This is a genomic window from Christiangramia oceanisediminis, assembly GCF_022570735.2.
GTDB classification, from domain to species: Bacteria; Bacteroidota; Bacteroidia; order Flavobacteriales; family Flavobacteriaceae; genus Christiangramia; species Christiangramia oceanisediminis.
Window position 1 is genome coordinate 403,701 of the sequence record NZ_JANCNS010000001.1, and the last position, 57,671, is coordinate 461,371.

The window sequence follows — 57,671 nt, forward strand, 5'->3', positions numbered from 1 at the left end:
GGCTTCGGAGGAGGTTTCGGCGGCGGAGGCTTTGGCGGTGGCGGCGCTGGCGGAAGCTGGTAATTTAGTTGCAGTTTTCAGTATCTAGCAAGCAGTTGGAAGTAGCAGTCAGCAAGCAATTGGGAAATTTGTCAAACTTCAGATCTAGCTAAACACCTGTATCTTAAGTGAATTATATCCTATCGGATATCGATAATAACTTTCAATTGCAGCCAGAATTTACTTAAGTTTTATTCTTCCAGGTTTGAAAAAGCTACATTAGGCCAGGTTCCCCATTATAGACATCCAACTGAAAATGGTCGAGGAAAAGGTTTTATTCCCTGTATCTAGAGACTACTTTAATGATTTCGAAGAGATTTTCAGCATCCAACAGGAAGAGCGACTCGAAAAGCTGATTTCAAATTACGAAAAAGAAACCATCCGCGAAATCGCAATTATCACTGTAAAATCCATAGAGCCTTATGAGAATATCAGGGAATATGCAATGGCGATCTCTAATGATTGGGAAGTTGGGAAGGAAGAAACCAGTAACGGACTCACTATTCTAATGTGCACCGAATTAAAAAGTGTTTGCATAACTACCTGGCTAAGGTTCCCGAAAACCCTGACCGATGACATTTGCAAAAAAGTGATCCCGGAATTCAAAAATGGGAACTATTATAGGGGTGTGGAAAAAGGTGCTCTGGAGATGATGAAAAAAGGAATTCCTAATATGTCTGCCTGAGCGGAGTCGAAGGCTAGCATCTGACCTTAGACAGCTTTAAATAAAAAATGTCCTCAAATCTTGAGGACATTTTTTATTATACCAGAACAGCTTTTAGCTTTTCACTTAAGGCTTATAGTCATTAAGAAACCGCCTTTAGCTTGCTCATCGTTGACTTGTTCAATTTATCTTCAGCATATTCACGGGTCACCGTAAATTCGCCTTCTTCGCTTTCCGGAAGGTCGAACATGGCATCGGTCAGGATAGCTTCGCAAAGCGATCTTAATCCACGTGCACCAAGTTTGTATTCCACTGCCTTGTCCACGATATAATCCAGTGCCTGGTCTGTAATATCGAATTCGATATCATCCATTTCGAACAGTTTCTTATACTGCTTGATGATCGCATTCTTAGGCTCGGTAAGGATCGCTCTAAGCGTAGACCTGTCCAGCGGATTCATATACGTAAGTGCCGGAAGTCTACCAATGATCTCAGGGATCAACCCGAATTCCTTCAGATCCTTTGGAATGATATACTTCAGCAGATTGGTACGCTCGATAGCATCCTCGCTTTTTGAAGCGCTAAAGCCAACCGCCTGCATGTTCAATCGTTTACTGATGATCCTTTCGATCCCATCAAAAGCACCACCTGCGATAAAAAGTATATTTTCAGTATTTACCTCGATAAATTTCTGATCAGGATGTTTACGACCTCCTTTTGGTGGTACGTTCACGGTGGTTCCCTCCAGAAGCTTCAGCAATGCCTGCTGAACACCTTCCCCGGAAACATCACGGGTGATCGAAGGATTATCGCTCTTTCTGGCGATCTTATCGATCTCATCAATGAATACGATACCGCGTTGAGCTTTCTCCGTATTATAATCGGCTGCCTGAAGCAGACGGGTAAGAATACCTTCCACATCTTCTCCAACATAACCGGCTTCGGTCAATACAGTTGCATCAACAATAGCCAGCGGCACATTCAGCATTTTAGCGATCGTTCTGGCCATAAGGGTTTTCCCGGTTCCGGTCTCCCCTACCATCACGATGTTACTTTTCTGGATCTCTACATCATCATCGGTCTCTGGCTGTAGCAAACGCTTATAATGATTATAAACCGCAACAGACATCACTTTCTTGGTTTCCTCCTGCCCGATGATATATTCATCAAGGAAGGCTTTGATCGATTTTGGCTTGCTAAGCATTAAATCTGAAGATAGCTCTCTGGCCTCTCCCTGCCTTGATTCCTCTACCACAATACCATGCGCCTGCTCTATACAACGATCACAGATATGAGCATCCAGCCCGGCAATCAGCAGATTGGTTTCAGGCTTCTTTCTTCCACAAAAGGAACATTCTAAATCTTCTTTCGCCATTATCTAATTTTTCTTGAATTACTCTTAAGTTAAAAAAAGTAATTCACAATTTTATCCTTCTCTTTTTAAAATTTCATCGATCATCCCGTATTCCTTGGCTTTTTCAGCCTTCATCCAGTAATCACGATCACTGTCTTCATGCACCTTTTCGTAGGTTTGCCCTGAATGTTTAGCGATGATCTTATAAAGCTCTTCTTTCAATGTTATTATTTCACGGGCGGTGATCTCGATATCACTTGCCTGCCCCTGGGCTCCACCCATTGGCTGGTGGATCATCACACGGCAGTGTGGCAAACCACTTCGCTTTCCGTTTTCACCGGCACATAAAAGAACTGCTCCCATAGAAGCCGCCATTCCAGTACAGATGGTAGCCACATCTGGCTTTATAAATTGCATCGTATCATAGATCCCAAGACCTGCATATACGCTTCCGCCAGGGGAGTTGATATAGATTTGAATATCTTTTGAAGCATCTGTACTTTCAAGGAATAACAACTGGGCCTGAACGATATTCGCAACCTGATCATTGATTCCTGTTCCCAGGAAGATGATCCTGTCCATCATGAGCCTGGAAAACACATCCATCGCCACGGCATTCATCTGTCTTTCTTCAATGATATTAGGAGTCATGCCCTGGGGCAACATGCTACTTATGATCTTATCGTAATAATTGCTGTTGATGTTATGATCTGAAACAGCGTATTTTCGAAATTCTTTTCCGTAGTCCATCAATTTCTTTTGTTTATAGCATAATTAAAATTCCGGGGAGGGCCAAAAAAAGGCGTTATCCCGGATGAGTTAACGCCTTAAAGATAGATAATAAATCGTAAAAAGGCTTACTTATAGATAGCTTTCACAAATTCTTCGTAAGTCACTTCCTTTTCGTCGAATTTCATATTCTCTTTGTAGAATTCAAGCAGTTTTTCATTCATTAACTGCTCAGAAAGTCTCTTCACCTCATCCTGGTTTGAAAGGATCCTGGCAGCGATATCATCCAGTTCTTTTTCAGACGGATCCATCTGACCAAACTGAGCCATTTGCTGCTTTATTTTATCGGTTGTAAAGGCTTTTAGATCATTGAAATCTACGTTAAGATTGTTATCGTTCACAACCTTTCCTTCGATCAATTGATACCTAAGACCTTTCTCGCTCTTCTCATATTCCTCAACCGCTTCTTCTTCAGTAAGTGGCTTTTCACCTACAGTGCGAATCCATTTTTGTAGGAATTCCTTAGGAAGATCGAAATTTGTAGTTTCGATAAGGGCTTCGGTTATGTCGTTCATCAACTGCTGATCGCTCTGCTGCTGGAATTGCTTAGCCGCATCTTCTTTGATCTTTTCCTTTAGCTCGGTTACAGTTTTTACCTTATCCTTTCCGAAGAGTTTGTCGAACAATTCCTGGTCAAGGTCTGCTAATTCCCTTTCATTGATCTCAGAAATGGTGAACTCCACCTCGATATCAAGATCATGAGCCTTATCATGCTCGATCCCTAAATGATTAATCAAGGCATGATCATCTTCAAAAAGACCTTTAGTTTTTAAAGTGATGGTATCACCAACCTTCGCTCCTGTGAACTTATTAAGGTTGCGCTTTCCTTTAATATTTTCAAGCTCGATGGTAGTTTCTTTCTCGATCCCTTCTTCTTCATTCTTAAAAGTACCGGCAACCGTATCTCCTTCCTCTACCTCTTCCTTGGTCTTTAGTTTTCCATATTGCTTCTGGATGCTTTCGATCTGGTCGTTTACCATTTTCTCATCAGCAACAATATTATATTTGGTAACTGGCTTTTCAAGATCCAGGTTCACATCAAATTCGGGAGCAAGTCCAAGTTCGAATTCGAAGCTGTAATTATCCTTATCCCAGTCAAAATTTTCCTGTTCCTTAGGAATAGGGTTACCAAGAACATCGAGCTTCTCCTCGGTAAGATATTTATTAAGGCTTTCCTGAAGCAATTTGTTCACTTCATCCACCAACACGGCCTGGCCGTATTGTTTCTTAACCATTCCCATTGGCACATGACCTTTTCTGAAACCGGGAATATTGGCATTCTTACGGTAATCCTTTAATATTTTCTCTACTTTACCGGCATAATCCTCTTTCGCGATATCAACTTTAACTACCGCATTTAATTCATCAATATTCTCTCTGGTAATATTCATTTTGATCTGTTATAAAAAATTGGAGTGCAAAATTACGTTTTTTCTAAAAGTCTGCAAAGTTTCAAATTATTGAAATTCAGATAAATCTAATCTGTTTTCAAAATGGAGAATAGCAAAGATTGAACCAGAGACAATAACAGGCTAAAAATTATGGCAATTAGCCAGCCATCTACATCAAAACCTGACACAAAGCCATCTGCCATGAAAATAATGATGGCATTGATGACCAGAAGAAACAAGCCTAAAGTTAATATGGTGACCGGGAGGGTCAATAGTACCAGGATGGGCTTCACGATAAAATTGAGGAGTGCCAGCACCAATGCTACGACTATGGCAGTCCAGTAACTATCTACGCTCACGCCAGGCAATAATTTAGCGATGACTACCACCGCAAGTGCGGTCAATAAAAGACGAAGTATGAAATTCATAATTTAATGTGTTGGTTATTGGTAAAATTGCAAAAAAAACGCCGGGATCAACCCGGCGTTCCTAAAAAATTATATGAATTTTAATACTACTGCACGTTATTGCTTAAGCTAACAGTACCATAACTACCCACATCCACATTAGGAAGATTTGCTTCATAATTGGCATTGATCACCTTGATGATCTCATTTGCGATCACCGCGTTACCTCTTGGAGTTAAATGCACTCCGTCAAGAGAAAAAGCACCGCCGGTAACAAACTGAGAGGTAATTGGAATTCCCTGGTAATTCAATCCGCCGCTCGCACCAATTTGAGACAGCAGTGCATTCGCATCTACCAGCCCCAGGCTGTAATTTTGAGCAATGCTGGCAATAGCTGCATTGTACTGGGTGGTTACCTGGGCAACTATTTCCTGCTCAGAAGCGGTCAACACATGCTCATCACCTAATGGAACAGAAACCCCGTTTACTAACATAGGGTTATTATTCACAGTAGTTCCAATGAAGGAAGAAGAAGTCAACGGAATAAGATCTTCTGAAGTCGCCTGTCTTAACTGACCTAATAGTGCTGCAGTTTGCGGATCCAGGTTGAATGGAGCCTGCTGAAGTATTCCGGTCACATTGGTTAGATCTTCATCTACCAGGGTCACGAAATTCTGATTACTTTCAGTAAATATAATTTTTCTGCTATTGGCTTCAGCTTCGGTTAGAATTCCTGCCTGCACCAAACCTGGAAGGATTTGAGTGTTATATGCTCCAAATTGTGCATTCAATGCAGCAGCCGTATTAGCATCCAATGGAATTGGATTTACCGGAACCACGTTGAAAAAAGGAATATCGGTCACATTAGGAATATTGATCAACACCCCTTCTGCAGATGAACCATCCTCTCCAGCTAATTCACTTACGATAGAATTGTACACGAAAGCAAATGCGTTTGGATCGGTAATATCATTAGGTCCATAAGTAGCAAAATCTGTATTGTTTTGCTGGTAAACACCATCTCCTCCTGAAGTCGCAAAACTCAATACATCATTATTTCCAATCCAAAGAGTAAAGAATGTTGGATTTTGAGCTACCGCATCGGCCACGATCGTGGTACCTTCAGAGGAAGCAAATCTTGCGAAATAAGGGTTAGCCATGCCTGAAGGCACTCCGGCTACATTTCCGTATCCAGGAGCCAGCAGGTGAAAAGATTTAGCACCTGGCACTCCCATATTGTTGAATGGTCCTGTGAGTTTGTTAGAAACCTCGGTAGTTGGAGTAGCATTTAACCTCGCAGGTCTGGCAGTTAGTGCCGACTCTCCAGCCAGAACGAATCTGGGCTGCTGGATCTGGTTACCTCCTAGCAACAAACCACCAATATTGTCATTGACCAAAGGCTGTGTAAAATCGAAATCTCCCTCGGCGGCCAATTCCATTTTTGAAGCAATGATGTTCGGGTAGGAATTCTGCTGCCCGGTAATATACAAAGCACCATCTGCATATCCTGCTGTAAGCGAATTTCCAAGGGCTACGTAATTAGAAAAATCAGCCTCTCCATTGCTGTAAAATCCATCATCTTCGATTGAATTCTCTAGTTCCGGCTCACAGGATACAACTCCAAGGGCCAGAATCGCCATATATTTTATATAATTCTTCATCTCTAAAATTAAATTTTAATAGTTACACCCAAACCTGGTACAAAAGCGCTTGACTTGTAAGTCCCTTCAAATGGAACCTGCTGACCGTTCTCTTCGTAAAAATCATAAGACTCCTCGATCTCATCAAAATGACTGTATAGGAACGAAGCATCTATCGCTACGCGATCTGATACGTTGATAGACAAACCTCCTGTGAAGTTATTTGAGTTATTCCTTGGAGTTTCCGGAGCGAAATATCCAGACTGTACAGGTGACTCATCAAAATAATATCCTGCTCTTAAAGTAAAGGTCTCGTTGGCCGTATACTGAAGTCCGAATCTATAGATCGAAGAATCCTCATAATTTCTTGGGTTTTCAGAATCAGGAATATTTGGATTATCAAAATCCAGGTCTAAAGACTCGTATACACCCCAGAAAGTCCTGTTGTAATCGAAAGCGAACAACCATTTTTCGTTAAGCTGGTAAGAAACTCCTACCGTAAGTTCAGCCGGTAGAGGCAATTCTGCATCAAACCTGGTATTTTCAAATGGAGTTAAAGGAGAGTTAGGTACATTTTGGAAATCGGCATCTCCATCTTCAGCCTGCATAATGATCTCTGAACGATAATTCACACCTATTGTTAAACTATCGATTGGTTTCCACATCGCACCGGCAGACCATCCCCAGGCACTAACGCCAGATGCATCTACGGTTACGTTGGAGCGATTACCCTCAAGATCGGTAAGCGTTCTGTTCAGGTTTCTGTTGAAATTCACTGAACCATTCACATATATAGGACCACCTCCAACAGATAGATTATCGGTGATCTTATAAGACGCAAGCGCCTGTATATAGATCGCCTGAAGGTCTATATTATTTACAAGGTGCGAACCTGCCCAGTCTTGCTCCCACTCTACGCTACTACCGTAAGGTGTATAGGCAGCGAATCCAAGACTGAACTTTTCATTTAATTTATAGGAAAAATAAGCATAAAAAGGAGTACCTACCGGACTATCGGTTCTGGCCATCTGTCCAAATTCGTCATTCTGCCATACCACATCAGAAAATACGGCACTTGCTCCAGCCGCAATGTTGATCTTGTTCTCAAGAAAGCTAAGCCCACCGGGGTTGAAGAAAGCCAACTCTGCATTGTTAACCATCGCCACACCAGTGTGCCCCATTGCAAGCCCGCGTTGTCCCTGCAGACTCACCCTGTACCCACCAGCGTAAGTGATAGCCGTGGCCATAGCAAATAGGCCAAGTAAAAATAGTCTTTTCATAATTTGTTTAGGATTATATTTTAATATCGTAAAATAGTTGCGCCAAAAATAGCATAAATTAAATATTACGCAACAAAACAGGATAATTTATTATGCATACATAATAAATTTAGAAAGATTTTAAACAAATCGGATTATCGCCTCAAAGAATTCCTGCGGACTTTCTGCATGCACCCAGTGGCCGGCATTTTTTATACTAACAAATTCAACTTTTGGGAAATGCGCCCTGATCTCTTCATGATCTTCATCCTTGATATAGTTAGAATTGTCCCCTTTAATAAAAAGCACAGGGCCTTTGTATTCGGAATGCTGCGGAAGGGCTCGGCCAATATTCTCGATCTTATCCTTAAGAACAGGAAGATTCATCTTTAAAGACAGGAGGTCCTTCTCCTTCCTGTAAAGGTTTTTAAGCAGGAACAAGCGCACCCCGGTTTCGTCTATATATTCCTCCAAAAGATCTTCAGCATCTCTTCTAGAGCTTAACCTGGCATCATCAAGGGCGGTTAATCCCTTTAAAATCTGTTTATGATGGGGCGCATAATATTTTGGAGCAATATCTACTACGATAAGCCTTTCCACCAAATTCTCATATGTAGCGGCTACCAGCATCGCGGTCTTGCCGCCCATGGAATGCCCCATCAAAATGATATTGTCCAGTTCATGTTCCTGGCAGTATTCCTTAATATCCTCGGCCATTAATTCATAGGAAAATTCATCGCTATGCGGACTCTTACCATGATTTCGCTGGTCTATCAGGTGAACTTCAAAGCCCTCATCGGCAAATTGTTTTCCAAGTGTTTTCCAGTTGTCGCTCATCCCAAGAAAACCATGTAGAATTAACATAGGTCTTCCCTCTCCCAGGATCACAGAATGTAATTTCATCTATTTCAATAATTTTAGATAATGTTCAATAGTTTTCTCCAGACCAAGGTACAAGGCTTCAGATATCAAAGCGTGACCTATTGAAACTTCAGCCAGGTGCGGTACATTTTCCTTGAAATACCGAAGGTTTTTCAGGGAAAGATCGTGACCGGCATTTACGCCCAACCCAAGTTCATGAGCCAGTTGAGCACACTGGGCATAAGCTTTTGCCGAATCTGGCCTTCCTTCAGCATAATCTACCGCGAAGCTTTCAGTATATAATTCAATCCTGTCTGTCCCTGTCTTAGCAGCTCCTTCGATCATTTCCTTAACAGGATCTACGAATATGGAGGTACGAACTCCATTTGATTTGAACTCTGCGATCACATCCTGTAAGTATTCTCTATGTTTAATGGTATCCCAGCCGGCATTGGAGGTGATGGCATCCTCAGCATCTGGCACCAGTGTGACCTGGGCCGGTTTCACCTCAAGGACAAGATCAATGAATTTCTGGATAGGTTTACCTTCAATATTGAATTCGGTAGTAAGCACCGGTTTTAGATCGTGACAATCGGAATAGCGAATATGCCTTTCATCGGGTCTTGGGTGCACCGTGATCCCCTCGGCTCCGAACTTTTCAATGTTCAGGGCAGCCTCCACAACATTTGGAATATCCCCGCCACGCGCATTTCGCAACGTCGCTATTTTATTGATATTTACACTCAGCTTGGTCATTTTAACTTCGTTTTATTAACAAAAATACAAAGAGGAGGCTGCAACAGTAAATATTATTTTGATTAATTTGCAGAAAAGGAGTGGACAAGATGAGTTTGAAAGATCACATATTAAATGATATTGAAGTAAGAAATCTCCAGGAGAAAGTGGGAGATATTCAAAAACTTTTCAACCAGTTAACCTATACGCATTTACCGGTTGAAGATAATGGTCATTATATTGGTTGTATATCTGAAAACGACATTCGCTGCTTTGAGAAGGAAAAAACGCTGGATGATTACCGCTATGCGATAGAAAGCTTTTTCGTGACCGAAAATAATTACTGGCTGGACAGCCTGGAATCCTTTGCGCAGAATAACAGCAACATTCTCCCTGTTCTGGACGATGATAACAAATACCTTGGGTACCTCGAGCTAAACGATATGATCGCCCTGTTCAAGGAAACACCCTTTTTACATGAACCTGGCAACATCCTAATAGTAGAGAAGGCTTTTAAGGATTTTACCTTTGGAGAAGTTAGCCAGATCGTGGAATCCCATAACGCGCATGTGCTGGGGGCTTTTGTTTCCAAAATCGAGGATGATATGGCAGAGATCACCCTGAAAATCTCTCCCTCGGGAATGAATGAGATCATCCAGTCTTTCAGAAGATATGGATATATTATCGTTTCAGAACACCAGGAAGACACTTTCAATAAAAACCTGAAGGACAGATCTAAATATCTCGATAAATACCTGAACATATAATTCATGAAAATAGGTATCTACGGACAGTTTTACCACCCCAATGCTGCAGAATATATAGGCCAGTTACTTGAAATCCTCGACCAGAGAAACGTAGAGGTTCTAATCGAGGAAGATTTTTTAAAGCTCATTCACAGCAATAAGACCATCGAAAAAGATTACGATCACTTTAGTGCCTTTGATGAGTTGGACAATTCGTTCGATCTTTTCTTTTGCATTGGCGGTGATGGCACTATTTTAAAATCCATCAATTACATACGGAATCTCAACATCCCGATAGTTGGAATAAACACCGGGAGATTAGGCTTCCTGGCCACCATTCAGAAGGAACAGATAGATAGCACCATAGATGAGATCCTGGAAATGAAATTCAGTGTTTCACCAAGATCGGTCCTGACGATGGAAACAAACCCTAAAACCTTCGATCCTATTTTTCAGCAGATCGCTTTGAACGAGATCGCCGTAAGCCGGAAGAACACCACCTCGATGATCACGGTAGACACCTGGCTGGACGATCAATACCTCACCTCCTACTGGGCAGACGGACTAATTATTTCCACACCAACCGGCTCCACCGGTTATTCCCTTAGCTGCGGAGGCCCGGTGATCACTCCAGACGCCGATTCCCTGGTGATTACACCCATTGCACCTCACAATCTTAATGCGAGGCCACTGGTGATTAAAGACCACACCACTATCAAGTTAAAAGTATCGGGCAGAGGGAACGAACACCTGGTTTCTATGGATTCCAGGATCGCCACCCTGGAGAACGACACCGAGATCATCATCAAAAAAGCACCCTACACGATTAATTTTGTTGAATTACGTGAAGATAGTTTTTTGAACACTCTTCGAAAAAAGCTCCTTTGGGGTGAAGACAAGCGTAACTAAGCAATAAAAGTTTCCAAAAACTGTTTATACGTATGTACAAATCTGCTCAAATTATTGCAGGGCAATCAGAATTGTTATATTTGCAAACTTTTGAAAACCTATGAGGTATCTAATCACATTTGTAGTGATGGCATTTTTTATGACAAATTTGAACGCGCAACAGTTCGAATTAGGGTTCTTTGCCGGAGGTGCAAATTATATTGGCGACGTGGGACGATCTAATTATATATTACCAAATTCCCCTGTTGGCGGCTTACTCGCTAAATGGAACAGGAGCCCCCGTCACGCCCTAAGACTAAGTCTTTTATATGCCGAAATTTCAGCAGATGACACCAAGTCTGATGACACTCGCAGGCAGCAGAGAGGCTATTCTTTTAGCAATACTATTGCCGAAGCATCTTTAGGCCTCGAATTCAATTTCTGGAATTTCGATCTTACCAACCCATTACCCCAAAGTACGCCGTACCTTTATACCGGTCTTACTTACTTCAGGGCAGACCATATGTGGTTAAAGAACGGAAGGGGAGGAAACCTGGTGAACGAAGGCACCAACTGGGAGTTTGCGATCCCGATGGTTATGGGCTATAAAGAAGCGATTTCAGAACACGTCATCGGCGCTTTCGAAATAGGCGCACGATATACATTTACCGATAATCTTGACGGAAGCTGGCCTGAGGAATACCTGGGACGCCGCGATCCTGATGTGGAATTCGGCAACAGGAATACCAACGACTGGTATGTTTTCACCGGTATCAGCTTTACATTCACCTTTGGGCGCAAGCCTTGTTATTGCTTTTAAATGAATTATAAGGAATCCATAAATCTTGATAAGTTACCCACCCATATTGCCATTATTATGGATGGAAATGGTCGATGGGCCAAAAAGAAAGGTTTATTCAGGGTAGCTGGTCACGAAGAAGGCACTAAAGCCGTTCGTGATGTGGTAGAAGGCTGTGCCGAACTGGGTGTGAAAAATCTTACGCTTTATGCTTTTTCAACCGAAAACTGGAATCGCCCGAAACTGGAAGTAGACACCCTGATGAGATTACTGGTTTCTTCCCTGAAGAAGGAAATCAAAACGCTCCAGGATAATAACATCAAGCTCACCTCGATAGGAAATATTTCGAATCTTCCGAAGAAGGCGCAGCGAGAACTAAAGGATGTGATCGAAAAGACCTCTGGCAATTCTCACATGACCCTAACGCTTGCTTTAAGCTATGGCAGTCGGGAGGAAATAACCAGTTGCATCAGGCAAATTGCCGACAAAGTTAAAAGCGGAGAATTAAAGTCGAATGAGGTTGATGAATCGGTTATAAATGAGCATCTTTACACCCGAAATTTTCCCGACGTTGATCTATTGATCAGAACAAGTGGGGAACAGCGCATTAGCAATTTCCTGTTATGGCAAATCGCTTATGCCGAATTGTATTTTACGAAAATCTTATGGCCAGAATTCAGAAGGGAAAACCTATATGAGGCCATATACAACTATCAAAACAGAGAACGAAGATTTGGAAAAACCAGTGAGCAACTCAGTTAGTGCATTCATGACAAAAAGAATACTTAGCCTCTTATTTATTTGTTTCATATATAGCATCACAACCCAAGCACAGGACCTACCCCTGGGAGATTCCAAAAAATATGTGATTGGCGATATCAAGGTAACGGGGACCACAACGTATAACGAATCTACGGTAATCACCTATACAGGGCTGAAAAAAGGAGATGAGATCTATATCCCCGGCGATCGATTAAGCTCCATCATAAAAAAACTCTGGGACCTCAACCTGTTCAGCGATATCAATTTCTACATCACGAATGTTGAGGGGAATGTTGCCGATCTTGAGCTGGAGATCACCGAAGTTCCAGTTCTGCAGGAAGTTCGTTTTGTTGGTTTAAAGAAAAAAGGGGAAAGGGACGAACTAATTGATGAAAACGACCTGAAACCAGGCGTTAAGGTTACCGAAAACCTGATCACCACCACCAAAAACTATACGGAGAACAAATTCAGAAAAGAAGGTTATTTCAATGCCGATGTAAATGTTAGAACTACCGAGGTGACCGACACAACAGGCACCCCTACCAACAAGGTTAACATGATCGTGAATGTTGACAAGGGAGACAGGGTAAAAATTTCTGAAATCGATCTGGTAGGGAATGAAGAATTATCAGATTGGAAGTTGAGAAGACAAATGAAGAACACCAAGCAAAAGAACTTTTTGAGGTTCTGGAAGCGCTCCAAATTTGTGCGTGACGATTACCAGGCTGATAAGGAAAACCTGATTAACAAATACAAGGAAGAAGGATACAGGGATGCCCGAATCACCTCAGACACCCTGATAAAAAAGGGAGAAGACGACATTGCTTTAAAGATCAATATCGAGGAAGGAAACCAGTATTATATTGGTGACATCAATTACCTTGGAAATGTCGCATTTTCTGATGCTACCTTAGACAGGGTTCTTGGACTTGGCAAAGGAGACGTTTACAATGGAGTTTTACTGGACGAGCGGGTTCAGGGCAGAGAGCCAAATAAAACTTCGGTAGCCAACATTTACCAGAACAACGGTTACCTGTTCTCTGACATAGACCTGGTAGAAACCAACGTGTATAACGACACCATCGATTTTGAGATCAGGATCGTTGAAGGTAAAGAAGCATATATTAATGAAATAAGGGTAACCGGAAACGATAAGACAAAAGACCACGTGATCTATCGTGAAATGAGAACCAAACCTGGCCAGAAATACAGCCAGGAAAATGTAGTTGCAACGGTAAGAGAACTTGGTCAGCTTGGATTTTTCGATGCTGAGAACCTGAGCCCTGAGTTCAAGGATGTTGATCCGAATTCAGGAACTCTAAGTCTTGAATATCCGGTTGTAGAAGCTGGTGCCAGCCAGATCGAGCTTCAGGGTGGTTACGGTGGAGGTGGCTTCATTGGAACCCTTGGACTTTCGTTCAATAACTTCTCCTTACAGGGAATTTTCGATAAGGATGCCTATAAGCCAATCCCAATGGGAGATGGCCAGTCTCTATCCCTGCGAGCACAGGCAAGTACCTTCTACCAAACCTATAGCCTTTCTTTTAGAGAACCATGGTTAGGCGGCCAGAGACCGGTAAGTCTTTCTACCTCATTTAGCTACACCAGGCAGTTTTTGTTTGACTTTGTTGAAAGGAGAGCCGATAGATCCAGAAGTTTCGATATTCTTGGGGTTAATGTGGGTCTAGCTAAAAGACTCACTGCTCCAGACCAGTATGTAACCATTCAGAACCTTGTTGGATTCCAGCGATATGACCTTAACAATTACAACACTGGTTTATTCACCTTCGGTGATGGATTTTCCAATAACCTTTACTACCAGTTAGGTATCACCCGTGATAACACTTATATAAATCCTATCTTTCCTACAGGTGGATCTCGTTTTTCGGTAACAGCAAAACTTACACCTCCATACTCTTTCTGGAACGGTGTAGATTATGGCAACCTTGAAAATCAGGATGAGTTCCAGTTAAGAGATGATAATGGCAATCTTATAGATTATGAAGGGAATAGGGTAACTCCAGAAAATTCAGTTCCTGATGTTCAGAAGGTAGATCAGAAGAAATACAACTGGCTGGAATTCTATAAGATCAAATTCGCCGGTACCTGGTATACCAACCTGGCCAACTTTGGTCCAAGTAGTGACCTTGTTTTAAGAACACATACAGAATTTGGTTTCCTGGGTGCCTATAACAATGAAAGAGGTGTTCCACCGTTTGAAAGATTCTATCTTGGTGGCGACGGTCTTGGAGCCTTCAGCCTTGACGGAAGGGAAACCATCCAGTTAAGAGGTTACCCAAACCAGTCGGTGATCCCTATAGATCGCCCGGTAACTACACAGGATGATGGTGCGACCATCTACAACAAATACTCGCTGGAACTTCGATACCCAATCACCCTGAAACCAGCGGCTTCAATCTATGCGCTTACATTCCTGGAGGCAGGAGCTACTTATGACAGTTTCAGGGATTATAACCCGTTCCAGGTGAACAGATCGGCAGGTCTTGGTCTGCGAATCTTTATGCCTACCTTCGGATTACTGGGTATAGACTTTGGTTACGGTTTCGACGAGATCGTTGGACAGCCTGGACCTAACGGATGGGAAACTCACTTCATAATAGGACAGCAATTTTAATTTGGCACGATATTTTCTATCTTCGGTATAAATGAAAAAAAATATAGTTTCCATAATCGCAATAATCGGCCTTGGTCTTGCAACGGTCAATGCCCAGAAAAGCATCAGGCTTGGTTATATCGATATGGAATATATTCTTCAGAATGTGCCAGAATATCAGGAAGCGAACAGGCAACTTGATAACCGTGTTCAGGAATGGAAAGCCGAAGCTGAGGCAAAGCTTAAGAAGGTTGAGGATATGAGAACCAGCCTGGACAATGAGCGGCCTTTGCTCACCAAAGAGCTTATCGAAGACCGTGAAGAGGAGATCGCTTATATGGAACAGCAGGCCAGAAAGTATCAGCAGGATAGATTCGGACCAAATGGAGATTATATCATTCAGAAGAAACAACTCGTAAGACCCATTCAGGACCAGGTTTTTACCGCGGTTCAGCAAATAGCGGAAAATAGGAACCTGGATTTCGTTTTTGACAGGACTTCAGATATTGGAATGATATATGCAGACAAACAATATGATGTAAGCGAGCTGGTTCTTAGAACCATTCAAAGAACTGCCAACAGAGAGCAGCTTCAGGGCAGGGACGAGATCGAGCAAATGGAACGAGCCGAGGATCTTACACCAGAACAGGAAGATGCAAAGAATGAGCGCGAAGCCCTGGTAGAAGAACGCAAAAATGAACGCGAAGCTTATATCGAAGAAAGAAAAAGAGAAAGAGACTCGATACGGGCAGCGAAACAACGGGAATTCGAAGAAAGAAGACAAAAGATACTTGCAGAGAGAGAACGAAAAAGAGATTCTATCCTGCAGGCTCGTGAAAAGAAGAATGACACGATAAACTAAATATTTTTTAAACCTTAAACTTAACGACGATTAAAATGAAACAATTCAGAACACTTTTTATAGCTTTCGCTTTGATGATTGGAGCTACTGCTTTTACAAATGCACAGTCTAAGGTGGCACATATCGCTACTCAGGATCTGGTACAAACCCTACCTGAGTATAAGAACGCTATGGACCAGCTTCAAAAACTGGAAAAGACTTATGACGCCGAGATAAAAGACATGTTATCTGAGGCTCAAAGCACCATGCAACGTTACGAGGCAGAAGCTAATACAAAGTCTGAAGAAGAGAACCAGAAGCGAGCTACTGAACTTCAGGCTGCGCAAAGAAGAATTCAGGAGCACAGTGCTAAGGCAAGACAGGATCTTCAGAAAAAGGAAGCAGATCTACTTAGACCTATCCTTGAAAAAGTTCGTACTGCGATCCAGAAGGTAGCCAGAGATAAAGGTTACGATTATGTACTTGATTCTACTACTGGAACAGGAGTACTTCTAGCTGATGGATATGACCTTATGCCAGACGTAAAAAAAGAGCTTGGAATGTAATTTCCTCCCTTTTATAAATAAAACTGAAAACTGCGTACAGAAATGTACGCAGTTTTTATTTTTGTAGGTATATGAGCGACGCCAGACCTATTGGATTATTCGATTCGGGAGTTGGAGGCACCTCCATCTGGAAGGAAATTCACCAGCTGCTTCCTGTAGAACAAACGATCTACCTGGCCGATAGCAAAAATGCTCCCTATGGAATAAGGCCACAGGAACAGATCATCAGCCTTTCTATCAAGAATACCGAGAAGTTGCTGGAAATGGGTTGCAAATTAATTGTTGTTGCCTGCAATACAGCCACGACCAATGCGATCAAGATACTTAGAAATACCTACAATGTTCCCTTTATTGGTATTGAACCAGCCATAAAACCTGCTGCCCTCCAAAGCAGCAATAAGGCGGTAGGGATCCTGGCAACCAAGGGAACTCTTTCCAGCGAACTGTTCACGAGAACTTCTGAATTGTATGCACAGGATATCAATGTAATTGAGGTAGTGGGTACAGGTCTTGTTGAGCTTATAGAAAGCGGAAAGAAAGATTCAAAGGAAATAAAAGATCTTTTAAGGAACCTTCTCAAACCTATGATCGATCAAAAGATCGATTATCTTGTTCTTGGCTGCAGCCACTACCCTTATCTTATCCCCGTTCTTAAAGAAATATTACCACCGGAAGTGAAAATCATAGATTCGGGGGAAGCCGTTGCCCGCCAAACCAGGACAGTAATGCAAAAAGAAGGAATTTTAAATACTTCCCAGGAATTAAAGCTACGACCTAAGTTCTATTCCAATACCAATCCCAAAGTTCTAAAGGAGCTTATTGAGGCTGATAAAAACAATTATAAGGTAGAATACCTGGATTTTTGATTATAGGCTATTGATTGATTGCAGGACAATTACAATCATACCTGGCCCTGCTTTCCCCGAAGTTATATCCCAGGGTTAACTGATGGAATCCAGTATTACTCAAAACAATTGAATTGAGTTGATAGCTGAAGGTGTAACCAAAGATGAACTTTTTATAATCGATCCCCAGGAATGGAGTGATATACCTGAGCTGTTGTCTTTGTATTTCTTCTCCATCGTTAGTGTATTCCGTGGTTTCAAATCCATTGCGATAGGAAATTCCACCCCATAAATTACCAAATTCAAGCTCGTAGTATGATTTCAAGTTAATATCCAGTGCCATCTCATTGGTCGCTTCCCGAGCCTGGAAAAGTATGGAAGGCTCAAAACTCCAGGGATCATAAGGATCCAGTTCAAAAACATAACCCGCAGAAAACAGGTACTTTCTCATATTGCTGGGGACGGCATCAGAATACCATAATTCCCGGTTTACAGACAGTATGTTCTTAGCTGCAAAATGAAAATAAAGGTCTCTTAGATAATACGAGATCCCAACATCCATATTAGCAAAGATATCGCTGTTACTGTTCCCAATGATTGGGTCAAACCTGGAAAAATTACTTATATCCAAACGATGTTGTACCACTCCAAGATTAATTCCGAAGGAAAGCTGGTTAAGATCGGCCGTACTTCTGGAAAACATCAGGTGATAGGCGAAAGTTCCATAGGCTCCGAGTTTGGAAAAATTTCCATTCTCATCCCTGAAAAGAATACCTCCTACTCCAATTTTATCACCAAGCCTTGAATTATAAGCGAGAGTTTGTAAGTTAGGCGCCTGCTCTACGTCGAACCACTGGCGTCTACCGGTTAAGCGTATCTGGTCAAAATTCGACGCTCCGGCCATAGACGGATGAATGAGATACAGGTTATCTGTAAGATAATCAGAATATGTAGGGAGAAGTTCCTGGGCTTTTAAAGCCGAAGAATTTAAAAAGAGGATCAACAATAAAAACCTAGTAAAAACAGGAAATGCTGAACTCTTAAAAATCAGGTTATTGAATTTGGTCTTATAAGCCATAAAGCCCGTAAATATATATAATAGCTGGTTTTTGTTTAGTATTTTTGCCAAAAATATTGAGATGAGCGATTTTAATATAAATATAGTGCCCACCAGCACCACTTCAATTGTAAAATTCGAAGCCAATAAGTTCCTTACCAGGAATGAGAATCACGAATTCAAGAATATAGACGAGGCTGCAAATTCACCGCTGGCCCAGCAACTCTTCTACCTTCCCTTTGTTAAAACGGTTTATATCGCACAGAATTTTGTTGCGATCGAAAAATATGACATTGTAGACTGGCCCGAAGTTCAGAACGAAGTAGCTGAGCAGATTGTAACTTACCTGAATAAAGGCGGAGTGGTGATCAAGGAGGCCAAAGCCCAGTCTGGAAAAGTGCCTGTAACGGTGTATGCAGAAAGCACCCCCAACCCGGCCGTATTGAAATTCGTTGCCAATAAGAAACTGGTATTGCAGTCGGCAGAATTTAAAAATATCGATGAAGCCAAGAACGCCCCACTTGTTCAAAAGCTGTTTCATTTCCCTTTCGTGAAAGAAGTCTTCCTTGATGAGAACTATGTATCCATACAAAAGTATGATATGGCTTCCTGGGAAGAGATCAGCATGGAACTAAGAGAATTTATTCGAACCTATCTTGAAGATGGTAATGAAGTTTTAAACGAGGAAGCTATTTCGGCTCAAAGCGAGGCTGCTGCCAAGCAAACCGACCTGAATGCGAACCCGGGAGATCTGGACGAAACTTCCAGGGAGATCGTCGCTATCCTTGATGAATACATCAAACCAGCGGTAGCAAGTGACGGAGGAAATATATTATTTGACAGCTATAACCCCGACAACAAAACGGTAAAGGTTATTCTCCAGGGAGCCTGTAGCGGCTGTCCGTCTTCAACGATGACCCTGAAGAACGGTATCGAAACCATGCTTAGAGACATGCTGAAAGAACGAGTCCAGTATGTAGAAGCGATTAACGGATAAAATAAAATCCCTCCAAAAGAGGGATTTTTTATACTAATAAGTGGTTGCCCGCGCTTCATTATAGAACTCCTGGAACAGCTGTAACAAGTTCATGGTAGAACCTATAAGATCCTTGGTCTCTAACAGGATGCCAAAATATAACTTGGTGTTCTTCGGGCTGGATTCTGAAGTTCGTATACGCGTGATCTGCTTCTGAATTAGCTCACTTACATAATTCAGCAGTTCCTGCTTCTCGTTTAAAAGATTATCGATATTGCCAAATTCATGATTATCAAATGTTTCGGTGATCTCATCGAACAGGATCTGCATCTTATCATCCACTTTCTTCAGATCCCTTATCTGGTTAAATTTTAAATTTTTGTGGTTGTTATGAACATGGTTATAGCTGTTTCGGGTAATAAATCCGATCGACTGCACCATATCCTGAAGATAATCCAGGGTTAGGATATAGAATTTACTGGCTTCAACCGAATTCTCATCAAGCGATTTAATGAAATAGAAAATATTGTCCTTTAACTGGTCGACTTCTGTTTCGAGCTTTTCGATCTTTTTATAGCTCTTCTTAAGCTTGCCAAGATCATAATAGCCCAGGTTATCTACCGTTCGTGAATACATCTTGTTGATGCCACCAATTACCTTCGAAATATTTTCTGAAGTTTCCTCTGTGATCTCGTTAATGGTTATGATATCGCTCTTTTTGAATCGCTTCTTGCTCTTTTCCTCCTTTTCCTTTTTGGAATGAAGTATACTACTTCTCACCACCAGGCTTAAAGCAACGATAATAAGAATTACCAGGGCCACGGTTCCGCCGTAATAGATGATCGCGGCGAACAGAGCTGCAGCCGAAAATGCTACGAGCGCGGTAATAAACCATCCTCCAATCACATTCAGCACTCCAGTTACACGATACACGGCGCTTTCACGATCCCAGGCCCTGTCGGCCAGGGAAGTTCCCATCCCAACCATAAAGGTCACATAAGTGGTAGACAAAGGCAGTTTCATATTAGTACCAATCGAGATAAGGATACTGGCAACCACCAGGTTTACCGAGGCTCGAACCATATCGAAGGCCGGGGTATTGATCCGTTTTCCGCTATATTCCTGTGAGGATTTATCGAACTTGTTTTCGATCTTATTTTTAACCCTATCTGGAAAAAGAGCCGTGACTGCATTCCCCAGGAGTACTGAATATCTCACGAGACCACGGGAAAGCCAGTTAGGCTGGAACCGTTCATCCCCGTCCCCCTGCCTGGCGAGATTGATCTCTGTCTCGGTAACAGACCGTGCCTTGCTGGAAAACCAAAGCGTGAGCACCATGACGGCACCGGAAATAACCAGCAGAAATTCAGGTGTGGGCACACTGCCCGATAGTCCGCTCATATCAAAATCGGAAGGTAACACCCCGGTTTCACTATAAGCCGACTGCCATAACTGGAAGGATTGCCAGGCGGCAATGGGTACTCCAATGAAGTTCACCAGGTCGTTACCTGCGAAGGCAAGTGCCAAAGCGAAGGTTCCTACCGTGATAATAGTTTTAAGGATATTAATTTTAAAGACGCTCATCAGCAACTGGGAAAACGCCGTAAATAGTGCAAACCCAATAAGCACGATGATCAGGGTATGCGTATTGATATATTCCATCATCGAATCTGAAATGAATGGAACACTTTTCATCCCTTTGATAAGAATAAAATATAGGATAGCGGTGAGCGACACTCCTCCGAAGATGGCACCAAAATATTTTAATTTTTTTTCGAACTGAAAGGAAAAAATAAACCTCGAAATATACTGCACGAAGGCGCCAACCGCAAAAGCGATTACCACCGCCATCAGGATTCCAACAATTATTTCAGTAGCCTTTGCCGTATTGATATATTCTGCCAGCAGACCTAAATTACCATCCGGCTGAGAAAAGACCTTTAATGCGGCCATACAAACAGCAGCCCCCAGGAGTTCAAATACGATAGAAACAGTGGTAGAAGTTGGCAGTCCAAGGGAGTTGAAAAAATCAAGCAGCAGTACATCGGTGAGCATGACCGCCATAAAAATGATCATGATCTCATCAAAATAGAATTCCCCGGGCACAAAGATCCCCTTCCTGGCAACTTCCATCAAACCGCTGGAAAAAATGGCTCCAACCGCGACACCTATACTGGCGACTATCATTATGGTCCTCATGGAAATAGCCTTGGAACCAATGGCCGAATTGAGAAAGTTTACAGCATCATTGCTTACTCCAACCACCAGGTCTGTAATAGCCAGGGCGAACAGAGCGACCAACATCACGATATAAATATCTTCCATATAAGCTTACTTATTAACCAGCAAAAATGAATCTTTTGTTTGTCTTTTGTGAAAAGATAAAGTTATTAAAAGATTAATAATATTAATGGGAGGCTTTTGTATAATCCTTAACTTTAAATCTGAAGCCTTTGACACGAATTTAAAGGTTTCTAAATTTTTATTCATGGAGAATCCTTCACCTGAGCATACCAACGAACTCATAAAAGAAAACAGTCCATACCTGCTTCAGCATGCCCATAATCCGGTAAACTGGAAAGCATGGAACGACGAAAGCCTTGACCTCGCTCAAAATCAGAAAAAACTCATTATCATAAGTGTAGGCTATTCGGCCTGTCACTGGTGTCACGTGATGGAACACGAAAGCTTTGAGGACCCTGAAGTAGCCGAAATCATGAACAAAAACTATATCTCGATAAAAGTAGACCGGGAAGAGCGTCCAGATGTAGACCAGGTTTATATGAATGCGGTCCAGATCATGACCGGAGCCGGTGGCTGGCCCATGAACGTGGTTTGCCTGCCAGATGGCCGGCCGGTATGGGGAGGCACTTATTTTAGGAAAGAACAATGGAAAGACGCTCTAAAGCAGATCGCACATTTGTATGAAACTCAGCCTAAAAAACTGGAAGAATATGCGTCCAGGCTGGAAGAAGGCTTGAAGCAGGTACAACTGGTCGATACTCCAACAGAAAAATCGAACCTGGAAAAAGACTATTTCTCTCCAATAATTGAGAAATGGAAAAGATCACTGGACCAGGAATACGGCGGCCCAAAAGGTGCTCCAAAATTCATGATGCCCAATAATTACGAGTTTCTTTTAAGATATGCTTTTCAGAATTCTGATGAAGAATTGATGAAACACTGCTTGCTCACACTGAACCGGATCTCCTGGGGTGGCACTTATGATCCTGTAGATGGCGGTTTTTCGAGATACTCGGTGGATGAAAAATGGCACGTCCCGCATTTTGAAAAAATGCTCTACGATAATGCCCAGCTGGTTCAGCTGTATTCGAAGGCCTATAAGCTTACAGAAAACGAGTGGTACAGGGAAGTTGTGGAACAAAGTCTTGAATTTGTCGAAAATGAGTTCTCCCATGAGTCTGGTGCTTTCTACTCGGCACTGGACGCCGATAGTGAGGATGAATCGGGCAAAAATGAAGAAGGTGCTTATTATACCTGGAGAAAAGAGGATCTCAAAGACCTGCTTGGAGCCGAATTTGAATTGTTCGCCGAGGTTTATAATATCAATAAATTCGGAAGATGGGAAGATGATAAATATGTGCTGATACGAACTTCAGAATTTGAAGAGATCGCCAGAAGACACGACCTATCACTTGAACAATTTAATCTGAAACGCGAGCAATGGAAGCAACTTTTGAAAAAAGAGCGAAAAGAACGCGAAAAACCCGGCCTGGACGACAAATCGCTAACCTCCTGGAACGCCATGATGCTTACCGGTTACCTGGAAGCTTACCAGGCGCTGGGAAGAAATGAATACCTGGAGCGGGCCCTTAAAAATGCAAATTTCCTGATCGAAAATCAGTTAAAACCCGATGGTAGATTATACAGGACCTTTAAAAACGGGGAAAGCAAGATCAATGCCTACCTTGAAGATTATGCATTTTGTATAGAAGCCTTTACCAGGTTGTATGAATCCTGTTTTGAAGAGAAATACTTGCAACTTGCTGAAAAGCTGTTAGGTGTAGTTGAATCTGATTTCGCTGATGAATCCTCGGGACTTTATTTTTTCAACTCGCGCAAAGACCGGAAATTAATTACCGAGAGCCTGGAAATAAGCGACAATGTGATCCCGGCTTCCAATTCGGTCATGGCGAAGAACCTGTTTAGATTAGGAAAGATCACCGGAAATCTCGTTTATATCGATAAAGCCGAAAATATGCTCCAAAAGATTCTTCCGAAGATCGAAGAATTCCCACGCTACCACTCTAACTGGCTGGATCTATTGCTCAATTTCACCAATCCTTTCTATGAGGTCGCCATCACCGGTCCCGATCATAGAGATTTTTCTCAATATTTTCAGGAAAAATATATACCAAATATTGTACTGGCCGCTGGCGATTCAGAAAATATTGCCTTACTCAGAAATAGAACAAAAAAAGATGAGACTTTGATCTATGTATGTGAAAAAGGCTCCTGTAAGCTTCCAAATAGTTCAAAAAGCCAGTCTTTTCAGCAGATTCGGCAAGTTTAACATTATATAAACATAGATTTTTCTATAATTTTATAGAATTGGGTTAAAAATTTTAATTGAGAAAACTTATGGATAAGCTTAACAACTGGGGCGAGATCGCCAAGGAATATGCTGAAAAATTTATTGACTACCTACCAACACTTTTAGGAGCCCTTGCGCTTCTCCTCATAGGTCTTTGGGTTATCAAGATCATTGTAGGCTACCTTAGGAAGGTATTCGAAAAGAAGGATTACGATCCTACTCTTGAAAAATTCACTTTAAGTGCCGCGAGCTGGGGTCTTAAAATACTGCTTTTCGTACTGGTCATCACCCAGCTGGGAGTAGAAAGTGCTTCACTTGTTGCCGCGATTGGTGCTGCCGGACTGGCAATTGGTCTTGCGTTGCAGGGATCACTGGCTAACCTTGCGGGTGGAGTTTTGATCATTGTTCTTAAGCCGTTTAAAGTTGGCGACTGGATCGAAGCCCAGGGAGTTTCGGGGAGTGTTGCTGAAATTTCACTGTTCTATACCAAGATAAATACTTTCGGAAATCAGCGCGCCGTGGTTCCTAACGGCCAGTTGAGTAACGATAATATTATTAACTATAGTTTCAACGGTACCAGGAGAGAGAATCTTTCATTTGGTATTTCGTATGATGACGATATTAAGAAAGCCAAGGAGGTTCTAATGCAACTGGTAAAGGAACAGGATGGCATTTTGGAAGACCCGGCACCGCAGGTACTGGTAGCCGAACTTGCCGACAGTTCAGTTAATTTCTCGGTTCGTTATTTTGCGCCTAATGATGTTTTCTGGGATATCCACTGGAAGATGATCGAAGAAGGTAAGATACGACTTGAGGAGGCCGGAATGACCATTCCTTACCCACAGAGAGACGTATATATGTACGACCAGACCAAAATGAGCGGAACTCAGCTAAAAGCCGATAAGAGCTAAGGCTTTAGCCCGCGATAAAATCCTTAAGATAATAAGGTTCAAAATAGGCGACATCCTCGATGTCGCTTTTTTTGTACTTAGAATCGGCTATGGCAGCCATATCTCCGGCAGAAGGAAATTTCATCTTATGAAAAACGGCATTAGGCGAACTACAGATCTCCTCAAATTTGGCAACACCATTCCCTATAAAATGAACTTTATTGTTTTCTAGGTATTCTGAAAAGGAACTTTCTTCAAGCACCTGTGCCCTGGTTTCTCTTAACTGATTGCCTTTAGCATCGAATACAGCCGAATAGACTTCCATTCTCCTGGCATCCAGCATGGGCACGATCAACCCGGTTTCAAGTTCCAGCTGTTTCGCCAGAAGATCCAGCGTAGGCACCGAAATCAAAGGTATATCCAGAGAAAAACATAATCCTTTGGCTGCAGAAACACCAATTCGGAGACCGGTATAGGAGCCCGGGCCTTTACTCACGGCAATAGCATCCAGTTCTTCTGCCTTTATGTTTGCTTCGGTTAAAATATCATTGATGAAAACATGCAACTTTTCGGCATGGGAATAGTTCTTTGAATTATCTTCTTTAAGGACTATCAATTTCCCATCCCTGGCTATCCCCACCGAGCAATTGGTAGTAGCTGTTTCCAGGCACAATATCGTATTCAAAATTTCTAGTTTATTCGGTTTCCTTGATTTCTTCTTTCACTTCAATTTCGTCTCCTGAGCTCAAACTTTTGGTAACCGTATTATATGGCCCTGTTATTACCGTTTCACCGGCTTCCAGACCCCCGGTGATCTCGATATTTGAATCATCCTGGATTCCCGTTTGAACCACGCGCAATTTAGCCTTATTCCCGTCTTTTACAAAAACACATTCAAATCTTTCTTCAGCTTCCCCTGCCGGTTTCTTAACGAAGGATTTCTTGGTCGAGGTGGTATCGGTTTTAATTACAATAGAACTGATAGGAACTCCAACCACGTCTTTTCTTTTATTGGTGATAATGTCTACGGTTGCCGTCATTCCTGGTCTAAAAGGAGAGTAATTTTCAGATTTACCTTCCAGAAGGTCTGAGTAGGATTCTTTCAGGATTCGAACTTTTACTTTGAAATTGGTAACCTGGTCTGTGGTTAGTTCGTTATCGGCAGTGTTGGAAATTTCGGTTACAATTCCTTTAAATTCCTTTCCCAGGTAAGCATCTACCTCAACTACCGTGGAATCACCTACAGATACCTTGACAATATCGTTTTCATTCACATCTACCTCTACCTCCATATTGGCTAAATCTGCCACGCGAAGGATCTCGGTTCCTGCCATCTGCTGAGTTCCCACAACCCGCTCACCCAGTTCGGCATCCAGCTTGGAGATGGTCCCGGTCATAGGCGCATAAATATTGGTTCTTCCAAGGTTATCCTGGGCTTCGGTTACTGTTGCGGCGGAACTCTGCATGCTAAAATAAGCCGATTCTTTATTGGCCTGAGCCATTTCATAATTAGAAACAATTCCATCCCATTCGGCCCTTGAGATCACCCCTTTTTCAAAAAGTGTCTTATTCCTGTTGTAGTCTGCTTCAGCCTGTTTTAAACTAGCCTGGGTTTGAGCATAGTTTGCCTTGGCGTTCTGGTAACTTGCCCGGGCACGCTGAACACTGGACTGGTAAATATCAGGATTAATTCTTACCAGCAGGTCACCTTTTTGTACTGCCTGCCCCTCTACAATTGGGAGTTCAATGATCTCACCAGAAACCTCTGAAGATAATTTCACCTCGATTTCTGGCTGGATCTTACCTGTTGCCGAAACGGTTTCGGTAATATTGATAGGCTCGATCTCTGCGATCTCAACCTCTTTTACATTTGCATTACTGCCAAACCAGCCGGCTTTTTTTCCTACCACTAAAAGGACTATTAGTACTACTACTATTCCAAGAATGATGAAAAGTTTCTTTTTATTCATTATTTAAAATTTTAATTCCGCAACCGGAATTCCAAAATATAGTTCTACAACCTTTAATTTAAATATGTAATCATACTTTGTTCTCAGCATCTCGCGCTGAGCGTTTTCAAAGCGAAGTTTCGCCTGGCTGAAATCGAAGGCATTAGTAAGCCCAACATCATATCTTTCTGTTGCGTACTCAAAAGCCTTTTCCTGGGCTTCCAATGCCACGATAGCCGCTTCATAAGCTTTAAAAGCACCTTTGGCATCGGTAAAAGCTTGATAAACGTTAGCTTCCAGGTCAAGCTCTGCCTGTTCAAGCTGGTATTCTGCCCTAAGGACACCAACCTCGCTTCTTCTAACCTGGTTTCGTGTAGCAAATCCGTTCAAAATTGGGATACTCAACTGGAAACCATAACTAAATCCGTCATTCATAGATAACTGATCAAAAAACGGTAAGGGTTCTCCAACTGTAGGTATGGTGTTAGGAGCTACAACCAGTTGTTCGGTTTCCTGTACGACTCCAATCTGGCGGAAAGGCTGGTCCGGATCTATTTCTGCACCAACGATCCTTCCTCGTCCAGACTCCCTGGTATTATAGTTAAAAAAAGCTCCGAAAGACGGCAAATAAGCTCCTCGTGCCAGTTCAACATCCTTTTGCGCCAGTTCCATATTGGTTTCGGCGATCCTTATCTCCTCGCGTTCCTCTTTTGCTCTTTCTATGATCTCACGAGCCGAATACTGTAGAATCTCCCCTCCAAAAACATCATAATCGCGTTCAACGATATCGAAATTTTCATAATCCTGTATGGCAAGAGTTTGTGCCAGGCTAATCAGCGAAATTTCGATCTGGTTCTCGGCCACGATCATTCTTTGCTGCTCATCGGCGAAAGTTGCCTTTATCTCCAGAAGATCACCCTGTGGTAGCACACCTGCTTCCACCAGTTCATTCGTTCGCTCGAGCTGTTCCTGGGTTACCAGGTTCTGTGCGCGTAAAACTTCAAGGTTCTGTTTATTGAAAAGCACCTGTAGATATGCGTCTGCCACGAAAAGGGCAATGTCATCTTTCATTTTTTCAAGGGAATATTCGCTTGCAAGCCTTGAAATACGTGCTCTTTGAAGTTGTTTAAAGTTTCGGAGCCCATCGAAAATGGTCAACCCGGCAGTTACTCCTGCTGAAAAGTTTCGAACCGTTTGATTAACGAGAATACCTGTGGTAACATCCTGGGTTAGACCCGTATTCCATGAATTGGTAGCCTGTGCATTTACACCCGGAATGAAATTTCCAATGGCATCTCTTTTTTCGATTTCAGAAAGATCCACATCCAGTTCGGCCTGTTTGACCGAAATATTGTTCTCCAATGCGTAATTCACGCATTCTTCCAGGGTCCATTGTTTTTCCTGGGCGGTCATTGAGCTAAGAAAAAGCAATAAAATGCCTAGTAAGCTAAAATTCTTCATAATGGTTGTTGTGTAAGATAAGTATGCAAAACCTGCAGGTTGTTACAACAGGATTGAAAATTCTAATTTTGGGCTAGGTTAATGGCGGGTTTAATCTGGTTCCAGACTTTTATCTTATCACCTTTTTTTACCCCGCTAAGCACCTGGACATGTATTCCATCACTTACTCCAAGTTCAACAGGTTGCTTTTGGAACTCCTGATCACCGGTCATGATTTCAACAAAAGGTTCCTTGGTTGCTGGGTCAAATTGTACCAAAGCTTCCTTGATAGCAAGAACGCTATCTGCCCTGTCAAGAATAATAGAAGCATTAGCACTTAAACCAGCCCTGATAAAAGTTGTATCTGCCTTGCTTAAAGTTCCTTTGATTTCAAATTGTATGGCACCATTCTCTTCGATCCCTTTTGGTGCGATATAGTCAAGAATGGCATCAAAAGATTTATTTTCGATGGCTCCTACAGTCACCTCAAGGGGAAGGTCTTCCCTGATCTTACCTACCTCACTTTCATCGATCATACCTTCAAAAATCATTTCATTCACATCAGCTAGCGTGGCAATGGTGGTACCGTCGTTAAAGTTATTGCTCTCGATAACCTGGTTTCCAGTTTTTACCGGCACATCCAGCACCATTCCTTCAACAGTAGAACGAATAAGGGTATTAGCCGCGCTTCCTATCCCACTGGTAGTTCCGGTCTTCACGATCTCATAGTTCTGTTGAGCCGATTTAAAATTCTGCTCTGCCCGCTTATAGGAGGCTTCCACAGCATCATAATCATTAGCGGCGATCACGCCTTTTTCAAATAGTCCCTTCTGTCTTTCGTAAACTTTCTTTTCATTATCAAGGGTGATGCGAGCTGTAGCAACAGCATCTTTTGCACTTTGAAGAGAAGAAACATTGGGAATTACCCTGATCTGAGCAATAAGATCACCCTTTTTCAACTTATCTCCGGCTTCGATATATATTTCGTCAATGATTCCTGAAATATTGGGCTTGATCAACACTTCTTCCTTAGGAACTATCTTACCGGTCGCAACCGTCTTTTTTATAATGGTTTGTTCTGAAGGCACTTCAGTTTGATAGACTACAGGGTCTTCCTGGTTCTTTTCGTACAGGTAGTAAAGTGCACCTATAAAAGTCACTGCTATGAGGACTAGAATTCCGATGGTAACAAATTTTTTCATTTTTCGATGGTATTATTCTATTTAATCTATTCGGTTCTTAAAGCATCTACAGGCTTAATTTTAATAGCCTGTTGTGCAGGAATGAGACCAGCCAAAATTCCTGATATTATTAATATGCTTAATGCAATTAGGACTACTCCAAGGTTAACTGAAGGGTTTAAAAACATCATTTCTGAAGTATCCATTTGTGACAGTTGAAAATTCACCAACCAGATCACTCCGGTAGCCAGGATGATTCCCGCCATTCCTGAAATAATGGTCAGAAAAACCGATTCCATTAAGATTTGCCCCCTAATGCTCCAGGGTGTTGCACCCAAGGCACGGCGAACTCCAATTTCATTGGTTCTTTCTTTTACAACAATGAGCATGATATTGCTTATCCCAATAATACCTGATAATAATACCAGAACTCCAACGAAATAAGCCACTGCCTTAAGCGCTATGAACAAGCCGTTAACTTTGCTATATTCCTTAAACAGGTCGAAGTGGCCCACGGCGCGATCATCATCAGGATGAATACTATGACGGCTCTTGACCACATCCATGATATCATTTTTCACATTTGTGATAGAACTACCATCCCTGGCAGTCAAAGCCATCCAGCCAACTTTATTTCCTCTATTGAAGGCCTGGCTGAAAGAGGTGAAAGGCACAAAAATTTGCTTTTGCATTTCTTCGGCGTCTCCATTATTGCCCTTCTTTTTATAGGTTCCTATCACCATGAAGTTCACCCCGTTTATCTTGATGTAGGTTCCCAATACTTCTTCACCCTTATCATACAATTCTGAACGAACTCCATCACCTATAATAGCCACCTTTCTTTTCTGTTCAATATCTGAGTAGTTGATAAACCTGCCGGAAGTGATATCCATAGGTTCCTGCTGAATGATCTCGGGATAATCGCCATAGACATTATAAGCACCGGTATTAAGCCCCCGTACCACGTTGTTAGTTCCACGGAAGCCCCCCAGCTGATTGCGTGGAGAAACGATCATTAGCTCCGGCACCTGTCTTTTGATGGCATCTACATCTTCGATCTCGAAACTATACCGGCGCCCTTTAGGCATTCCTTTGTAAGGTTTGGAAACTGTCTGGGTCCACATAAACATACTGTTGGTGGCCATACCGCCAAACCCCTGCTTCACACCATTTTCCAGGCCTTTACCAGCAGCCAGCAGGATAACAAGTATAAAGATCCCCCACATCACCCCAAAAGCGGTAAGAACGGTTCTAAACCAATTCGAGGTTAAGGCTTCTATTATTTCGCTCCAACGATCCCTGCTAAACATACTATTCGTCTCTTAAGGCAATTATTGGTTTAATTCGGGCCGCTCTCCAAGCCGGAAAAAATCCAGCCATTGCACCAGCAACCACAAGGATGATCACGGTATTGATCGCAACTGTGAAATTCACTGTGGGATTATAGATATATTGAGTTTCAATCAAAGGGCCTACAAATTCCAAAAGGGCCAGACTAAAGATAAGCCCAAGAAAACCGGCAATAGCGGTCACAAAAATTGATTCATGTAGGATCATCGCAATTATCGAAAGAGGTTGGGCTCCAAGAGCTTTTCGAATTCCAATCTCCCGGGTTCTTTCCTTGACGATGATAAGCATAATATTGCTAACGCCAACCACACCTGCTACTATAGTACAGATCCCAACTCCCCAAAAGAAAAGCCGGATCATATCCATTAATGAAAAATATCTTTTAGCATTCTCCAGGTAATTATTGATATGCATGGCGCTGTTGTCGTCTGGCGCGATAGTATGACGCTCTTTAAGAAGCTCCTCAAGTTCTGCGGAAAATTGAGTAGATGCAGCCACCGCTGCATCGAAGTTATCTTCCGGCTTTAAGGTGAGATACATATTGGCAATATTGTTCTTTCCGCCGAAAGCTTTTTGAGCCGTGGTAATTGGTATAATTGCCCTTGTTTCGTCCCTTTCTCCACCGGGATCACTAAAGACCCCAACAATTTTAAAGTTTACCCCGGCTAACTGAACATTTTTCCCAACAGCCTCTTCATCTTTAAAAAGATCCAGTTTTAGGCGATGGCCTATCACCATGTTATTTTCTGAATTATCAAGATCATTGATATTGATAAATCTACCGGAAGTAAGCTGGTTGTTCTCAAGAACCTGGTAAGCTGGAAAGGTCCCATCTATTCTGTAAGATCCCGATTCCTTTCCGTAGTTGATAACTGAATTATAAACCTGGTAGACCGAAGCCGAATGGTCCAGTTTGTCCCCATACTTTAAAAGTATCTGGTTATAATCCTGATTTTTCAACTGGATTCTCCTCCCAGGATTTAAGCCTTTATGCTCTTTGGAAGTAACTCCGGGGAAAACAAGGATAAGATTGGATGCATCCTGCTCAAATTCCCTGGCAATACCATTTCTCATTCCTTCGCCAATTCCCAAAAGAATGACCAGAATAAAAATACCCGAAGCTACAGAAAGCCCGGTAAGAAAGGTTCGCAACTTATTTTTACGAATCGTTTCGAAAATTTCATCCCATCTGTCCAGATCAAACATGACTCAATGCCCTAACCTGTGAAACTAACGTATCTTCAATAATAAGTCCGTCTTTTAGATTGACGATCCTCTTGGTCATTTGGGCAATATCATGCTCATGCGTCACTACAAGAATGGTCCTGCCTTCATCGTTTATCTCCTGAATAAGATCCATCACCTCGTAAGAAGTTTTGGTATCAAGAGCTCCGGTTGGCTCATCTGCCAGAAGTACTTTTGGATCACTCGCCAGTGCCCTGGCAATAGCAACACGTTGTTTTTGCCCACCAGAAAGCTCATTGGGAAGATGTGATGCCCATTGGGCTAATCCTACCTTTTCCAGGTAGCTCATGGCCCTGTCTATGCGTTCGGAACGTGCCATACCCTGGTAATAGAGCGGCAGAGCAACATTGTCTAATGCCGATTTGTAGCCAATAAGATTAAATGACTGGAAAATAAAACCGAGAAATTTATTCCGATATTTTGCTGCCTGCTTTTCGCTAAGGTTTTTGATTGGAACTCCATCTAAATGATAAGAACCCTCATCGGCCTCGTCCAGCATCCCGAGAATATTTAGCAGAGTGGATTTTCCAGAACCTGAAGATCCCATAATTGAGACCAGCTCCCCTTCTTCCACATTAAAATTGATTCCTTTGAGGACATGCAATGAATTTGCACCCATCCTATAGGACTTATGAAGATTTGAAATTTCGATCATGATTGATGAATATTATAGATGACAGGGGGCTTCATATATAATAGACTACCTAAAAAGCATTTTGTTACACTTCTAAGGGATAATCTGAAGAAAAATCTGGGATAAAAAATTGAAGAATACTCAGGAAGCCTTTTTCCTGTTCCTTAAACTGCGGTAGATGAAGTATGCGATCCCGCCAATTAATACGTAAGGAAAGATCATGAGATACAAGATCCCATCGTTGATGCCTTTTGCAGCGCTTTGATCTACATCACTCTCGAGTACAGCCCTGCACATGGAACACTGGGCCTGGCTTACTTCCGGAAGAAGAAACAGAGCCAGAAAAAACAGAAGCGTTATACCTAAATTCCTAAACCTCATATTCACTGCATTAATCTATTCAAAATTAAGAAAATAGCCTTAATAATAGGGCAACATAAAAAGAAAAACGAGAACGCCGGTTATGGCCACGTACAGCCAGATAGGGAAGGTCCATCTCGCGATCCTGGCGTGCTTTTCATATTCTCCACTTAATCCACGGTAAATAGTGAATAATACAAGTGGAACTATGATACCTGAAAGCACGATATGACTAACCAGTATGAAAAAGTATACATATCGCAATATACCTTCTCCTCCATAAGGAATGGGTTCATTGCTTATCTTGGATAGCACATAACTTACCAGGAAAATTGCCGAAAGCCCAAAAGCGGCTATCATCGTGTTGCGATGTAATACATAATTCTGAATTCTCATAAAGAAATACCCCACTATTAACAAAACCGCTGTGGCAAAATTTAGTATTGCGTGAAAAAGCGGAAATGTAATGGTATCCGTCCCGAAGATGTTATAACGTTCTGGCAGCAACATTAAAATAAGCACGATCACCGGCACGGCGATTGAAAGACCAATGATCACCGGTACAGCGACCCTGTCTGAACTTTTTAGGGTTGTTTTCAAAGTAATTGCTTTATATCTGAGATTAACATATCAATTTGAGGCTCTTCCTCTCCCCTTGCAACGCTTTTATTTCTTTCCACCGAACCGCGATAATAGATCAACGGATTTCCAAATTCATCGGTACGCGACCTGATGTATCCTTCCTGGTCTACCAGCACGAACATTCCCTGGTGGGCAAAACCTCCCGGAACTTCAGCATCTTCCCCGGCATATATTCCGAAGCCCTGGTTTGCCAGCTGGTAGATATCTTCCTTTTCTCCGGTAAGCAAATTCCAGTGAGGATGGTTTATCCCGTAACTTTCGGCGTATTCTGAAAGTACTTCCGGGCTGTCATGAGATGGATCTATAGTTACTGAAGCGATGCCGAAATCCTTTCGGTTTTTGAATTCATTCTGAATTTCAACCAGGTTCCGGTTCATGATCGGGCAAATGGTTGGACAGGTAGTAAAAAAGAATTCCACCAGGTAGACCTTTCCTTCGTAATAGTCATTAGTGATGGTATCGCCATCCTGGTTCACAAATTCGAAAGAAGGAGCTTTTTTGCGCTCCCCATTGATCTCGAGATAAGATAAAGGCTCACCAGAAACTTCTTCGTCCTCCGTATCCTTCTTCACATTAAGCCTGTTAGCAGAAACCACCTCGTTATCGCTAATTCGATCCACGATCTTTGGAATGAATATAATCCCGAAGATCAAAATAACGAGTGATATGCCTACGTATGAGTAATTCTTCATATTGATATTTTACTTCTCCCTGTTGTTCCTTTTTAGCGCCAGTCGATATTCTGCCAGGATCACCTTTACATCATCATTCATCTTATTGCTAAGTTCTGCCACGTTAGACGAATCATATCCATATAACTTTCCATCATCTTCATCATCGTCCCTTCCCCGCAGCTGTAGGTCTTTATCGATAATGAACACATAGGGCGTAAAACTGTTTTCATCCAATTTATGCGGACTTTGGAAACTATCGAAAACCTCCTGCACTTTCTGTGGAGAGGCGTAAGCGATCTTCCATTTTGAGGATTCGCTGATCTTATTAAACTCCGTCACGAATTGCTGGGTTCGAGTCTCGGCCTCTTCGGGAAGAACAAGAACGAATTGAAAATCGTTGAAGTCGTAATACTTCTCAAGTATTTTTTGATCCAGGTTAAAGGTATTCCCCTTGATATCGTCAAGCTCAGAACCAAAAAAAGCAACCACGCTTATCTTATCCCGGAAGCTGATAACCGAGTCGGTATTTGTCTTAAACTGGTCAATATCCTTAACCTTTTCGGTTAAAACGGGGAGTCTGGCAAAATTGTTCTTTCCGGAAGCAAAAAACAAATATGCGGTAATAGGTAAGGCAAAAAGAATTCCAAGTACCAGAAACTTCTTCATCAGTTCGAAAATCCAGTTTTGTTTCTAAAGGGCTACAAAAATAAAAAGACGGTTTAACAAAACCGCCTTTTCAAATGCTTTTAACTTTTCCTAGAAGTCCCAGGCAACGTAGCCGTTCTTGTAGACATCGTAAATATAACCTCCTTCGGTTAATAAAATGAATATCAGATAGGAAATAAGAAAAATCGAAGTCCATACGATCGCCCTTCTCAGGCCTTTGGTCTCGTGCTCCAGGTGCATGAATGCCCAGGCAATATAGTATGCTTTATAAATAGTAAGGATTATAAATATCCAGTTAAGCAACTTCATACCCAACAGATAAGTATCGGTAAGAAATGCCGGTTTAATGATCCCCAGAACAACCTCAACGATGGTCACTATGGAAAGGATGCCGAAAACAAACCAGATTCTTTTAGTTGCTGATCCGTGATGTTGTGTAGTATCGTGAGCCATAATAATTTATTTCAGAATTAAACCAGGTAAAAGAATGTAAATACGAATACCCAAACGAGGTCTACAAAGTGCCAGTACAATCCAACCTTTTCAACCATTTCATAACTACCACGACGCTCGTAGGTACCAATAACCACATTGAAGAATATTATGATGTTGATTACTATCCCTGACAATACGTGGAATCCGTGGAAACCTGTTATAAAAAAGAAGAAATCTGCAAATAATGGGTGACCGTATTCATTTTGAACAAGGTTAGCACCCTCAACAGTCCCAATACCCTGAGCTTCCAGAATATTCAGAGACTCTTCCCTGGAAAGAATAGTTTTCTCTCTTTCTTCATTCAACTGCTGGGTCCTGATAAGAATATCTTCATTAGCAGCAAATCCAGCCTTTACTTCTTCGATGGTATAAGTGGGAAGCTCCTGGCTTGTCTCAAACCATACACCATTGTTTTCATCATGTTCTACTCTTGAACCTTCCATAGGGATCGCGAAATCACCCAGAGCAACTCGTTCACCCTCGGTATTTATGAACTGAAGGATATTTCCACCCTTGGTTGTTACAGCTCCGTAATCTCCCTTGATGAAAGTCGCCCATTCCCAGGCCTGCGATCCAACGAAAACAATACCTCCAAGAATAGTGAGGAACATATAAAGAGTCACCTTGGATTTCTTCATATGATGTCCTGCGTCTACTGCAAGTACCATGGTCACAGATGAGAAAATAAGTATAAACGTCATCAGGGCCACATAATACATTGGAGCTTCTACTCCATGTAAAAACGGGAAGTGAGTGAACACTTCATCGGCAATTGGCCATGAATCGATAAATTTGAATCTTGAAAAACCGTAAGCGGCAAGGAATCCTGAGAATGTTAAAGCGTCAGAAAGGATGAAGAACCACATCATCATCTTTCCATAACTTGCTTTTAGTGGTTCGTTACCCCCACCCCAGGTCTTCCCTTCTGTGCCTGTTCTAACAACAGTAGCCTCCATAGAAGTATTTTAATGTTAAAGGATGCGCAAAAATACGCATTTTTATTATCTAAAGAAATATAAAAAGAAAATCAGGTAAAGCCAAAGCAGGTCTACGAAGTGCCAGAAGGTTGCACCCAGCTCGAATCCAAGCATTTGCCCCTTATAGTAGCGTTGTTTAAAATGGTTATAAATTAACACAAGTAGCACGATGATACCCACCGCCAAATGCGCAAGGTGAGCCAGCACGAGCACATAAATAAACGAGGTCGTGATACTGCTTTCACTGCCTGTGAAGTAATAACCCTGCTGAATGATCTCTGAAAAGCTGTAAAACTGAAATACCACGAACAGGATCGCAAGTATCAAAGTCCCAATCAGTAAAGCGCTGGCCGTTCTCCGATCACCCGATTTGATGAACTTTTTGCTCAGCATCAGGGTTCCGCTACTGGCCAGTATTACCAGTGTACTCCACAAAAAGGAAATTGGCAGTTCAAATTCATTCAACCAGTCGGGCCTGCTTTTACTAACTACATAAGCACTGGTAAGACCGGCAAAGGTCATTACCATACTAATAATCCCGAACCAGAGCATCATTTTCTTGGAGCGGGCCTTTTTCTTCTCGATACTATCTTCGGTTAAATCCATTGTCTGATAAATTTATCAAGTACATATACAATTTGAAGCAGTGTTATATAAGAAACACTGGCGAACATTAATTTCTTGGCTGCCTCGGAAGTTTTCTCCCTGAACAATCGAATGGCATAATAAAGCATTCCAAGTCCCAGAAGAAGGATGATCACTCCCGAAACCGGTGTTAGATATAATCTCCCCGTAACCCCGAAAACCGGAATAAGAGAAACCAAAATCGTCCAGCAGGTATAAAGTAAGATCTGGATAGAAGTACCCCGGTCACGCTTCCCGGTAGGAAGCATCAAAAAGCCACCTTTTTTGTAATCGTCATACAACCACCAGCCAATTGCCCAGAAATGCGGAAACTGCCAGAAGAACTGTATCATAAATAAAGTTCCCGGTTCTATACTAAATTCGCCTGAAGCAGCCACCCAGCCAAGCATAAACGGGATAGCACCCGGAAACGCTCCTACAAATACCGAAAGCGGCGTTTTGGTCTTTAATGGAGTATAAATACTAACATACAGAAATATGCTAATCGCGCCGAACATGGCGGTTTTAGGATTGATCACATAAAGAACAATCAGTCCAAGAACAGTGAATACACTAGCGATGGTAAACGCCGTGGGAACCGACATTCTTCCGGCAGGAAGGGGTCTATTTTTGGTACGGTCCATCAGGGCATCCAGGTTACGCTCGATGATCTGGTTGTAAGCATTAGAAGCTCCCACCATAAGGTAACCACCAATCGCCAATAAGGTAACCACCACAAAATCGATCTTTTCGGCACCCAAAAAATAACCTGCAACCGATGAAAAGACCACGCTAATAGCGAGCCTCATCTTGGTTATTTCCTTAAAATCTGAAAGTATGGAAGCGCTGGAAGTATGTACGCGAGTGTTGCTCAAAAAGCCATTTTTTTTCTGGCGCAAAGATACTCCTTAATTAGGTTTTAGCAAGAGGCTCAACCTGTTAATTTTCAGCATTGCGAAAATGACTAATAATCAAAATACCAGTTGAAAATATCGGTCCTTAGACCAAAGTTGATCCAGGTAGTGGAATTATCGAAATTGGCAGGAGTATTTGATTCAGGATTGAAATCGCGATAGATAAAACTCGCGAAAAGTTTAAGATTGGTGGTTGGATTAACGATATACCCAGCCTCCAGTTCAGAATAAAAAGAAAAGGTTGTATTACCCTGGCCTATTTCCACACCGGTTTCGAACGGCCTGTCCTCCTCGGTTCGATAGATATCCTGGCCAAAATATGCGTCACCTTTAGATAGATCGAAACCGCGCTCCCCTATTATAAACTTCGAGCTACCATACCAGCGATCCTTCCTGTATCTTGCTATAGCAAGAAATTCCCTGAAATTGGCACCCCATAGATGGGCCATACTTTGGTTATTATGCCCGTAATTCAAGGTGATGGTGTTATGGGAATAGGTATATGGCCTTACCTGGTTATATTCGGCCTGCAGGTATAAATTATCTACATTAAAGGCATTGAAATACTTCAGCCCAAGCTGAAGACCCATTTTATTTTTCCAGCTTTTCTCCCCACCAAAAACATCCTCCGAGGAGAATTCATCTATAAGCCATTGCGAATAGGCGTAAACCTGGTCGCTAAACCTGTATTTTCCCGTTAAACCAATAATGGCATTTCCGCCATCGGCACCTGTAGCGAATTCGATCGCACGGTAAAAGATCACCGGATTCAGGTAGTTAAGATCAAATCCCCTGTCATTATCATTTTCCCACATCACCGATTCAAAAAAGCCTAAATTCAGTCTTTTGGTCACGTTCCAGCTCAGGTAATGATTTGCGATATATTTGGTGCGATAGGAGCCACTGTTCACCACCTCCGGCCGAACATCGCGAAGCGACATCCAGGTGTTGGTATATTTGATCTTCCAGAAATTGGTATTCAGTTTTAAATATGGATATGGCGAGGCATTATCGCTTAATACCAGCGAACGATAACCATCTCCTATAAAATTCTTCCCGTGGCCAAACTGAATATTGATAAAATCGGCCGGAGTAAATGACAAATAACCTTCTGCTACAGGATAATCATAACCATCATTCATAAAATCCTTGGCAACGCCCCGCCCGGGAATGATAGCCGGGTCTCCACCTGCAGGCCGGATAGATTCCGCATAACGATTGAAATATTCAGCGAATCGGCCCTGGTTTTCATAGACGACCGAATAAAAATTGAAGCGTTTTCCAAGACCTCCCTGGATAATAGCCATCCTGGTATTATTGTAAGTAAAATCGTGATCTTCCTGTTCGAAATCCTTTCCCAGCTGTAGATCGAAACCTGTATCTACCGTGAACCAGTAATCCTGGGTTTGAAACCTGAACAAATGCTCATTCCATATCTTCCTGCCGGCCCAGGTATTTCGGTCCTGCAACAATTCATCCCTGTTTTCCTCAAAATCGTAATAGCGGTTCACCTCGTTAAAAAGCAATGGCTTCGAAGCCGAATGCGAATTGGTTCCTATCCTATTGAACGCAGCATCAAACCGACTGTAAAACTCATGCGAAAATGGAATATTGATCTGGCTGGTATAGCGAGGGCTGGTGAATTCATCAGATTGCACACGCTCGTATTCGGTAAGCACATTCTCTTCAGTTTCTTCAACAGTTATAACCTGAGGGCTTTCAACATTGTTCCCATTATTTTCAATCCCCTGTACGGTAGCGTTGGCCTGGATAGGGATCTTTAAATTGAACCGGAACTGCATATGTATAGATCTGCCGTTATAGGTCGCCGGCCGGATCACCGGCAAATTACCAAATACCCGCCTCACCTCATCCTTGAGTTCGTTATAGGCAGCGTCCAGGTAGATAATTTCAAATTCCCCCTCTTCGGTCACTTCAAAAAGAATACTTACCGCTCCTTTATAATTATCGGATTTTACTTTTTCAGGGGTTTTAAATTCAGAAATAATATGATCTACCAGCTGCTTATTGAAACAGGCTTGCTGCTGTTCGAATTCAAGACTGGAACATTCGGGGAATTGCGGGTAAACTTCAGAAGAAGAAGTCTCCTGTGCAATAAGTGATAAATTCAGAAATAAGAAAGGAAGAAGTAAAAGGTACTTCATACGCTCAGGGGGCTTGATTTTAGGCTGTAAGATACATTTTTTCCTAAAGGCAAGTTAATTAAAATAAAAAATCCCCCGCTAAAAGCGAGGGATCTCTCAATTATATGTTTAGGAAATTAGTCCTGTACTTTAAATGCAATTGGCAAAGAGTACATAACCCCAACCGGCTTACCACGCTGCTTACCTGGTTTCATTTTAGGCAAACTGTTGATAACGCGGGCAGCTTCCTGCTCCAGTCTTGGGTGTGGAGCACGTGCTCGCACCTGACCAATATTACCTTTTTCGTCGATTCTGAACTGAACGATCACACGGTTGATCCCGCTTAATCCTAGTTCGGCACCAAGATCGGTATCAAATTCCTTGTTCACGTAGCTACTGATCTTTTCACTCATACATTTTTTTCGCTCCTCGTTGTTCTTTTTATTTTCACAACCAGGGAAGATTGGCACATCTTCGATCACCGCAAAAGGAACGTCTTCTACTTCCTCCTCTACAGGAGCCTCAACAACCTCTTCAACCTCTACGATCTCATCCAGATTGGTTTCAGTAGACTGAATTTCGTCTTCTTCCACTTCTTCCTCATCTTCTACAACCTCGATCACTTCTGGTGCCGGAGGTGGTGGCGGTGGTGGCGGTGGAGTATTCTGCATTTCAGTAATTGGCACATCCTCTTCATCAAGGGCGTCCATATTTACCTGCCCGATATCTATCTGTTCAGGGTCATAGGTTTTCCATTCGATAGCCTGCCATGTTAGAAACAGAACAATAATAAGACCTAGCTGTAAATAGAGAACTCTATTTCTGTTAAGATCAGATTTTGGATTTTTCTTAGGTTCCATAATGCGAAATATAGTTAAGGGTTGCTAAAATAAAGATTTTTTCTAAAAAACTAAATTTATCTAGGATAATAAGTCATTAAAATGAACTTATTCCTGAAAGATCTGTAGATCAATCCTGTACCCGGAATCTAATTGGGATCGAATATGAGACAGGTACGGCCTTTCCACGCTGCTTGCCAGGTTTCATTTCGGGCAATTCACCAATTACCCTTCTGGCTTCCTTCTCAAGTTCAGGATGAGGCGCCCTGGTATGAATTTGCTCAACCAGCCCCTCTTTATTCACTACGAACTTAACAACCACAAGATTTGTACCACTAAGACCTAGTTCTTCACCTAATCTGGTATTGAAGTTACGGTTTACAAAATCGCTGATCTTCGAACTCATGCAGCTTTTACGCGCTTCGTTTTCTTCAAGCTTTTCACAACCTGGAAAAACCGGAACTTCTTCTACCGCTATAAAAGCATGTGTAATAGGTTCATCAGGCGCATCGGGTTCTTCGATATGCTCAGGTTCCGGAAGATTTTCCAGGTCAAGATCTGTTGGCACCGTAACATCTTCGGGAGTTTTACTATCGTCTGGCACCGGCTCTATTTCGTCCAGAATCAATTTAGGAGGTGGAGGCGGTGTCTTTTCAGCAGTAATGGTAAGTGGAGGTGTTTCCTCCTCGATAAGATCCATACTTATACCGGGATCTTTAGGAGGTTTGTCGTCAAAGCTCTTCCAGTTGAAGGCCTGAAGTGTTAGAAATAAAACTAGGATAAGCCCTATTTGAAGAAAAAGGACCCATCTCCGACGCAGGTCGGCTTTCGAATTTTTCTTTGGTTTCATCTGATTTTGTGGTTTTTGGTCTTTCAGATGCAATTCGCCGGTTTGCTAATCACTGGTAAAAGCAGGTAATAAAAACCGGCTCATTTCATAAAAGAGTGGTTAATAAAGGTTATAATTTAGTTAGGCAACTTCCTGTTTGAGCTTCTTCACCTGTGGCGCCATGACGATGAAGAAAACAACAGCAAGTACTACACCAGCCGAATTTGCCAGAATATCCCACCAATCGGGGGTCCTGTAACTGGTTAGGGTTCCCTGCAAAACCTCAATTAACATACCAAAAATAAAACTTGCGATCGCCACCCATATTAAATTGGACGTATATCGCTTAAAATCAGATGCCTGAAAAACAAAATACAGTTTCCACAAAACCGCTAAAAACAAATATGCTCCGGCATGGAGCATTTTGTCGGTGGGATCGAATCCCCCCAGGCTTACCTTAAAGTCCATTACGATTAAAGAAAAATACGTAATGGCACTGGTATATAGCAGCGCCAGTAATAGTAATATCCTAGCTACCAATTACCTCTTTATATTGATCAGCTGTAAGAAGCTCGTCCACTTCAGAAGAATCGGCCATCTTGATCTTGATCATCCAGCCTTCACCATAAGGATCGTTATTTACCTTTTCCGGCTCATCTTCCAGGCTATCGTTAAACTCGATGATCTCTCCCGAAATTGGCATAAAAAGATCTGATACCGTTTTTACGGCTTCAACAGTTCCAAAAACCTCTTCTTTTTCAAGGTTTTCATCAAGTGTCTCCACTTCTACATATACAATATCTCCCAGTTCTCCCTGGGCAAAATCGGTTACTCCAACAGTAGCAGTGTCGCCTTCTATTTTAACCCATTCGTGGTCTTTGGTGTACTTTAATTCTTGTGGAATATTCATAGTTTCATATTATAAGACAGCAAAGTTAGTTTTTTACCCGAATTGTTCAAACAGGCTTCCCGTTAATTTCCAAAATTATAGATCAACGTGATCCCAGACCTGATAGTGGTTTGCGGAAATGCGGTAGAAACAGCATATTCTGAAAAGCTATGATCGTAATAGAACCTGGCAGTTAAATTTCGGGTTAACCCGTAGTCTGCGGTAAAATTGATCGCCCAGATATCCTGACCCGATATGGTTTGGTTATTGCTCAGGTCCAGGTATCTTACGATAGTCCGGTTTTTCCTGTAAGAAACATCTGCCTTAAAGTTCAGGTCACTGCTCAAAATTCGGCTTCTTCCGCCAAGACTGGTCGCAATCTTGAGATCCTGCAAACGATAACCTAAGCCCAGGGTATATTCATTTCCGCTATATTCGGTCAACAGGTTATTATCAAAACTGAAGGCTAGAGACCGGTCCTTCTCCATTTGTGCAAGCACCTGGATATTACCCCTTGTCTCAAAATCTATCCGTGCAAGCGGAGTGAACAATTCGGTTAACACGACATTGGAATACAGGATTGGGTTTTTAAAATCACCTGCCTGGTTCACCTCCTGCGGGTTGTCTGGATCATAATCCAGGTTAGTCTGGAACTGTGTAAGGGTATAATCTGAACGGTAACCATGGTTGATCGAGAATCTTCTGAAATGATCCCGGAACCATTTAAGCCTCATCAGTCCGGTATATTTTAAGTTCCAGTTTGGTGCCGGTACACTTCTGAAAGGCCCGAGTTTAACATTCCCGGGATCTTCACCCGAATAGGCCGCGATAAATGCCGGGAGCAATACTGCCTGGTTGGTCCTTCCAATTCCTACGGGGTATCCCTCCTGGTCCACATCATCAGGATCTAAACCTCTTTCGTTTGCAAGTCTCCTGGCAACCTCGAGCCTGTTTTCCCTGAAAGTCTCGAATGCCGCCGAGGTAGTTTCATTAGAAGTGCTGAAAGCAGTCCTGATAAGAATGGTCGAAATATTGAAATTCCCGTAACTATAAGGCGTAAGAGGAATGTACTGCTGGGTTAATGGGTCTACCCGATAGTTTTCTGAAAAATTCTCGGAATAATTCTTTCGTCCAGTAAGTTCCAAAGTAAGATCAGGAAGGAAATCGAATCCGGCCTGAAAATCTAGTTGTTCGTTTTCTACCGTGGTATATTGCTGGTTAAAATTCTGGAAAAGGGTAAGCCAGCCGCGTTCAGCAGCCATATACCTGATCTCATCCTGGAATCCAAGGGTAAACCCGAAGGTTGGACGGATGGTTCCCATAAACCCAACATCCTGGGTATAACCTGGAAGATAGATACCCCTGCTGTTTCTATAATTCACCTGGAAGGTCTTTAAACCGGTTACAATATTTACGAATGTATTGTATGTCTTATTCGTTTTAACCCTTGGCTCTTCCTGTACCTGCTGCTGCTCATCTGGCGGACCAAGCGTTGGCACTCCCCTGCTTCGTTCCTGTATGCTTTTGCCGGTACTTTGAGGATTCTTTTCAACGAGCCCCACATAATCGTAAAGGTCCTGCAGGTTCAAATTGGCATTTATCTGGTGGGTATTCGAATTCTGGACGCTGTTACCTATATCCGGGATATTTTCGAGCTGGCTAAAGATCTGAGAACCTCGCTGCCACTGGAAATCACCGGTGTAGGAGTAGGTGGTATTGATAAACCTGAGCACCGGAATTTTATCGAAAGGCAACTGGTAATTCACCTGCAATGTCTGGAAATGCACATCTGGCCGGCCAATGCTAAAGAAATCATCCCACAGGCCAATGCTGTTATCTGCAAAACCCTCTTCGTCTATATAATTCCGAATAATGCGGTTATTACTGGCGTTAAAGGCAAAATTGAGGGACTTCGTTAGATTATAGTTCACACCATACTGCCAGTCGAACAAATAGTTTCGCTGGTATAGGGTAGGAATCCCAATATCGTTCTCACTTAACTCGAGAGACCTGAATTTTTGCTGATTGTACTGCCTGAAGATATTCGAACTTGCATTGATGTTCGATGGCAGGTAATTAAAATTGAAATCCCGCAGCAAAGCAAAATAATCACTACTGTCCAGCACCGTGATCTTTCGAAGGGGTTCCACGGTCTTGGCCGGAAAATTAAATTCATAGGTTCCACCAACCCGCACGCTTTGATCCAGGCTTTGCTCGATCTCAAAATCCCGGTGGTTGATCTGGTTGTAAGAAGTAGAGAATGCAAAGTTTTCTACATCATAAGGCATCGGCTTCTTATCTCCGGTACGTTCCTTTCTAAGACCAATCACGTTTATGCTTTCCCTTTTAGTGTAGGATTGCGACTGTTTTTCAACAGCTTCCCGCTCCTGGGGATCTTCGATATTATCCAAACGTGTATCCAGTTCTACGTCCAGGAATTCCTGATCGAACTTTGGAGTGATCAACTCTTCACCCCTGCTATAGTTCACCGGGATCTTCACTCCCCATTGCGGCGGTAATAACTGCCCCATGTTTACATTGGTGACCATATCATACTGGCTCAGGTCTTCCCGGCTTCTCTGGTTTGGCCCCTGTTCGATACTTCCAAAGCCAACCGTGCTTCTGCGGCCTGTGGCTGAGATATTAGCAAAATCGGCAAGGTTACTATCCATGCTTACGACTCCTGCCCATCCGCCTTCATTCTTAAGATCTGAAAGTCTCAGCTCGTTGAACCATACCTCACCACAAAGCTCGGTTAATCCGTCTGGATTGGTTCCGTTCTTCACCCCAAGCATGAGCAACCTAATATTACCAAAACTCGGATTTCCCTTTATTCCCAGTCTAAGCCTGCCCATATCATAAGGAGTTTCAGCATCTACGGGCATCAGTTCTTCGGTAAAGAAGTTCAGTTCCGTAGATACCAGTGAAGGATCTCCCAGCACAGCAGTTTTGATCTGTTGCAGCAGGTCGAGCTCCAGGTTGAGCCGGTTTACTTCCGGCCAGATCTCGGCAGCTGTTGAAGCACCAAATAAAGTTGGTGAAAGCGGCACCTCTATCTGGTAGAAGTTGTCACTAAAATCTGTTCCCATCCTGATAAATGCAACCAATTGGCCGTCTTTTAGGGGCGGCCTGTTCACAAAGGATTCGGCGTGAAGAAACATTTCCAGGTTTTTGAACTGTCGCATATCAATCTGGAAATTCTTATACACCGCACGGGCATCCTGTGGTTCCAACTCACAAACCCTTAAGGAAAGCGACTGTTCATTCTGCCTGATATTACTGTTATTTTCAAAGAGTTCTTCCCTGAAAACTCCCGGGGGCAGCACATATGGGATGGGTTCCCTGTTTTCGTTCTCCTCGATATTCACCGCGTTCACCTCGAAGAGCGTATTCGGGTTTTCAATCTGCCCCTCATCTTCAAAAAGGCTCTGGTTATATCTTCGGTAATCTCCCCTAACCATATCCATGGTCCCGAACCTCAGCAGGGTTGGATTCTGAAAATCGGTAAGGTACATCCTGATGAATCGAATGGACCTGAAATCTGCAATTCCACCAATGGCCTCGGTAGGTTCAAAGATAGGCACCTTGAACTGGACCCATCTAACGGGAAGTTCCTGGCCGTTCCTCAGCGTTGTGGTAAGCTCCTTTACATCGGTGACATAGCGGTTATTATCAATGTTCATCCCGGGGAAAAACGGCACCTCGTACTGGAAGTAGCTATTAATGGTGTTCATCGTATTATCCCGGTTGATATCCTCGGTAGTTGGAAGCGTAGTATTTCCGCGGTTAGTATCGGTCACCACGGTTGGAGAGTTCCCCTCCACCCCATTGTAATCGCTGTAACGCTCCAGGATACTTCCATCCCTGTTCAAAAAGTACTGGTAGTTATCGGCCGAGGGATCGGGCAAATTAGCAAAATCGCTAAACAATACTGCTTCTTCGGCATCCAGTATCCCATCGTAACCCGCATCCTGTAAGGTCCTGGCGTCACCCTCGGTATCAAATGCATAGACCAGGGATTGATCTGCCGGCACCTGCCCAAAAGCAGTACTGATCACATCGGCAGTCCCATCACCTTCCGGAAGACCATTCTCATATTGTTTACGCCCATCCTTAAGCACATCTTCAGAAATATTACCAAGATTGAAGTTAATGGTCCCCCCGGGATTCCCGGCATTTTCAGGATAAATGTAAGGGTCCATCACCCAGAACTGAATGTATTCAACATTAGACTGTTCGAAATTGGTGGTATTGATCGCACGCATGATCCCCCCGAAATTGTTACGCGGATTCGGAAGCGTATTTCCCCCGGCTGCTGCCGGGTTATAATTATAAGGACCTCTTTCCTGCGGATTGTAGGCTACATCCATCGTATAAACCACCTGCGGTTGTCCCTGAACCACGTCTACATTCGGGAAGATCTCATTCAGCGCTACCCTTCTCGCAGCATAAGTAGAAATATCAGAGTCGCTTATTCCGGCAGGCCTGTTGTTGCTGTAAAAAATAGGATCGATAGTATACCAGGCCATTTTCGCCCTTCGGTTACCTACGTTAAGATCACCATTAGCAAGTTCCCCCCCAAAGCCAAGCGGAACACTTGAAAGTTCCCAGCTTAGCGGATTATTGATATCTATGGAAGTTTGAGCAGCCTCGAAATCATCGATATAGGTGGTTGCCTTTCCGTCAAAATCACTATTGGCAGGCGAGCCCGGTAACAGGTAAGCGAATTCACCACGAACTGAAACGTTCGATTTCACATCGGTATCGATATTGGGCAATTTATTGACCAGCCTGGTTAGGAACGGAACTTCGGTACTGTAGTTAAGATTCAGCCCGAAAATGGTGTTATTGATAGGCTCGTAATTATAGTTCGCTTTCTGGGTAAGCGGTCGTTCTTTCAAATTGATCAGGGTTCCCCCTATCAGGAAATTCTCATTGAACTGGTGCTCCACGTTGATCCCGCTGAACCGTTTTGTTTGCTGACCAAAAAGCGCGTTGTTTTCTGTATTTACCTGGATAGGTATATCGGAAGCTAACAAGGCCTCATCAAGGATCTGAACCCTTCCCAGCTCATAATTCACCACATAATCTACCCCTTCCTGGAGTACACGACCTCCAGCTGTAACCGTCACCGAGCCGGGCGGAAGGTTAAACCCAATAGGAATTCCCTCTACTTCGGCAGATTTGTATCGACCCTTTAACTGAAATTTGTTCTTATCGGCTTCTTCCTGTTCGGCCTGTATCTTGGTGGTACGATACATCGCCCTGAACACATAACGCTGCTGGTTCTCGTTCCAGGTTTCAGGAATGTTATAATCTTCGGGGCCCGTGTTAGGAGTATCATCCAGCTTATCGAAAAGGTGTTTCCCGAAAGGTTCCACGGTGGTAAAGATGATGTTCCCGTTTTGAGAGTCAATGGTTATTTGCGGGACATAATCGAAAAATCCATCACCGCCATTGATAGGATCATTGTTATTGTTCAGCTGGTCCAGCCTGAAAACCCTTAACAGAGGTGTTTCAGCAACATCCGGCGGGAGGCTAGTTCCTTCCACAGGTTTGATATAGTTAAGCGGCTGCGGATCGGTATACAGGATATTCATCCTGAAATCTTCCCGCTCCAGCTGGTAAGCACCAAGACTGTAAATATTCTTCATCATCAAATCCCAAACTGGTTCATTTACATTGATGATGGTACTTTTAAGCAATTTTACTACCAGGTTCTGGTTTGCCCTTGGATTCGTACCAGGGTTCTGATCGGGGTTATTATTGGTACTGTTCACCCCGTCATTGGCAAATTCACCCACCTGGAAAACCTCCCCGTTGATGGTAAACTGGAAGGCTACCCCAAGCACCTCATCATTGCTCAGTCGCTGGTTTAAGGAGATATATCCCAACTGTGTATTAACGGTATATTCATTTGGTCTTAGCTGGCGCGCATTCTCGAGGATGGCATAATCGATACCTTCTGAAACCACCAGGGGACCAAAACCGCTTTCCACGGTTGCAATATCGCGAATTGCAGGGGTAAGAATCGATTCTCCCGCACCGGTTATTCCGAAGGGGTTCAGGTCATTATTGGTATTATCAGGGAAAGCTCCGCCCGGCACATTAAAAAAGCCTCCCGGCGGGTTATCCACACCAATATTCCCAGCAACGGGGGATTCTCCAAGATCCTGAATAGCCACAATATTACGGGTATCCTGTATATTCTGAATATTATTGGTACGGTTGGTCACCCAAACCTGGATTCGTTTTATCTGAATATTGCTGTTGATGAACGGATAATTTTCCAGGGCCTCATCATAATGATCCCTGAAATAATGTGCCAGGAAAAAGTGCCTGTCCTGATCGTATTCCAGAATGAACTTTTCGAAATCCTCAACGGTAGCACCACCTTCCACGTTCAGGGTTCTTCGCTCCGATTGCTGTTCAGAAAAGACCCCTGTGATCCTTGTTTTCCCGAACTGTAGCTCGGTCTTGAACCCAAAAAGGCTCTGGGCTCCCTGGATTAGTGAGTTAGTGAGCGGCATATTCACATTTCCCACTTCGATCTTTTGTATGATATCATCCTCATTAGGCGTATACTCCAGTTTTAACTGGTTCTGAAAATCGAAGGTGGATTCGGTATCGTAATTTGCGGTGATCTGAAGTCGCTCCCCTATTTGTCCTAGAAGACTCAAACTTATTCGCTGGTCGAAATCGAAAGACAGGTTCCTTCGGTTACGGGGTGAAAATGCAGGGTTATCCTGTTTCGTAAATAAAAGACCAAGATCCATTTCTACCGATCCCTGGGGAAGTATGTCTATTTGTGATCCTCCAAAAATGGACTCGAAGAAATTGTTGTTCACATAAAAATCGGGCAGAAGGTCCTTCTGAATCTCTTCAGCACCTTCCTTTCTGCCGCTGAGTGCATCATTTTTAAGCTTGAAATAATTCTGCATCTCTTCAGAGAGTACCAGTTCTTCAAACTCTTCCGGAGTAAGTACAAGGGGTAAGCCTAAATTGAGATTACCAAGGCTTTCTTTATAAAAATAGCGATCAAGAACAGGATCATATTCATATAAGGATACAATACTTTCGGGATCTGGAAGTTCGATGTTTCCTAAAACATAACCCGTGGTATCCTGCGGGGTTTCCTGAGCCGCAGAATCCATCGCAGATACCAGTAATATCAGCAGAATAAGGCGTACCGGTAAAGACAACTTCGGGTAATTGTTCCTCAACTTATAGCTTTTTAAGAGCCATTTTTATTATAGATTCCACGGTAGATTCAGAGTTTTCCTGAATAATCCTGTCTACAACTTTGCCTGCCTGGCGCCTGTTATATCCCAGGATCTCTAATGCAGATAACGCTTCTTCCCTGCCAGTATTGTTCTGAGACACTAAAACTTCACCTTCATCCATCACAGCAAGAGCCTTGTCTTTAAGGTCCAGAATAACTCTTTGGGCCGTTTTTGCTCCAATACCCTTGACACTTTGTATGGTGCCAACATCTTCATTCGCTATGGCCGCAGTGACTTCACCGGGCTGAAGCGAGGATAACATGGTGCGAGCAGTACTGCTTCCAACTCCCGAAACCGAAATTAAAAGTTTAAAGATCTCCCGTTCAGATTTTTCCATAAAACCGAAAAGGGTATGGGAATCTTCCTTAACCTGTAAGTAGGTATATAAACTAATGGCCTCAGAATCTGGAATCAGCGAATAAGTATGAAGTGAAATGTTGACCAAATATCCAATTCCATTACAGTCTATAACAACATGGGTTGGATTTTTTTCAATTAATTGCCCCTTAAGATGATGAATCATGAAAAAAACGTGTGTTAGGCTTCAAAAATAGTGAAATAAGTCAAAGGCCAAAATTCCCTGAAATCTTTAAATTCTTAGGCACCAACTTCTTTCTTAAGCCGCTTCTCCTTTTCCTGGGCATCAACAACCGCAACAGCAGCCATATTCACCATCTCTTCTACACTGGCACCCAATTGTAAAATATGAACCGGTTTCTTCATTCCCATCATGATAGGACCAATGGAATCTACATCGTTCAATTCCTTGATAAGCTTATAGGTACTGTTAGCCGAATCCAATTCTGGGTAAATAAGCGTATTCACTTTTTTACCTGCAAGTTTCGAGAACGGGAATTTATTCTGAAGCATTTCCCTGTTCAGGGCAAAATCGGCCTGAAGTTCCCCATCCACATTAAGTTCAGGGTAAAACCTATGCAGGTAAGACACCGCTTCTTTTACCTTTTTCGCCTTAGGGTCTTTTGATGAGCCAAAATTGGCATAAGAGATCATAGCGATCACCGGCTCCATCCCGAACAATTTAACCACCCGTGCAGTCATTTGCGCGATCTTTGCCAGGTCTTTCGCCGAAGGATCTATATTGATAGAGGTATCACTAATAAACAAGGGACCTCTTGAAGTGTTCATCACATTGGTGGCAGCAACCCTGGTGACTCCCTTAGCCATTCCTATCACCTCCAGCATAGGTTTTACAACTGTAGGATATGCCCTGGAATAACCTGAAAGCAATGCATCGGCATCACCCTCGTTCACCATCATGGCCGCAAAGTAATTGCGTTCGCGCATCAATTTTTGAGCATCATATTTAGTAACGCCGTTTCTATGCCTGGTCTCCCAGTATTTATTCGCGTAATTCTGGCGATGATCTGCCTCTTCATCAGACTTTGAATCGATGATCAATACATCATCATCTTCAAAATCGATCTCGGTCATCAATTCCTTGATCACATCCCTTCTTCCTAAAAGGATTGGGTAACCTATACCCTCATCCCTTACGATTTGAGCGGCCTTTAGCACATCCAGATGATCAGCCTCCGCGAAGACGATTCGTTTCGGATTGGTTTTCGCACGGTTGATGAGCATTCGGGTAATCTTATTTTCGTTACCCATACGCTCCAGTAATTCCTCCTCATATTTATCCCAATCCTGAATATCCTGGCGGGCAACGCCACTTTCCATAGCCGCTTTCGCCACGGCTGGTGGGACTTTAGCAATGAGTCTCGGGTCGAATGGTTTTGGAATGATGTAATCAGGCCCAAAATTGAGCCTGGTTTCTCCATAAGCGATATTCACCTGTTCCGGCACGGCCTCCTTAGCCAGTTCGGCCAGGGCCTTTACCGCAGCCTTTTTCATTTCCTCATTGATCTTGGTAGCTCTTACATCCAGGGCACCACGAAAAATGAACGGAAACCCAAGCACGTTATTAACCTGGTTAGGATGGTCACTCCTTCCGGTTGCCATGATGATATCCTTTCGGGTCTTCATGGCCAGCTCGTAATCGATCTCCGGGTTCGGGTTGGCCATTGCGAAAACGATAGGCCTTTTAGCCATACTGTTCAGCATTTCAGGAGAAACGATATCGGCAATTGAAAGCCCCACGAACACATCGGCATCTTTCATCGCCTGTTCGAGCGTATCTATCTTCCTGGCAGTGGCGAATTCAGCTTTTTCTTCGGAAAGGTTTTCACGATCCTTGCGAATCACTCCTTTGCTGTCCAGCATCACGATATTTTCAGCTTTCGCACCAAAGGCTTTATATAGTTTTGTACAGGAAACAGCGGCAGCACCGGCACCGCTGATCACGATCTTTACTTTCTGAATCTTCTTTTTAGCAAGTTCCAGGGCATTCAAAAGTGCTGCTGCCGAAATAATGGCCGTACCATGCTGGTCGTCGTGCATTACCGGAATGTCCAGCTCCGCCTTTAGCCGTCTTTCAATTTCGAAGGCCTCAGGGGCTTTGATATCTTCCAGGTTGATCCCCCCGAAAGTAGGAGCAATATTTTTAACGGTTTCAATGAATTTATCCACATCCTTGGTATCCACCTCGATATCAAATACATCGATATCTGCAAAGATCTTGAATAAAAGACCTTTTCCTTCCATCACCGGTTTCGAGGCTTCGGGACCAATATCTCCCAGTCCAAGAACAGCTGTTCCGTTAGAAATTACGGCAACCAGGTTTCCCTTGGTGGTATATTTATACGCGTTTTCCTTATCCTTTTCGATTTCCAGGCAGGGCTCGGCCACACCCGGCGAATAGGCAAGAGACAAATCTCTTTGGGTCGCGTATTTTTTGGTTGGAACGATCTGAATTTTTCCCGGCTTCGGCTTGGCATGGTAAACCAGTGCCTCTCTTCTCTTTCTGGAAGTGTTACTCATAATTCATTTTTTTGGCTGAAAGCAAAGGTAGTAAGGCTGAGGTTAAATAGAAATCTATTCTTTTAAAAAGCTGATATTTCTTTTTAAACCTTCATATTTGGTTCGTTTCACCGCAGATTTGCGAAAGATCTCGTTAAAAGTCTCACGGGTGATCTCTTCCCAGTCCTTCTTGTCATTTTCAATTAACTGTGGATGCGGATTGAACAGCGGTTCGTTATGAGGCTTTGAAAACCGGTTCCAGGGGCAAACATCCTGGCAGATATCACAGCCAAACATCCAGTCTTCGAACTTATTTTGATAATCAGAAGGTAAATCATCTTTGAGTTCGATCGTAAAATAAGAAATGCACTTGCTGCCATCTACCTTATATGGCTCGTAGATCGCATCGGTTGGGCAGGCATCGATACAGGCTGTGCAGGTGCCGCAATGGTCGGTAACAGGAGTGTCGTATTCCAGTACCAGGTCCACGATCAGTTCAGCGATAAAATAAAAACTACCGACCTGCCGGGTAAGCAAATTCGAGTTTTTACCTATCCAACCGAGTCCGCTTCTTGCTGCCCATGCCTTATCGAGAACCGGGGCCGAATCGACAAAGGCACGACCATGAAAATCCCCAATTTCATGCTGAAGACTGGCTAGTAATTGCTTCAGTTTATCTTTGATCACGAAGTGATAATCCCGGCCATAGGCATACTTGCTGATCTTATACGAGTCTTTATTCTGGGTTTCTTCCGGATAATAATTCAGGATCATGGAAATGACACTTTTCGAACCCGGAACGAGCCTGGTAGGATCCAGTCGTTTATCAAAATAATTCTCCATATACCGCATCTCTCCATGACGGCCTTCGTTCAGCCATTTTTCCAGTCTCGGAGCTTCTTCCTCCAAAAATTCAGCTTTCGAAATTCCGCAAGAAAGAAAGCCGAGGCGTTTGGCTTCGGCTTTGATAAAACTGGAATATTTACTTGCTGATGTACTCAAAACTGAACTTTTCAGCAGCTAATTTAAAGATTAATTTTGGAGATTATTGAAGCGCGGGATTATAAGGCGCAAAAACACCATTCTCATTCTCTAAACCTACCCAGGCATGAAGCGTCCAGCCTCCTGCTGCACAATTCACTGCCCACACATCTTCAGAACCAATAAATCCTTCTGGCGCGTTGGAATACTCTGTATCTGGATCACAACCCGGGATTGGGATCAAATACTCAGCTGCGACGAACTGCATATCTCCGTTTTCATCAGGGTGATAGACGAGGATTTCCGGCTTTAACACTTCAAAATTCATATCTACATACTCCATTTTCGCATAATGCACTCCCATTCCGGGCACTAGCGGACTTACGGCTTCGTAACCCTGTGCTTCGGCAACCTGGAAATTATGAAATCGCTTCATTGCTTTTGTTAGCATTTCCAGCTGTTCTTCAGCATTCCCGGCATTTTCTATTTTGAAATCATAGACTTTTAAAATCTCTTCTTCTACCTGTTCATTACTGCAGGATGTTGCAAACACCATAAAAAGAAGTAATACGGGTTTGGCAATTTGTAAAATTCTGTTTTTCATCTGACTATATTTATTGGTTAATAATTAGTTACTTTTTATTTCATTTGGATCTTCATATCATAATCTGGTGCAGTCTTTAATACCTGCTGAATAATTTCGGGGGATACAGATTTCTTAGCTGCATCTACTTCGGTTTCAGACACTCCATACTTATTGAAGAATTCAGAAAAGCCTTTTGGACTATGTATATTCACCCATTTACAAACCATATCACCTGAATTTTTAAAGGTATGTACGGTATTAGGTGGGATATCTACAGATTCTCCTTTTTTAATTTTTCTCAGTTCACCATTGATGACAAAATCCATTTCGCCTTCCATGATGTAAAAGGACTCGTGATATTTTTCGTGATGGTGTGGTGGAGGGCCTGGTATATTAGGTTGAGATTCACCGATAGCCATATCGTAATTTGCCGATAAATTTTGTGGAAAAACTTGGTGTCCTAAAACCCACATTTTCAAATTATTATTCATCTTATGAGATTTTTGTCTCGTAAATATATTTTTAAATTTTCAATATTCAAAATTTTATAAGACATTTGTCTCATGAATGAGAAATATATAGGCACCGGCAGGAAAAATCAAAAGCTAAAAACCCGTGATAAAATCCTTGAAAGCACCCAGTCTTTAATGGAAAATAGTGAAAATCTTACCCTGGAAGATGTCGCGAAAAAAGCTGGAATTTCAAGAGCCACCATTTACAGGTATTACTCAAAAATCGAGATCCTGGTTGCGGAAGCCGTTCTTGACCTGAACACGAAAAGCACCGAAGAAATCATTGAAGATGTACGCCATATGGAGCTTGATAAAGCAATTATTGCCATCCAGGATTATTATAATAATCTCACTATTGATCATGAAGCGGGATTCAGAAAATATATGAGCGTGGTATTGAATGCGGAACAAAGCAAAAAGATGCGTGGGGCCCGGAGGAAGAAAACCTTACAAAAACTTTTTAAAGATAAAGCCAAACACCTATCAGCATCAGAGCGCGAAAACCTGGCAAACCTTGCGACAGTTTTAATGGGAATTGAAGCCTTTGTAGTAACTAAAGATGTTTGCGACCTGGATAATCAGCAATCAAAGGAGGTATTAAACTGGGGTTTAAAACAGGTACTTCAGTCGGTATTGAAAAGTTGAATTCTAATTTTAAACGAGATTAGAATTACAAGTATTTAATTAGATGTCTATTTTCCTGTAGCAGGAAAATATAGTTAGGAGTAATTCTCTCCATAACTTAACCAAAAAGCATACAGGTCCTTCTGCACACATTCGAGTCACAGGGCAGAATACTTAAATAATTATGATTTAGTAATAACATTGATAAAAGCCTAGGCGTTTGGCTTAGGCTTTTATTAGTTGAGAAAAGCGTCCATTTTTGGTCATGGCGCTAATTTAAGTTATTTAGGATCGCCTTCCGGAGGGATGGACTAAGAACATAAAATCCTGAATTTTTAAATATTCATTACACCTTAGCGGTCTCCGGACTAATAATTTCAGAAACCACCGATATTGAATTAATAGGAAATCCACCTTTTTTAGCATGTTCTTTTAATAATTCAGGGTTTGTAGCTTTATAAATACAGTAAACTTTATTTTCCGCTACATAGCTGTGAATCCACTTAATTTCTTCGGAATTCATTCCATCCAGAACGTCGCATGACTTTCTTGAAATTCCCTGGAGATCTTCATGGGTCGACTTCCCTATCTGAGGAATCTCCCGTTCGATAACAAATGTTTTCATTTTTCTAGTTTTTGTTTCATTAAATCAAACCCAATTTTCTTACTCATTAATTTCTCCATACATGCATGCTATCAATAACATCATTTCATTTTGCAACCCTGAGATCTTGACCAAATTACCTATAAAATCTACTCCTGAGCAATAGGCGCCATATGTTCATGGGTAATCTTCCAGCCGTCTGGAGTTTTAATAAATAACAAAGTTCCCTGCATTTTCATTTCGTAAGTTTTCTCACCTCTATCAAATTTAAAATCGGAATGAAAGGTGACATTTGCCACATCGCCCCCATAGACGTTAATTTGAAGATCATCCCAATTCCATTTTTCAACCCTGGTAATAGTTCCAAGAAAACTCCTTTCAAAATCTTCATTTTCTTTAGAACCCTGTCGCATGCCACCCACTTCAAACTCGGTGAATTTCGGCCCGTAAGCATGCATGGAGATTAACTTATCAGTTTCATTATTCCGAATGCTTTGTTCAATTTCATCCAGTGCCTTTTTCACTTCCTTCTGGGCTTCCGGATATTCTTTTGTGAGTTCGGGTTCCTGCGATAACAAAATTGACGGAACCAAAAAGATTAATATGGCTGCTAGATAAGGACGAACCATAAGTCAAGAATTTTAAAATTAGTGCCTCAATTCCAAAACAAAGAGGTATTTAGGTAGAAAATTGAATTCAGGGATAAGCTTAAAATCGGCATAAGTATAAGCCAAAATGGAGGGGTATAGAAGTAGAGTATTACAGGTTCAAGTAACCAATTTTATATTTAATTTCAAATGGGTGTAAATCGGTATTTTAGAATAAAGCAATTAGTTAGCCCTTGTTTCGAATTTTAAAAGGGCATTTTTCGGCTTAAGAGTGATCAAAGGTTTGATATCGATAGTATCTGAAACGGGATACATCTTATAACGGGAAACCAGCTCGGTGACCGCGATGATCATCTCGAACATCGCAAAATTGTTCCCAATGCATTTTCTTGGACCGGCTCCGAAGGGAAAGTACTGGGAGGAGAATTTTCTTCCTCCTTCACTAAAGCGTTCTGGTTTAAAATCTTCCGGATCTTCCCACAGTTCCGGATGCCTGTGAATCTCATAGACCGAAAATAACAAATTGGAACCAGGTTTAAACTTCATGTCTCGGAATTCATCTGGTTCCAAATTCACCCGGTCTATAAAATAAGCCGGGGGATACAAACGCATCCCCTCCTCGATCACCTGCTGAGCTATAGGTGATGAGGTCACGATCCCCATAAGGTCCTTATCAGTATTCTGCCTGGACTCCTCGTAAATTTTTTCCTGCCACTCAGAATGATGAGCCAGTAACTGACTGATAAAACTCAATGCGTTGGAAGTGGTCTCGTGACCAGCGACAAACAGGATCAGGATCTCATCGATGAGCTGTTCATCGTCCATAAAGCTGCCATCATCATATTTTGCTTCCAGCAACATGTCCAGCAAATCGCCATAGTTTTTAGAAGAGGCTTTTCGTTCATTTACGATTCCCTGCAGAATCTGCCTGGATTCAGCTGTAAGCTTCAAATAATGATCGATCTTTCCACTGGCCTTGAACCACCACCTTAAATAGGGCTGCCGCAATTCGCGAACCAGCATTTTCTGGGCCGCTTCGGTTATATACTGAAGCCTGTTGATATCT

At 42.4% G+C, this 57,671-nt stretch carries 53 protein-coding genes (2 of these 53 cut by a window edge); 14 read left to right on the forward strand and 39 right to left on the reverse strand.

Annotation, left to right across the window (positions count from 1 at the left end):
- Both MKO06_RS01805 and MKO06_RS01810 read left to right on the forward strand, forming a co-directional pair.
- Positions 1-63, forward strand: the 3' end of a protein-coding gene (locus MKO06_RS01805; RefSeq protein ID WP_241551011.1) for a TPM domain-containing protein. 774 nt of this gene lie to the left of the window's left edge; the window shows 63 of its 837 coding nt (coding positions 775-837); its start codon lies beyond the left edge, outside the window; its stop codon occupies positions 61-63.
- Between the two features lie 232 nt (positions 64-295).
- Positions 296-724 (forward strand): TPM domain-containing protein, encoded by a 429-nt coding sequence (locus tag MKO06_RS01810; RefSeq protein ID WP_241550630.1) that lies wholly within the window; start codon positions 296-298, stop codon positions 722-724.
- 121 nt (positions 725-845) lie between these two features.
- Here the strand turns inward: MKO06_RS01810 and clpX are convergent, their stop codons facing one another.
- From clpX to MKO06_RS01850, 8 genes are all read right to left on the reverse strand, one after another.
- Positions 846-2,078: an ATP-dependent Clp protease ATP-binding subunit ClpX gene (gene clpX / locus MKO06_RS01815; protein WP_241550631.1), complete on the reverse strand. Its 1,233-nt coding sequence runs from the start codon at positions 2,076-2,078 to the stop codon at positions 846-848.
- A gap of 51 nt (positions 2,079-2,129) precedes the next feature.
- Positions 2,130-2,807, reverse strand: a complete 678-nt coding sequence (gene clpP, locus MKO06_RS01820) for an ATP-dependent Clp endopeptidase proteolytic subunit ClpP (RefSeq protein WP_241550632.1) — start codon at positions 2,805-2,807, stop codon at positions 2,130-2,132.
- A gap of 107 nt (positions 2,808-2,914) precedes the next feature.
- Positions 2,915-4,237 carry a trigger factor gene (gene tig / locus MKO06_RS01825; protein ID WP_241550633.1) on the reverse strand — a complete coding sequence of 441 codons (1,323 nt, stop codon included), beginning with the start codon at positions 4,235-4,237 and terminating at the stop codon, positions 2,915-2,917.
- A gap of 86 nt (positions 4,238-4,323) precedes the next feature.
- Positions 4,324-4,665, reverse strand: coding sequence for a phage holin family protein (locus MKO06_RS01830; protein WP_241550634.1), 342 nt, complete (start codon positions 4,663-4,665; stop codon positions 4,324-4,326).
- Positions 4,666-4,751: 86 nt separating this feature from the next.
- Positions 4,752-6,305, reverse strand: a complete 1,554-nt coding sequence (locus MKO06_RS01835; protein ID WP_241550635.1) for an SGNH/GDSL hydrolase family protein — start codon at positions 6,303-6,305, stop codon at positions 4,752-4,754.
- A gap of 8 nt (positions 6,306-6,313) precedes the next feature.
- Positions 6,314-7,564 (reverse strand): OmpP1/FadL family transporter, encoded by a 1,251-nt coding sequence (locus tag MKO06_RS01840; RefSeq protein ID WP_241550636.1) that lies wholly within the window; start codon positions 7,562-7,564, stop codon positions 6,314-6,316.
- A 120-nt stretch (positions 7,565-7,684) separates the two neighbouring features.
- On the reverse strand, positions 7,685-8,446 hold the full coding sequence (locus tag MKO06_RS01845; protein WP_241550637.1) for an alpha/beta fold hydrolase: 762 nt from the start codon (positions 8,444-8,446) through the stop codon (positions 7,685-7,687).
- Positions 8,447-9,160 carry a pyridoxine 5'-phosphate synthase gene (locus tag MKO06_RS01850; RefSeq protein ID WP_241550638.1) on the reverse strand — a complete coding sequence of 238 codons (714 nt, stop codon included), beginning with the start codon at positions 9,158-9,160 and terminating at the stop codon, positions 8,447-8,449. It lies immediately after the preceding gene.
- 89 nt (positions 9,161-9,249) lie between these two features.
- On the opposite strand from MKO06_RS01850, the gene MKO06_RS01855 reads away from it, so the two are divergent.
- The 8 genes from MKO06_RS01855 (at position 9,250) to murI (ending at position 17,221) form a co-directional block, all read left to right on the forward strand.
- Entirely contained in the window at positions 9,250-9,906 is a 657-nt protein-coding gene (locus tag MKO06_RS01855; RefSeq protein ID WP_241550639.1) for a CBS domain-containing protein, read from the forward strand.
- A 3-nt stretch (positions 9,907-9,909) separates the two neighbouring features.
- On the forward strand, positions 9,910-10,794 hold the full coding sequence (locus MKO06_RS01860; protein WP_241550640.1) for an NAD kinase: 885 nt from the start codon (positions 9,910-9,912) through the stop codon (positions 10,792-10,794).
- Positions 10,795-10,894: 100 nt separating this feature from the next.
- On the forward strand, positions 10,895-11,593 hold the full coding sequence (gene porG, locus MKO06_RS01865) for a type IX secretion system protein PorG (protein ID WP_241550641.1): 699 nt from the start codon (positions 10,895-10,897) through the stop codon (positions 11,591-11,593).
- Positions 11,594-12,334, forward strand: coding sequence for an isoprenyl transferase (locus MKO06_RS01870; protein WP_241550642.1), 741 nt, complete (start codon positions 11,594-11,596; stop codon positions 12,332-12,334).
- Positions 12,335-12,341: 7 nt separating this feature from the next.
- Positions 12,342-14,969: an outer membrane protein assembly factor BamA gene (gene bamA, locus MKO06_RS01875; protein WP_241550643.1), complete on the forward strand. Its 2,628-nt coding sequence runs from the start codon at positions 12,342-12,344 to the stop codon at positions 14,967-14,969.
- A 31-nt stretch (positions 14,970-15,000) separates the two neighbouring features.
- Positions 15,001-15,810, forward strand: coding sequence for an OmpH/Skp family outer membrane protein (locus MKO06_RS01880; RefSeq protein WP_241550644.1), 810 nt, complete (start codon positions 15,001-15,003; stop codon positions 15,808-15,810).
- 35 nt (positions 15,811-15,845) lie between these two features.
- A complete protein-coding gene (locus MKO06_RS01885) occupies positions 15,846-16,355 on the forward strand; it encodes an OmpH/Skp family outer membrane protein (RefSeq protein ID WP_241550645.1) in 510 nt (169 codons plus the stop codon).
- Positions 16,356-16,426: 71 nt separating this feature from the next.
- Positions 16,427-17,221, forward strand: coding sequence for a glutamate racemase (gene murI / locus MKO06_RS01890; RefSeq protein WP_241550646.1), 795 nt, complete (start codon positions 16,427-16,429; stop codon positions 17,219-17,221).
- 7 nt (positions 17,222-17,228) lie between these two features.
- Here murI and MKO06_RS01895 read toward each other — a convergent pair whose 3' ends face one another.
- Positions 17,229-18,329, reverse strand: a complete 1,101-nt coding sequence (locus MKO06_RS01895; protein WP_241550647.1) for a PorP/SprF family type IX secretion system membrane protein — start codon at positions 18,327-18,329, stop codon at positions 17,229-17,231.
- Positions 18,330-18,339: 10 nt separating this feature from the next.
- Between MKO06_RS01895 and MKO06_RS01900 the strand changes: the two genes are divergently transcribed.
- On the forward strand, positions 18,340-19,254 hold the full coding sequence (locus tag MKO06_RS01900) for a NifU family protein (protein WP_241550648.1): 915 nt from the start codon (positions 18,340-18,342) through the stop codon (positions 19,252-19,254).
- 33 nt (positions 19,255-19,287) lie between these two features.
- Here the strand turns inward: MKO06_RS01900 and MKO06_RS01905 are convergent, their stop codons facing one another.
- A complete protein-coding gene (locus tag MKO06_RS01905) occupies positions 19,288-21,558 on the reverse strand; it encodes an inorganic phosphate transporter (RefSeq protein ID WP_241550649.1) in 2,271 nt (756 codons plus the stop codon).
- 163 nt (positions 21,559-21,721) lie between these two features.
- Between MKO06_RS01905 and MKO06_RS01910 the strand changes: the two genes are divergently transcribed.
- Positions 21,722-23,767, forward strand: coding sequence for a thioredoxin domain-containing protein (locus tag MKO06_RS01910; protein ID WP_241550650.1), 2,046 nt, complete (start codon positions 21,722-21,724; stop codon positions 23,765-23,767).
- Positions 23,768-23,835: 68 nt separating this feature from the next.
- Positions 23,836-24,699 carry a mechanosensitive ion channel family protein gene (locus MKO06_RS01915; RefSeq protein ID WP_241550651.1) on the forward strand — a complete coding sequence of 288 codons (864 nt, stop codon included), beginning with the start codon at positions 23,836-23,838 and terminating at the stop codon, positions 24,697-24,699.
- Positions 24,700-24,703: 4 nt separating this feature from the next.
- On the opposite strand, the gene tsaB is transcribed toward MKO06_RS01915, so the two are convergent.
- The 26 genes from tsaB to MKO06_RS02045 all read right to left on the reverse strand — a co-directional run bounded on the left by tsaB (position 24,704) and on the right by MKO06_RS02045 (position 54,748).
- The gene (gene tsaB / locus MKO06_RS01920) at positions 24,704-25,363 is read right to left on the reverse strand and encodes a tRNA (adenosine(37)-N6)-threonylcarbamoyltransferase complex dimerization subunit type 1 TsaB (RefSeq protein WP_241550652.1); all 660 of its coding nucleotides are present in this window, start codon (positions 25,361-25,363) and stop codon (positions 24,704-24,706) included.
- A gap of 10 nt (positions 25,364-25,373) precedes the next feature.
- A complete protein-coding gene (locus MKO06_RS01925) occupies positions 25,374-26,648 on the reverse strand; it encodes an efflux RND transporter periplasmic adaptor subunit (protein ID WP_241550653.1) in 1,275 nt (424 codons plus the stop codon).
- Between the two features lie 3 nt (positions 26,649-26,651).
- Positions 26,652-28,088 (reverse strand): TolC family protein, encoded by a 1,437-nt coding sequence (locus MKO06_RS01930; protein WP_241550654.1) that lies wholly within the window; start codon positions 28,086-28,088, stop codon positions 26,652-26,654.
- A gap of 62 nt (positions 28,089-28,150) precedes the next feature.
- Entirely contained in the window at positions 28,151-29,269 is a 1,119-nt protein-coding gene (locus MKO06_RS01935; protein ID WP_241550655.1) for an efflux RND transporter periplasmic adaptor subunit, read from the reverse strand.
- Between the two features lie 26 nt (positions 29,270-29,295).
- The gene (locus MKO06_RS01940; protein ID WP_241550656.1) at positions 29,296-30,558 is read right to left on the reverse strand and encodes an ABC transporter permease; all 1,263 of its coding nucleotides are present in this window, start codon (positions 30,556-30,558) and stop codon (positions 29,296-29,298) included.
- 1 nt (position 30,559) lies between these two features.
- Complete coding sequence (locus tag MKO06_RS01945) at positions 30,560-31,804, reverse strand: ABC transporter permease (protein WP_241550657.1); 1,245 nt, start codon at positions 31,802-31,804, stop codon at positions 30,560-30,562.
- The gene (locus MKO06_RS01950) at positions 31,797-32,498 is read right to left on the reverse strand and encodes an ABC transporter ATP-binding protein (RefSeq protein ID WP_241550658.1); all 702 of its coding nucleotides are present in this window, start codon (positions 32,496-32,498) and stop codon (positions 31,797-31,799) included. Before MKO06_RS01950 ends, MKO06_RS01945 begins: the two co-directional genes overlap by 8 nt.
- Positions 32,499-32,618: 120 nt before the next feature.
- On the reverse strand, positions 32,619-32,858 hold the full coding sequence (locus MKO06_RS01955) for a hypothetical protein (protein WP_241550659.1): 240 nt from the start codon (positions 32,856-32,858) through the stop codon (positions 32,619-32,621).
- Positions 32,859-32,897: 39 nt separating this feature from the next.
- Positions 32,898-33,437, reverse strand: a complete 540-nt coding sequence (locus tag MKO06_RS01960; RefSeq protein ID WP_241550660.1) for a DUF420 domain-containing protein — start codon at positions 33,435-33,437, stop codon at positions 32,898-32,900.
- Positions 33,434-34,171, reverse strand: a complete 738-nt coding sequence (locus MKO06_RS01965) for an SCO family protein (RefSeq protein ID WP_241550661.1) — start codon at positions 34,169-34,171, stop codon at positions 33,434-33,436. The genes MKO06_RS01960 and MKO06_RS01965 overlap by 4 nt, the downstream gene beginning before the upstream one ends.
- A gap of 9 nt (positions 34,172-34,180) precedes the next feature.
- A complete protein-coding gene (locus MKO06_RS01970; protein ID WP_241550662.1) occupies positions 34,181-34,819 on the reverse strand; it encodes a hypothetical protein in 639 nt (212 codons plus the stop codon).
- Positions 34,820-34,909: 90 nt separating this feature from the next.
- Positions 34,910-35,272 carry a cytochrome C oxidase subunit IV family protein gene (locus MKO06_RS01975; protein WP_241550663.1) on the reverse strand — a complete coding sequence of 121 codons (363 nt, stop codon included), beginning with the start codon at positions 35,270-35,272 and terminating at the stop codon, positions 34,910-34,912.
- 17 nt (positions 35,273-35,289) lie between these two features.
- Positions 35,290-36,270 carry a cytochrome c oxidase subunit 3 gene (locus MKO06_RS01980; RefSeq protein ID WP_241550664.1) on the reverse strand — a complete coding sequence of 327 codons (981 nt, stop codon included), beginning with the start codon at positions 36,268-36,270 and terminating at the stop codon, positions 35,290-35,292.
- Positions 36,271-36,315: 45 nt separating this feature from the next.
- Positions 36,316-36,897 (reverse strand): cytochrome c oxidase subunit 3, encoded by a 582-nt coding sequence (locus MKO06_RS01985; protein ID WP_241550665.1) that lies wholly within the window; start codon positions 36,895-36,897, stop codon positions 36,316-36,318.
- Complete coding sequence (gene cyoE / locus MKO06_RS01990; RefSeq protein ID WP_241550666.1) at positions 36,888-37,790, reverse strand: heme o synthase; 903 nt, start codon at positions 37,788-37,790, stop codon at positions 36,888-36,890. The genes MKO06_RS01985 and cyoE overlap by 10 nt, the downstream gene beginning before the upstream one ends.
- A gap of 89 nt (positions 37,791-37,879) precedes the next feature.
- On the reverse strand, positions 37,880-39,994 hold the full coding sequence (locus MKO06_RS01995) for a gliding motility protein RemB (RefSeq protein ID WP_241550667.1): 2,115 nt from the start codon (positions 39,992-39,994) through the stop codon (positions 37,880-37,882).
- A gap of 116 nt (positions 39,995-40,110) precedes the next feature.
- Positions 40,111-40,833: an energy transducer TonB gene (locus MKO06_RS02000; protein WP_241550668.1), complete on the reverse strand. Its 723-nt coding sequence runs from the start codon at positions 40,831-40,833 to the stop codon at positions 40,111-40,113.
- A 109-nt stretch (positions 40,834-40,942) separates the two neighbouring features.
- Positions 40,943-41,662, reverse strand: a complete 720-nt coding sequence (locus MKO06_RS02005; protein WP_241550669.1) for an energy transducer TonB — start codon at positions 41,660-41,662, stop codon at positions 40,943-40,945.
- 120 nt (positions 41,663-41,782) lie between these two features.
- Positions 41,783-42,181 (reverse strand): VanZ family protein, encoded by a 399-nt coding sequence (locus MKO06_RS02010; RefSeq protein WP_241550670.1) that lies wholly within the window; start codon positions 42,179-42,181, stop codon positions 41,783-41,785.
- A complete protein-coding gene (gcvH, locus tag MKO06_RS02015) occupies positions 42,171-42,551 on the reverse strand; it encodes a glycine cleavage system protein GcvH (RefSeq protein WP_241550671.1) in 381 nt (126 codons plus the stop codon). Before gcvH ends, MKO06_RS02010 begins: the two co-directional genes overlap by 11 nt.
- Before the next feature lie 62 nt (positions 42,552-42,613).
- Positions 42,614-49,753, reverse strand: a complete 7,140-nt coding sequence (gene sov, locus MKO06_RS02020) for a T9SS outer membrane translocon Sov/SprA (RefSeq protein WP_425248402.1) — start codon at positions 49,751-49,753, stop codon at positions 42,614-42,616.
- 1 nt (position 49,754) lies between these two features.
- On the reverse strand, positions 49,755-50,336 hold the full coding sequence (ruvA, locus tag MKO06_RS02025; protein WP_241550672.1) for a Holliday junction branch migration protein RuvA: 582 nt from the start codon (positions 50,334-50,336) through the stop codon (positions 49,755-49,757).
- A 74-nt stretch (positions 50,337-50,410) separates the two neighbouring features.
- Positions 50,411-52,711 (reverse strand): NADP-dependent malic enzyme, encoded by a 2,301-nt coding sequence (locus MKO06_RS02030; protein WP_241550673.1) that lies wholly within the window; start codon positions 52,709-52,711, stop codon positions 50,411-50,413.
- A gap of 54 nt (positions 52,712-52,765) precedes the next feature.
- Positions 52,766-53,692 (reverse strand): tRNA epoxyqueuosine(34) reductase QueG, encoded by a 927-nt coding sequence (gene queG, locus MKO06_RS02035; protein WP_241550674.1) that lies wholly within the window; start codon positions 53,690-53,692, stop codon positions 52,766-52,768.
- Positions 53,693-53,735: 43 nt separating this feature from the next.
- Entirely contained in the window at positions 53,736-54,275 is a 540-nt protein-coding gene (locus tag MKO06_RS02040) for a hypothetical protein (protein WP_241550675.1), read from the reverse strand.
- 35 nt (positions 54,276-54,310) lie between these two features.
- Entirely contained in the window at positions 54,311-54,748 is a 438-nt protein-coding gene (locus tag MKO06_RS02045; RefSeq protein WP_241550676.1) for a cupin domain-containing protein, read from the reverse strand.
- Between the two features lie 72 nt (positions 54,749-54,820).
- Here MKO06_RS02045 and MKO06_RS02050 point away from each other — a divergent pair, with 72 nt between their 5' ends.
- On the forward strand, positions 54,821-55,414 hold the full coding sequence (locus tag MKO06_RS02050) for a TetR/AcrR family transcriptional regulator (protein WP_241550677.1): 594 nt from the start codon (positions 54,821-54,823) through the stop codon (positions 55,412-55,414).
- Positions 55,415-55,739: 325 nt separating this feature from the next.
- Here the strand turns inward: MKO06_RS02050 and MKO06_RS02055 are convergent, their stop codons facing one another.
- The 3 genes from MKO06_RS02055 to MKO06_RS02065 form a co-directional block, all read right to left on the reverse strand.
- Complete coding sequence (locus MKO06_RS02055; protein ID WP_241550678.1) at positions 55,740-56,018, reverse strand: DUF4242 domain-containing protein; 279 nt, start codon at positions 56,016-56,018, stop codon at positions 55,740-55,742.
- A 128-nt stretch (positions 56,019-56,146) separates the two neighbouring features.
- The gene (locus MKO06_RS02060; RefSeq protein WP_241550679.1) at positions 56,147-56,575 is read right to left on the reverse strand and encodes an AtzH-like domain-containing protein; all 429 of its coding nucleotides are present in this window, start codon (positions 56,573-56,575) and stop codon (positions 56,147-56,149) included.
- A gap of 252 nt (positions 56,576-56,827) precedes the next feature.
- Positions 56,828-57,671: the 3' portion of a cytochrome P450 gene (locus MKO06_RS02065; RefSeq protein ID WP_241550680.1), read on the reverse strand. It continues 491 nt past the right edge of the window; only the last 844 of its 1,335 coding nucleotides appear in the window; its start codon lies beyond the right edge, outside the window — the gene reads right to left on this strand; the stop codon is at positions 56,828-56,830.

Excerpts from the sequence above, each read along its gene's own strand:
- bamA (WP_241550643.1), top strand. The coding sequence starts at position 12,342 with ATGACAAAAAGAATACTTAGCCTCTTATTTATTTGTTTCATATATAGC.
- MKO06_RS01885 (WP_241550645.1), top strand. The coding sequence starts at position 15,846 with ATGAAACAATTCAGAACACTTTTTATAGCTTTCGCTTTGATGATTGGA.
- MKO06_RS02055 (WP_241550678.1), bottom strand. The coding sequence starts at position 56,018 with ATGAAAACATTTGTTATCGAACGGGAGATTCCTCAGATAGGGAAGTCG.
- murI (WP_241550646.1), top strand. The coding sequence starts at position 16,427 with ATGAGCGACGCCAGACCTATTGGATTATTCGATTCGGGAGTTGGAGGC.
- gcvH (WP_241550671.1), bottom strand. The coding sequence starts at position 42,551 with ATGAATATTCCACAAGAATTAAAGTACACCAAAGACCACGAATGGGTT.
- MKO06_RS01970 (WP_241550662.1), bottom strand. The coding sequence starts at position 34,819 with ATGAAGAAGTTTCTGGTACTTGGAATTCTTTTTGCCTTACCTATTACC.
- MKO06_RS02005 (WP_241550669.1), bottom strand. The coding sequence starts at position 41,662 with ATGAAACCAAAGAAAAATTCGAAAGCCGACCTGCGTCGGAGATGGGTC.
- MKO06_RS01810 (WP_241550630.1), top strand. The coding sequence starts at position 296 with ATGGTCGAGGAAAAGGTTTTATTCCCTGTATCTAGAGACTACTTTAAT.
- MKO06_RS01965 (WP_241550661.1), bottom strand. The coding sequence starts at position 34,171 with ATGAAGAATTACTCATACGTAGGCATATCACTCGTTATTTTGATCTTC.
- MKO06_RS01910 (WP_241550650.1), top strand. The coding sequence starts at position 21,722 with ATGGAGAATCCTTCACCTGAGCATACCAACGAACTCATAAAAGAAAAC.
- MKO06_RS01845 (WP_241550637.1), bottom strand. The coding sequence starts at position 8,446 with ATGAAATTACATTCTGTGATCCTGGGAGAGGGAAGACCTATGTTAATT.
- tig (WP_241550633.1), bottom strand. The coding sequence starts at position 4,237 with ATGAATATTACCAGAGAGAATATTGATGAATTAAATGCGGTAGTTAAA.
- MKO06_RS01860 (WP_241550640.1), top strand. The coding sequence starts at position 9,910 with ATGAAAATAGGTATCTACGGACAGTTTTACCACCCCAATGCTGCAGAA.
- MKO06_RS01880 (WP_241550644.1), top strand. The coding sequence starts at position 15,001 with ATGAAAAAAAATATAGTTTCCATAATCGCAATAATCGGCCTTGGTCTT.
- MKO06_RS01980 (WP_241550664.1), bottom strand. The coding sequence starts at position 36,270 with ATGGAGGCTACTGTTGTTAGAACAGGCACAGAAGGGAAGACCTGGGGT.
- MKO06_RS01950 (WP_241550658.1), bottom strand. The coding sequence starts at position 32,498 with ATGATCGAAATTTCAAATCTTCATAAGTCCTATAGGATGGGTGCAAAT.
- MKO06_RS01855 (WP_241550639.1), top strand. The coding sequence starts at position 9,250 with ATGAGTTTGAAAGATCACATATTAAATGATATTGAAGTAAGAAATCTC.
- MKO06_RS01915 (WP_241550651.1), top strand. The coding sequence starts at position 23,836 with ATGGATAAGCTTAACAACTGGGGCGAGATCGCCAAGGAATATGCTGAA.
- MKO06_RS01945 (WP_241550657.1), bottom strand. The coding sequence starts at position 31,804 with ATGTTTGATCTGGACAGATGGGATGAAATTTTCGAAACGATTCGTAAA.
- MKO06_RS01975 (WP_241550663.1), bottom strand. The coding sequence starts at position 35,272 with ATGGCTCACGATACTACACAACATCACGGATCAGCAACTAAAAGAATC.
- MKO06_RS02000 (WP_241550668.1), bottom strand. The coding sequence starts at position 40,833 with ATGGAACCTAAGAAAAATCCAAAATCTGATCTTAACAGAAATAGAGTT.
- porG (WP_241550641.1), top strand. The coding sequence starts at position 10,895 with ATGAGGTATCTAATCACATTTGTAGTGATGGCATTTTTTATGACAAAT.
- MKO06_RS01940 (WP_241550656.1), bottom strand. The coding sequence starts at position 30,558 with ATGTTTAGCAGGGATCGTTGGAGCGAAATAATAGAAGCCTTAACCTCG.
- MKO06_RS02045 (WP_241550676.1), bottom strand. The coding sequence starts at position 54,748 with ATGAATAATAATTTGAAAATGTGGGTTTTAGGACACCAAGTTTTTCCA.
- MKO06_RS01925 (WP_241550653.1), bottom strand. The coding sequence starts at position 26,648 with ATGAATAAAAAGAAACTTTTCATCATTCTTGGAATAGTAGTAGTACTA.
- MKO06_RS01930 (WP_241550654.1), bottom strand. The coding sequence starts at position 28,088 with ATGAAGAATTTTAGCTTACTAGGCATTTTATTGCTTTTTCTTAGCTCA.
- clpX (WP_241550631.1), bottom strand. The coding sequence starts at position 2,078 with ATGGCGAAAGAAGATTTAGAATGTTCCTTTTGTGGAAGAAAGAAGCCT.
- MKO06_RS01935 (WP_241550655.1), bottom strand. The coding sequence starts at position 29,269 with ATGAAAAAATTTGTTACCATCGGAATTCTAGTCCTCATAGCAGTGACT.
- MKO06_RS02030 (WP_241550673.1), bottom strand. The coding sequence starts at position 52,711 with ATGAGTAACACTTCCAGAAAGAGAAGAGAGGCACTGGTTTACCATGCC.
- MKO06_RS02040 (WP_241550675.1), bottom strand. The coding sequence starts at position 54,275 with ATGAAAAACAGAATTTTACAAATTGCCAAACCCGTATTACTTCTTTTT.
- MKO06_RS01955 (WP_241550659.1), bottom strand. The coding sequence starts at position 32,858 with ATGAGGTTTAGGAATTTAGGTATAACGCTTCTGTTTTTTCTGGCTCTG.
- MKO06_RS01870 (WP_241550642.1), top strand. The coding sequence starts at position 11,594 with ATGAATTATAAGGAATCCATAAATCTTGATAAGTTACCCACCCATATT.
- MKO06_RS01985 (WP_241550665.1), bottom strand. The coding sequence starts at position 36,897 with ATGGATTTAACCGAAGATAGTATCGAGAAGAAAAAGGCCCGCTCCAAG.
- MKO06_RS01905 (WP_241550649.1), bottom strand. The coding sequence starts at position 21,558 with ATGGAAGATATTTATATCGTGATGTTGGTCGCTCTGTTCGCCCTGGCT.
- clpP (WP_241550632.1), bottom strand. The coding sequence starts at position 2,807 with ATGGACTACGGAAAAGAATTTCGAAAATACGCTGTTTCAGATCATAAC.
- MKO06_RS01840 (WP_241550636.1), bottom strand. The coding sequence starts at position 7,564 with ATGAAAAGACTATTTTTACTTGGCCTATTTGCTATGGCCACGGCTATC.
- MKO06_RS01995 (WP_241550667.1), bottom strand. The coding sequence starts at position 39,994 with ATGAAGTACCTTTTACTTCTTCCTTTCTTATTTCTGAATTTATCACTT.
- MKO06_RS01900 (WP_241550648.1), top strand. The coding sequence starts at position 18,340 with ATGAGCGATTTTAATATAAATATAGTGCCCACCAGCACCACTTCAATT.
- ruvA (WP_241550672.1), bottom strand. The coding sequence starts at position 50,336 with ATGATTCATCATCTTAAGGGGCAATTAATTGAAAAAAATCCAACCCAT.
- MKO06_RS01850 (WP_241550638.1), bottom strand. The coding sequence starts at position 9,160 with ATGACCAAGCTGAGTGTAAATATCAATAAAATAGCGACGTTGCGAAAT.
- MKO06_RS01830 (WP_241550634.1), bottom strand. The coding sequence starts at position 4,665 with ATGAATTTCATACTTCGTCTTTTATTGACCGCACTTGCGGTGGTAGTC.
- MKO06_RS01835 (WP_241550635.1), bottom strand. The coding sequence starts at position 6,305 with ATGAAGAATTATATAAAATATATGGCGATTCTGGCCCTTGGAGTTGTA.
- MKO06_RS02050 (WP_241550677.1), top strand. The coding sequence starts at position 54,821 with ATGAATGAGAAATATATAGGCACCGGCAGGAAAAATCAAAAGCTAAAA.